The 55,091-nt window shown below is 70.7% G+C and carries 54 protein-coding genes (1 of these 54 running past the window's edge); 25 read left to right on the forward strand and 29 right to left on the reverse strand.

Annotated elements, in window-relative coordinates; translation table 11 throughout:
* Positions 1–3: 3 nt before the first annotated feature.
* From ACFXPL_RS18560 to ACFXPL_RS18570, 3 genes are all read right to left on the reverse strand, one after another.
* A complete protein-coding gene (locus ACFXPL_RS18560) occupies positions 4–690 on the reverse strand; it encodes a hypothetical protein (RefSeq protein ID WP_384920074.1) in 687 nt (228 codons plus the stop codon).
* Between the two features lie 69 nt (positions 691–759).
* On the reverse strand, positions 760–1,911 hold the full coding sequence (locus ACFXPL_RS18565) for a protein-L-isoaspartate O-methyltransferase (RefSeq protein WP_384920077.1): 1,152 nt from the start codon (positions 1,909–1,911) through the stop codon (positions 760–762).
* A 196-nt stretch (positions 1,912–2,107) separates the two neighbouring features.
* Complete coding sequence (locus ACFXPL_RS18570) at positions 2,108–2,986, reverse strand: hypothetical protein (RefSeq protein WP_384920298.1); 879 nt, start codon at positions 2,984–2,986, stop codon at positions 2,108–2,110.
* Between the two features lie 148 nt (positions 2,987–3,134).
* Here ACFXPL_RS18570 and ACFXPL_RS18575 point away from each other — a divergent pair, with 148 nt between their 5' ends.
* The 3 genes from ACFXPL_RS18575 (at position 3,135) to ACFXPL_RS18585 (ending at position 6,131) form a co-directional block, all read left to right on the forward strand.
* Entirely contained in the window at positions 3,135–3,419 is a 285-nt protein-coding gene (locus tag ACFXPL_RS18575; protein WP_384920080.1) for a hypothetical protein, read from the forward strand.
* On the forward strand, positions 3,419–4,606 hold the full coding sequence (locus ACFXPL_RS18580; protein ID WP_384920083.1) for a glutathionylspermidine synthase family protein: 1,188 nt from the start codon (positions 3,419–3,421) through the stop codon (positions 4,604–4,606). Before ACFXPL_RS18575 ends, ACFXPL_RS18580 begins: the two co-directional genes overlap by 1 nt.
* 85 nt (positions 4,607–4,691) lie before the next feature.
* A complete protein-coding gene (locus tag ACFXPL_RS18585) occupies positions 4,692–6,131 on the forward strand; it encodes a hypothetical protein (RefSeq protein ID WP_384920086.1) in 1,440 nt (479 codons plus the stop codon).
* A gap of 86 nt (positions 6,132–6,217) precedes the next feature.
* Here the strand turns inward: ACFXPL_RS18585 and rocD are convergent, their stop codons facing one another.
* The gene (gene rocD, locus ACFXPL_RS18590; protein ID WP_384920089.1) at positions 6,218–7,423 is read right to left on the reverse strand and encodes an ornithine--oxo-acid transaminase; all 1,206 of its coding nucleotides are present in this window, start codon (positions 7,421–7,423) and stop codon (positions 6,218–6,220) included.
* A gap of 280 nt (positions 7,424–7,703) precedes the next feature.
* On the opposite strand from rocD, the gene trpS reads away from it, so the two are divergent.
* Both trpS and ACFXPL_RS18600 read left to right on the forward strand, forming a co-directional pair.
* Entirely contained in the window at positions 7,704–8,771 is a 1,068-nt protein-coding gene (gene trpS / locus ACFXPL_RS18595; RefSeq protein WP_384920093.1) for a tryptophan--tRNA ligase, read from the forward strand.
* Positions 8,772–9,072: 301 nt separating this feature from the next.
* Positions 9,073–9,663: a 2'-5' RNA ligase family protein gene (locus tag ACFXPL_RS18600; protein ID WP_384920095.1), complete on the forward strand. Its 591-nt coding sequence runs from the start codon at positions 9,073–9,075 to the stop codon at positions 9,661–9,663.
* Between the two features lie 57 nt (positions 9,664–9,720).
* Here ACFXPL_RS18600 and ACFXPL_RS18605 read toward each other — a convergent pair whose 3' ends face one another.
* Positions 9,721–10,530 carry an SDR family NAD(P)-dependent oxidoreductase gene (locus tag ACFXPL_RS18605; protein ID WP_384920301.1) on the reverse strand — a complete coding sequence of 270 codons (810 nt, stop codon included), beginning with the start codon at positions 10,528–10,530 and terminating at the stop codon, positions 9,721–9,723.
* A 114-nt stretch (positions 10,531–10,644) separates the two neighbouring features.
* On the opposite strand from ACFXPL_RS18605, the gene ACFXPL_RS18610 reads away from it, so the two are divergent.
* Positions 10,645–11,658 (forward strand): YihY/virulence factor BrkB family protein, encoded by a 1,014-nt coding sequence (locus tag ACFXPL_RS18610; protein WP_384920098.1) that lies wholly within the window; start codon positions 10,645–10,647, stop codon positions 11,656–11,658.
* On the opposite strand, the gene ACFXPL_RS18615 is transcribed toward ACFXPL_RS18610, so the two are convergent.
* Complete coding sequence (locus ACFXPL_RS18615; protein WP_384920101.1) at positions 11,606–12,913, reverse strand: D-alanyl-D-alanine carboxypeptidase family protein; 1,308 nt, start codon at positions 12,911–12,913, stop codon at positions 11,606–11,608. The two genes, ACFXPL_RS18610 and ACFXPL_RS18615, sit on opposite strands and share 53 nt — an antisense overlap.
* Positions 12,914–13,010: 97 nt before the next feature.
* Here ACFXPL_RS18615 and ACFXPL_RS18620 point away from each other — a divergent pair, with 97 nt between their 5' ends.
* The 3 genes from ACFXPL_RS18620 to ACFXPL_RS18630 all read left to right on the forward strand — a co-directional run bounded on the left by ACFXPL_RS18620 (position 13,011) and on the right by ACFXPL_RS18630 (position 16,548).
* Complete coding sequence (locus ACFXPL_RS18620) at positions 13,011–13,268, forward strand: SCO4848 family membrane protein (RefSeq protein WP_384920104.1); 258 nt, start codon at positions 13,011–13,013, stop codon at positions 13,266–13,268.
* A gap of 14 nt (positions 13,269–13,282) precedes the next feature.
* Entirely contained in the window at positions 13,283–14,809 is a 1,527-nt protein-coding gene (locus tag ACFXPL_RS18625) for a metallophosphoesterase (RefSeq protein ID WP_384920107.1), read from the forward strand.
* A 182-nt stretch (positions 14,810–14,991) separates the two neighbouring features.
* On the forward strand, positions 14,992–16,548 hold the full coding sequence (locus tag ACFXPL_RS18630; protein ID WP_384920110.1) for an ABC transporter substrate-binding protein: 1,557 nt from the start codon (positions 14,992–14,994) through the stop codon (positions 16,546–16,548).
* 42 nt (positions 16,549–16,590) lie between these two features.
* Here the strand turns inward: ACFXPL_RS18630 and ACFXPL_RS18635 are convergent, their stop codons facing one another.
* Together ACFXPL_RS18635 and ACFXPL_RS18640 are read right to left on the reverse strand one after the other, a co-directional pair.
* Positions 16,591–17,349: a TetR/AcrR family transcriptional regulator gene (locus ACFXPL_RS18635; RefSeq protein WP_384920113.1), complete on the reverse strand. Its 759-nt coding sequence runs from the start codon at positions 17,347–17,349 to the stop codon at positions 16,591–16,593.
* Positions 17,350–17,386: 37 nt separating this feature from the next.
* The gene (locus tag ACFXPL_RS18640) at positions 17,387–18,007 is read right to left on the reverse strand and encodes a TetR/AcrR family transcriptional regulator (RefSeq protein ID WP_384920117.1); all 621 of its coding nucleotides are present in this window, start codon (positions 18,005–18,007) and stop codon (positions 17,387–17,389) included.
* Positions 18,008–18,277: 270 nt separating this feature from the next.
* Here ACFXPL_RS18640 and ACFXPL_RS18645 point away from each other — a divergent pair, with 270 nt between their 5' ends.
* The 4 genes from ACFXPL_RS18645 to ACFXPL_RS18660 are packed head-to-tail and all read left to right on the forward strand — an operon-like array spanning position 18,278 to position 23,103.
* On the forward strand, positions 18,278–18,850 hold the full coding sequence (locus tag ACFXPL_RS18645; protein ID WP_384920120.1) for a 2Fe-2S iron-sulfur cluster-binding protein: 573 nt from the start codon (positions 18,278–18,280) through the stop codon (positions 18,848–18,850).
* Positions 18,847–19,839, forward strand: a complete 993-nt coding sequence (locus tag ACFXPL_RS18650) for an FAD binding domain-containing protein (RefSeq protein WP_384920123.1) — start codon at positions 18,847–18,849, stop codon at positions 19,837–19,839. Before ACFXPL_RS18645 ends, ACFXPL_RS18650 begins: the two co-directional genes overlap by 4 nt.
* On the forward strand, positions 19,836–21,968 hold the full coding sequence (locus tag ACFXPL_RS18655; protein WP_384920126.1) for a xanthine dehydrogenase family protein molybdopterin-binding subunit: 2,133 nt from the start codon (positions 19,836–19,838) through the stop codon (positions 21,966–21,968). Before ACFXPL_RS18650 ends, ACFXPL_RS18655 begins: the two co-directional genes overlap by 4 nt.
* The gene (locus ACFXPL_RS18660) at positions 21,961–23,103 is read left to right on the forward strand and encodes an XdhC family protein (RefSeq protein WP_384920129.1); all 1,143 of its coding nucleotides are present in this window, start codon (positions 21,961–21,963) and stop codon (positions 23,101–23,103) included. Before ACFXPL_RS18655 ends, ACFXPL_RS18660 begins: the two co-directional genes overlap by 8 nt.
* Before the next feature lie 9 nt (positions 23,104–23,112).
* On the opposite strand, the gene ACFXPL_RS18665 is transcribed toward ACFXPL_RS18660, so the two are convergent.
* The 4 genes from ACFXPL_RS18665 to ACFXPL_RS18680 form a co-directional block, all read right to left on the reverse strand.
* Positions 23,113–23,628 carry a thiol-disulfide oxidoreductase DCC family protein gene (locus ACFXPL_RS18665; protein WP_384920132.1) on the reverse strand — a complete coding sequence of 172 codons (516 nt, stop codon included), beginning with the start codon at positions 23,626–23,628 and terminating at the stop codon, positions 23,113–23,115.
* Positions 23,629–23,634: 6 nt separating this feature from the next.
* A complete protein-coding gene (locus ACFXPL_RS18670) occupies positions 23,635–24,045 on the reverse strand; it encodes a hypothetical protein (protein ID WP_384920135.1) in 411 nt (136 codons plus the stop codon).
* A gap of 143 nt (positions 24,046–24,188) precedes the next feature.
* Positions 24,189–24,404 (reverse strand): DUF397 domain-containing protein, encoded by a 216-nt coding sequence (locus tag ACFXPL_RS18675; RefSeq protein WP_384920137.1) that lies wholly within the window; start codon positions 24,402–24,404, stop codon positions 24,189–24,191.
* Positions 24,401–25,228, reverse strand: a complete 828-nt coding sequence (locus ACFXPL_RS18680; protein WP_384920140.1) for a Scr1 family TA system antitoxin-like transcriptional regulator — start codon at positions 25,226–25,228, stop codon at positions 24,401–24,403. The genes ACFXPL_RS18675 and ACFXPL_RS18680 overlap by 4 nt, the downstream gene beginning before the upstream one ends.
* Positions 25,229–25,838: 610 nt before the next feature.
* Between ACFXPL_RS18680 and ACFXPL_RS18685 the strand changes: the two genes are divergently transcribed.
* Positions 25,839–26,777 carry a TauD/TfdA family dioxygenase gene (locus ACFXPL_RS18685; protein WP_384920144.1) on the forward strand — a complete coding sequence of 313 codons (939 nt, stop codon included), beginning with the start codon at positions 25,839–25,841 and terminating at the stop codon, positions 26,775–26,777.
* A gap of 29 nt (positions 26,778–26,806) precedes the next feature.
* Here the strand turns inward: ACFXPL_RS18685 and ACFXPL_RS18690 are convergent, their stop codons facing one another.
* The gene (locus ACFXPL_RS18690; protein WP_384920147.1) at positions 26,807–27,580 is read right to left on the reverse strand and encodes a glycosyltransferase family 2 protein; all 774 of its coding nucleotides are present in this window, start codon (positions 27,578–27,580) and stop codon (positions 26,807–26,809) included.
* A 67-nt stretch (positions 27,581–27,647) separates the two neighbouring features.
* Between ACFXPL_RS18690 and ACFXPL_RS18695 the strand changes: the two genes are divergently transcribed.
* Positions 27,648–28,904: a nucleotide sugar dehydrogenase gene (locus tag ACFXPL_RS18695; RefSeq protein ID WP_384920150.1), complete on the forward strand. Its 1,257-nt coding sequence runs from the start codon at positions 27,648–27,650 to the stop codon at positions 28,902–28,904.
* A gap of 101 nt (positions 28,905–29,005) precedes the next feature.
* Here the strand turns inward: ACFXPL_RS18695 and ACFXPL_RS18700 are convergent, their stop codons facing one another.
* The 6 genes from ACFXPL_RS18700 to ACFXPL_RS18725 form a co-directional block, all read right to left on the reverse strand.
* Complete coding sequence (locus tag ACFXPL_RS18700; RefSeq protein ID WP_384920153.1) at positions 29,006–29,623, reverse strand: hypothetical protein; 618 nt, start codon at positions 29,621–29,623, stop codon at positions 29,006–29,008.
* 131 nt (positions 29,624–29,754) lie between these two features.
* Positions 29,755–30,543 (reverse strand): succinate dehydrogenase iron-sulfur subunit, encoded by a 789-nt coding sequence (locus ACFXPL_RS18705; RefSeq protein ID WP_384920156.1) that lies wholly within the window; start codon positions 30,541–30,543, stop codon positions 29,755–29,757.
* Complete coding sequence (gene sdhA, locus ACFXPL_RS18710) at positions 30,543–32,297, reverse strand: succinate dehydrogenase flavoprotein subunit (protein ID WP_384920159.1); 1,755 nt, start codon at positions 32,295–32,297, stop codon at positions 30,543–30,545. Before sdhA ends, ACFXPL_RS18705 begins: the two co-directional genes overlap by 1 nt.
* Before the next feature lie 19 nt (positions 32,298–32,316).
* Complete coding sequence (locus ACFXPL_RS18715; protein WP_384920162.1) at positions 32,317–32,814, reverse strand: succinate dehydrogenase hydrophobic membrane anchor subunit; 498 nt, start codon at positions 32,812–32,814, stop codon at positions 32,317–32,319.
* Positions 32,815–32,822: 8 nt separating this feature from the next.
* Entirely contained in the window at positions 32,823–33,203 is a 381-nt protein-coding gene (gene sdhC / locus ACFXPL_RS18720; protein ID WP_384920165.1) for a succinate dehydrogenase, cytochrome b556 subunit, read from the reverse strand.
* A 188-nt stretch (positions 33,204–33,391) separates the two neighbouring features.
* Complete coding sequence (locus ACFXPL_RS18725; protein ID WP_384920304.1) at positions 33,392–34,015, reverse strand: 2-oxo-4-hydroxy-4-carboxy-5-ureidoimidazoline decarboxylase; 624 nt, start codon at positions 34,013–34,015, stop codon at positions 33,392–33,394.
* 423 nt (positions 34,016–34,438) lie between these two features.
* Here ACFXPL_RS18725 and ACFXPL_RS18730 point away from each other — a divergent pair, with 423 nt between their 5' ends.
* The 4 genes from ACFXPL_RS18730 (at position 34,439) to ACFXPL_RS18745 (ending at position 39,602) form a co-directional block, all read left to right on the forward strand.
* A complete protein-coding gene (locus tag ACFXPL_RS18730; protein WP_384920168.1) occupies positions 34,439–36,034 on the forward strand; it encodes a glycoside hydrolase family 20 protein in 1,596 nt (531 codons plus the stop codon).
* 241 nt (positions 36,035–36,275) lie between these two features.
* A complete protein-coding gene (locus ACFXPL_RS18735; protein ID WP_384920171.1) occupies positions 36,276–36,992 on the forward strand; it encodes a DUF4328 domain-containing protein in 717 nt (238 codons plus the stop codon).
* 159 nt (positions 36,993–37,151) lie between these two features.
* Positions 37,152–37,814: a hypothetical protein gene (locus ACFXPL_RS18740; protein ID WP_384920174.1), complete on the forward strand. Its 663-nt coding sequence runs from the start codon at positions 37,152–37,154 to the stop codon at positions 37,812–37,814.
* A gap of 582 nt (positions 37,815–38,396) precedes the next feature.
* Positions 38,397–39,602 carry a PstS family phosphate ABC transporter substrate-binding protein gene (locus ACFXPL_RS18745; protein ID WP_384920177.1) on the forward strand — a complete coding sequence of 402 codons (1,206 nt, stop codon included), beginning with the start codon at positions 38,397–38,399 and terminating at the stop codon, positions 39,600–39,602.
* A gap of 87 nt (positions 39,603–39,689) precedes the next feature.
* Here ACFXPL_RS18745 and ACFXPL_RS18750 read toward each other — a convergent pair whose 3' ends face one another.
* The 9 genes from ACFXPL_RS18750 to ACFXPL_RS18790 all read right to left on the reverse strand — a co-directional run bounded on the left by ACFXPL_RS18750 (position 39,690) and on the right by ACFXPL_RS18790 (position 47,472).
* Positions 39,690–41,156, reverse strand: a complete 1,467-nt coding sequence (locus tag ACFXPL_RS18750; RefSeq protein ID WP_384920180.1) for an MFS transporter — start codon at positions 41,154–41,156, stop codon at positions 39,690–39,692.
* Positions 41,153–42,133 (reverse strand): alpha/beta hydrolase, encoded by a 981-nt coding sequence (locus ACFXPL_RS18755; protein ID WP_384920183.1) that lies wholly within the window; start codon positions 42,131–42,133, stop codon positions 41,153–41,155. The genes ACFXPL_RS18750 and ACFXPL_RS18755 overlap by 4 nt, the downstream gene beginning before the upstream one ends.
* Before the next feature lie 201 nt (positions 42,134–42,334).
* Entirely contained in the window at positions 42,335–43,039 is a 705-nt protein-coding gene (locus ACFXPL_RS18760) for an alpha/beta fold hydrolase (protein ID WP_384920185.1), read from the reverse strand.
* Complete coding sequence (locus ACFXPL_RS18765; protein WP_384920188.1) at positions 43,033–43,227, reverse strand: hypothetical protein; 195 nt, start codon at positions 43,225–43,227, stop codon at positions 43,033–43,035. The genes ACFXPL_RS18760 and ACFXPL_RS18765 overlap by 7 nt, the downstream gene beginning before the upstream one ends.
* A gap of 39 nt (positions 43,228–43,266) precedes the next feature.
* On the reverse strand, positions 43,267–43,860 hold the full coding sequence (locus ACFXPL_RS18770) for a maleylpyruvate isomerase family mycothiol-dependent enzyme (protein WP_384920190.1): 594 nt from the start codon (positions 43,858–43,860) through the stop codon (positions 43,267–43,269).
* Positions 43,861–43,985: 125 nt separating this feature from the next.
* The gene (locus tag ACFXPL_RS18775) at positions 43,986–44,759 is read right to left on the reverse strand and encodes an SDR family NAD(P)-dependent oxidoreductase (protein ID WP_384920193.1); all 774 of its coding nucleotides are present in this window, start codon (positions 44,757–44,759) and stop codon (positions 43,986–43,988) included.
* Positions 44,760–44,793: 34 nt separating this feature from the next.
* Positions 44,794–45,987: a cytochrome P450 gene (locus tag ACFXPL_RS18780; RefSeq protein WP_384920195.1), complete on the reverse strand. Its 1,194-nt coding sequence runs from the start codon at positions 45,985–45,987 to the stop codon at positions 44,794–44,796.
* An 88-nt stretch (positions 45,988–46,075) separates the two neighbouring features.
* Positions 46,076–47,278: an NAD(P)/FAD-dependent oxidoreductase gene (locus ACFXPL_RS18785; protein ID WP_384920198.1), complete on the reverse strand. Its 1,203-nt coding sequence runs from the start codon at positions 47,276–47,278 to the stop codon at positions 46,076–46,078.
* Complete coding sequence (locus tag ACFXPL_RS18790; protein WP_384920305.1) at positions 47,275–47,472, reverse strand: ferredoxin; 198 nt, start codon at positions 47,470–47,472, stop codon at positions 47,275–47,277. The genes ACFXPL_RS18785 and ACFXPL_RS18790 overlap by 4 nt, the downstream gene beginning before the upstream one ends.
* Positions 47,473–47,590: 118 nt before the next feature.
* On the opposite strand from ACFXPL_RS18790, the gene ACFXPL_RS18795 reads away from it, so the two are divergent.
* The 3 genes from ACFXPL_RS18795 (at position 47,591) to ACFXPL_RS18805 (ending at position 50,557) form a co-directional block, all read left to right on the forward strand.
* Positions 47,591–48,232, forward strand: a complete 642-nt coding sequence (locus ACFXPL_RS18795) for a TetR/AcrR family transcriptional regulator (RefSeq protein ID WP_384920201.1) — start codon at positions 47,591–47,593, stop codon at positions 48,230–48,232.
* Positions 48,233–48,641: 409 nt separating this feature from the next.
* Positions 48,642–49,355, forward strand: a complete 714-nt coding sequence (locus tag ACFXPL_RS18800; RefSeq protein WP_384920308.1) for an RNA polymerase sigma factor — start codon at positions 48,642–48,644, stop codon at positions 49,353–49,355.
* Positions 49,355–50,557: a hypothetical protein gene (locus ACFXPL_RS18805; protein WP_384920204.1), complete on the forward strand. Its 1,203-nt coding sequence runs from the start codon at positions 49,355–49,357 to the stop codon at positions 50,555–50,557. The genes ACFXPL_RS18800 and ACFXPL_RS18805 overlap by 1 nt, the downstream gene beginning before the upstream one ends.
* A 199-nt stretch (positions 50,558–50,756) precedes the next feature.
* Here ACFXPL_RS18805 and ACFXPL_RS18810 read toward each other — a convergent pair whose 3' ends face one another.
* Positions 50,757–51,680 carry a L,D-transpeptidase family protein gene (locus tag ACFXPL_RS18810; protein ID WP_384920207.1) on the reverse strand — a complete coding sequence of 308 codons (924 nt, stop codon included), beginning with the start codon at positions 51,678–51,680 and terminating at the stop codon, positions 50,757–50,759.
* A gap of 187 nt (positions 51,681–51,867) precedes the next feature.
* On the opposite strand from ACFXPL_RS18810, the gene ACFXPL_RS18815 reads away from it, so the two are divergent.
* The 3 genes from ACFXPL_RS18815 to hemC all read left to right on the forward strand — a co-directional run.
* Entirely contained in the window at positions 51,868–53,517 is a 1,650-nt protein-coding gene (locus ACFXPL_RS18815; RefSeq protein ID WP_384920209.1) for a methylmalonyl-CoA mutase, read from the forward strand.
* A gap of 198 nt (positions 53,518–53,715) precedes the next feature.
* On the forward strand, positions 53,716–54,375 hold the full coding sequence (gene leuE / locus ACFXPL_RS18820; RefSeq protein ID WP_384920212.1) for a leucine efflux protein LeuE: 660 nt from the start codon (positions 53,716–53,718) through the stop codon (positions 54,373–54,375).
* A gap of 72 nt (positions 54,376–54,447) precedes the next feature.
* Positions 54,448–55,091: the 5' portion of a hydroxymethylbilane synthase gene (hemC, locus tag ACFXPL_RS18825; RefSeq protein ID WP_384920215.1), read on the forward strand. 292 nt of this gene lie beyond the right edge of the window; 644 of the gene's 936 nt are visible here — the first part of the coding sequence; it begins with the start codon at positions 54,448–54,450; its stop codon lies off the right edge, out of view.

Below are 55,091 nucleotides of genomic sequence, written 5' to 3' on the forward strand. Positions count from 1 at the left end.
GGCTCACACCTCCGACGGTTCCGGCACCGGGAAGGCGCCGGAACCGTCGAGTCCCGCCCGGCGCAGGGCCCTGAGCCGGGCGGGACCCGAGCCCGTGTCCGCCTCGGTGGTGGCCAGGAAGGTGTCCAGCACCTCGGGGGTCACGGTGGACCGTTCCGCGTGGTCCAGCAGGGTCCGCGCCGCCGCTCCGTCGACGTCCGCGTCGAGATGGTCGCCCAGCGTGTCCAGCACGTCCACGGGGTCGAGGAAGCGCCGGATCCCGCAGTCGAGCCCGTCGTCCCGCAGATCGTCCGGGTACGGCGCGCGGGCCCAGGCGCCGTTCTCGTACCAGTACACGCAGCCCAGTTCGTACCCTTCGAGGAGATCCCGGAGGGTGGCGTACGGAAGCCACTCCGGGGCGCCCGCGAGCATGTCGACGGCGGGTTTGTGCCACTTGACGTCGCTCGACTCGTCCTCGCCGTACAGCACGGCGCGCCCGCCGTCGTACCGCCGCAGCGTCCACCAGGTGCTCCCGCAGTCGTCGAGATGCAGCCCGCCCGCGTCGATCCAGCAGCCGGTCGGATACCGCCCCATCGACGCCTCGTCCCGAGCGGTCACCACGGCGACCGCCGCCCACCGGGCCCAGAGCAACTCCGGCGCCGGCAGATCCCCCGGCAGCCCCGGCCGGTGTACGAGCGGCTGATCCCCCATGCTGGCTCCCCCTGTGCGCGTTCCTGCCGGGCAGAGTAGAACAGCGCCTCCCCACCCCCGCGCGGCGGGTCAGGGCCAGATCGGGTCCCAGCGGGTGCCCGTGCGCCGGTCTCCGCTCCAGATGTACTGCGCGTCCGGCGTACGGGTCATGCCGAAGTCGTAGAGCGACGGCGCACCCGCGCTCTCCCACTTCCGCCACGCCCGCACGACGTCATCGGCCAGCCTCTGGGGCCCGCCCTGCCGGGCAATCGCCGTCCCGGCAGCCGTCCCGGCGAGGGTCGCCCAGGACGAACCGCCGTCATGCAGCCGGGCTGTCGGGCCGGTCCTGTCGGCCTCGCCGGTCTCCGTGGTGATCCGGACCTCGGGCAACAGCACCCGCAGGGCGAAGAGCAGATTCCCGTCCGCGAGCCCTCGCGGGTCCTTGGGGAAGGGGGATCCGGTCTCCTGCGGGACCGCGTCGCGGATCTCGTGGAAGGCCCGGCCCTGACCGGCCGCGTACCGGCTGGGCATGAACATCCCCAGACCCTGTATCCAGCCGGAGGCGGACCGGCCGTCCTCGGCCACCGTGAGTGCGACGTGCCCGAGCCGGCCCCATGGGGTGACGATCCGGCCGCCGGGGCGGGTCTGCTCCACCCAGGCCCAGGGCACCTCCTCCACCGCGTAGGTCGCGATCAGCCGGTCGTACGGCGCCCCCTCCCGCAGCCCGAGCGCCCCGTCACCCACCCGTACGGACACCTCGGCGCCCACATTCTTGATCCGCTCCTGCGCGGCGTACGCCAGCTCGGCGTCGAACTCCACACTGGCGACCCGCCCGGTGCCCGCGCGCATGCCGAGCAGGGCGGCGTTCCACCCCGCCCCCGTGCCGAGTTCGAGCACCCGGTGGCCCGGCTCGGGCATCAGCGAGTCGAGCATGTCGGCCACGACCGAGACACAGGACAGGCTGGACGTGGGCAGGCCGTCGGTGACCTGGATGACCGTGGAGTCGTACAACCCCGCGTACACGGCGTCCGCCCAAGCCCGGGGCTCGGTGTCGCGGTCCACCCGCGCGTACTCCTCGCCGCCCCACACCCAGACCCGGTCCGGCGCGAACAGGTCCCGGGGCACGGCGTCGACGGCCGCGCGGACCCAGGGGGAATCCTCCGGCCAGCAGCCGCGGGACGCCATGTCGGCCGCGAGCCGCTGCCGGTATCCGTCGAGGTCCACGGGCTCCAGGATTTCCACGGCTACTTCCTGCGCTTGCCATTGGGGGGTGAGGGGTCGGGCACTTTGCTGTCGGAGTTTCCCGGCGGAGGCTTCCCCTGAGAGGGGTCAGGTTCCGGCTTGTTGTGACTGCCCATGGTGGTCTCCAATCGCCCGCGTCGTGGGGGAGGTACGGAGACATCGTTGCGCACGGTGATCGCTCTGCGCAATGCTTTGATTACTCTCTGGCGTCCACTCGCCAAGCCTCGCCGCCCTCGCCGCCCTCGCCGCCCTCCCCGGCCGGTGCCGGTGGTTCGCCGAAGCGGGCCAGGGTCAGCGCCCCCGCCACCGCGACCGCGAAGCCCGTGATCGCCAGCCACTCCAGCCCTCCCCGTGTGCGGTCGCCGAGCCAGGCGACCCCCACCAGGGCCGGGCCGATCGTCTCGCCGAGGACCAGGCCCGCTGTCGCCGTGGTGACCGAGCCGCGTTGCAGGGCGGAGGTGAGCAGCAGGAACGCGGCGCCGCCGCCCAGGAGCAGTGCCCAAAGGGCGGGGTTCGCGGGGTCGAGGGGGGCGGCCGGGTCGATCAGGCGGACCGCCACCTCCACCACCCCGAAGCCGAACCCCGAGCCCAGTCCGAGCGTCAGGGCCCGCGCCCGGTCAGGGAGGCGGCCCGCGGCGGCGCCCGCCAGGGGGATCGCCAGCGCGACGGCCAGCAGGGACCAGCGCAGGGCGGCCGAGCCCGTACGGTGGCCCTCCGCGCCCGAGGCGAGCCCCAGCATCGCGAGACCGCCGCAGACCACGGCCACCGCGGCCCACTCCGTGGAGCTGAGGCGTACGTGCAGGACCCGCGCCGCGACCACCGCCGTCACCGCCAGGCTCGCGGCGAGCGCCGCGCCCACCGCGTAGATCGGCAGTGCGCGCAGGGCGACGATCTGGAGGACGAAGCCGAGCCCGTCCAGGGCGAGACCGGCCGCGTACCGCCACTGCCGCAGCGCCCGCAGCAGCAGCGCGGGGTCGACCCCCGACCCCGTCCCGGGCTCGGCGGCGCGCGCGGCGACGGCCTGGAGTACGGAGGCGGTGCCGTAACAGACCGCCGAGCCCAGCGCGCAGATCATCCCAAGAAGCACAAAGCGACTCTAGGGCCTGAGGCGGCACTCCACAGCGGGAAACGGTGCACCGTCCTTACAGTCCGACGAACCGGCCATCTACTGTGTTCGGGCGGCCACTTGGCTGGAATCGAACACCACGGGGGAGGTGCGGCACATGACCGCACGGCAACGGAAGCTGAGGTCGAGCACGGTCGTGCTCGGGTCCATGGGGGTACTCGCGCTCGCGCTCACGTCCTGCGGCTCGGAGCCCGACAAGCGGTGCGCCGACCGTACGACCAAGGAGACCCTGCCCAGCTCCCAGTGCAAGAGCGGCGGCAGCGGTTCGCACTACTACGGCGGCTCCAGCAGCAAGGGCAAGGTCGACGGCGGCAGCTTCAACAAGTCGGCCGTCGACCGCGGCGGCCTCGGCTGCTCCAGCTCGGGATCCGGCGGCGGCTGATGAAACGTCACACCATCGCCCCGCGCCCCGACTGGCAGCGGACCGTCGAGGAACAGGGCGTCGTCTACCCGCTCACCCGCCACCCGGACGGCTCGCTGCGCCCGTACTGGGACGAGAGCGCCTACTACACCTTCACCCTGCCCGAGGTGGAGGCCCTCGAAGAGGTCGTCGAGGAGCTGCACGCCCTCTGCCTGGACGCCGCCGCGCACATCGTCGCGCACGACCGCTTCGCCGACCTGGGCATCACCGACCCGCGGCTGGCCGGGCTGATCTCCGAGTCCTGGCGGCGCCGCGCCGAGCTGCCCTCCCTGTACGGGCGGTTCGACCTGCACTACGACGGCACAGGACCGGCGAAGATGCTGGAGTACAACGCCGACACACCCACCTCGCTGGTCGAGGCCGCGAGCGCCCAGTGGTTCTGGATGGAGGACCGTTTCCCCGGCGCCGACCAGTGGAACTCCCTCCACGAACGCCTCGTCGACGCCTGGCGGCGGCAGGCCGCCCTGCTGCCGCCGGGCCCCGTGCACTTCGCGCACTCCGACGGCGACGAACTGGGCGAGGACCTGATGACCGTCGCCTACCTGCGGGAAACCGCCGCGCAGGCCGGTCTGGCCACCGAGGCGCTCTCCGTCGAGGAGATCGGCTGGGACCGGCTCTCCGGCCGCTTCGTCGACGACCGGCTGCGGTACATCCGTACCTGCTTCAAGCTCTACCCCTGGGAGTGGCTGGCCACCGACCGGTTCGGCCCGCACGTCCTGGACACCCTCGACAACGGCGGCGGTACGGGCGCCACCTGCTGGATCGAACCCGCCTGGAAGATGCTCCTCTCCAACAAGGCGCTCCTCGCGATCCTCTGGGAGCTGAACCCCGGCCACCCCCACCTCCTCGCCGCCCACCTCGACGGGCCCCGCGAACTCGCCGCCACCCGCGGCTACGTCGCCAAGCCGCTGCTGGGCCGCGAGGGCGCCGGGGTCACGATCCACGAGCCCGGCCGGCCGCCGGTGATACGGGACGAGGCCTGCTGCTACCAGGAACTCGCCCCGCTGCCCGCCTTCGACGGCAACCACGTCGTCCTCGGCGCGTGGGTGGTCGGGGACGAGGCGGCCGGGCTCGGCATCCGCGAGTCGGCGGGCCTGATCACGGACGGGTACGCGCGCTTCCTGCCCCACCTCATCCCGCCAACTTGACCCGAGGCGGACCCTGTTCACCGGATCGGGTTCTCTTTTCGCGGATCCCGACGCGCCCGGGGGCCGTGCCCCGTACCGTCCCGGCATGCGCAAGTCACTGGTCCCCGGTCCCCGCGCGGAGCTGCTCTCCGTCGGGGACTGCGCCTCCCGCCCCACGCAGGAAGTCGCCGACGCGAGCGCCGCGAGTTTCGAGGTCTTCGTCCGCGCCGCCCTCGCGGACGCGTTCCTGAGAAAGACCCGGGACACCACCTCCGCGTGGCTGCGCTCACCGGAGATGCACCACGACTGGCTGGACGCGCTGACCTTCGCGGCCGGCGAGCTGCAGATCGCCTGCGAGCGGCTCAGGTACCGGGGCGACGAGCGGCTGCGCGCGAACCAGCGCCGGCTGGAGCAGGTCCAGGCCCGTCTGGTGGAGGCACGGCGGGTGCGGCGCGCGTACCAGGACGAGAACCAGCGCGCCGGCCGCGAGTGGCGGAACATGTGCGACGCCGTCTTCACCGCCCGGTCCTGGCTGCGTGGGGCGTACGGCGACGAGGCGGACGCGGTGCGCCGGGAGCTGTCCGCGGAGCGCGGCATCCCCGAGAGCGCCCCGTACCAGGAACCCGCGCGCAACGCGCTGCACGGCATCGAGATCGCCTGCCGCAGCAAGCTGATCGACCCGATGGTCACGGCGGACGTGGCCCGCCTCATGGCCGCCCCCGAGCAGGCGTTCCGGCTCGTGGTCGCCAATGACGCCAAGGAGCAGGAGGAACGCAGTACGGCGTTACGGCACCCCCTGCTGCTGCGCCGCTGGGAGGCGGCCGTCCACGACCTGCTGACGGAACTGGTGCCTCGGGCGCGCGCCGACTCCACGACCGTCCTCGGCGACCTGGGGGACGTCTCGGGCCTGACCGGCCAGGAGGTCTACACCCTGCTCAACAGCCGCCGCTTCTACGTGGCGTTGCACTACCGGCTGACCGAGCTGGCGCGGATCGTCCGCCGGCTCACCGAGGACTGCCGCGCCCGCCAGGAGCGCCTGCGCGCCCCGTGGTACGCGGTGGAGGTGGAGGTACGCGCGGAACTGGCGCGCCGTCACCCGCGTGAGTACGGATGGATCCGCCGGCAGATGGAGCCGTTCGGCACGCCGGCGGGCAGCCGCTCGCTCGACCCGGAGTGGGCGAACAACTCGCAGCGGCGGGGGGCGCTCAAGGCCCATGTGATGCGCTGTCTGGCGAGCGGCGTCTTCGAGCCGTACGTCCAGGACGAGCGCGGGCCCGCCGCACCCGCGGTGGAGCCGTCCCTGTTCGCCGCGCTGATGCGGCGGAAGGTCGCGGCCGGCGAGATCAGCCTGAAGGGGGCGAAGACCCGGCGGGAGCGGAACAACCGCCGCTGGAGAGCGGAACAGGAGGCCGGGGCCCGGCCTCCGGCGCAGGCCCCGGCGGCACAGCCGCGGATCCCGGCCCAGGAGCAGGCCGGAGACCAGGCGCGGCCACGGCCCCGGCCCAGGGTTTCCGACCACCCCGACCCCCGGGCCGCAGCGCACTGATCCCGCTCCGGGGCGTACGGGGACAGCGCCCCGTATGCCCGTATGCCCGTATGCCCGTCCGGGCGTACGCCGTACCGACGTACCGCCTACTCCGCGAGCACCGCCCGCACCTGGTCGAGCCCCCAGTCCAGGTCCTCCTTGCTGATCACCAGTGGCGGGGCGATCCGGATCGTGGAGCCGTGCGTGTCCTTCACCAGGACGCCCCGGTCCATCAGCCGCTCCGAGATCTCCCGGCCCGTCCCGTGCGACGGATCGATGTCCACCCCGGCCCACAGCCCCCGGCCGCGTACCGCCGTCACCGCCCCGCCGGCCGTCAGCAGCCCCAGCTCCCGGTGGAGATGGTCGCCCAGCTCCGCCGCACGCTGCTGGAACTCACCGGTCCGCAGCATCGCGATGACCTCCAGCGCCACCGCGCAGGCGAGGGGGTTCCCGCCGAACGTCGACCCGTGCTCACCGGGCCTGTGCACCCCCAGCACCGCCGCCGAGGAGACCACCGCCGACACCGGGACCACCCCGCCGCCGAGCGCCTTGCCGAGCACGTACATGTCCGGCACCACGTTCTCGTGCTCGCAGGCGAAGGTCGCGCCCGTCCTGCCCAGCCCCGACTGGATCTCGTCCGCGATGAAGAGCACGTTCCGCGCCCGGGTCAGCTCGCGCACCCCGGCGAGATAGCCCGGCGGCGGGACCAGCACCCCGGCCTCGCCCTGGATCGGCTCCAGCAGTACGGCCACCGTGTTGTCGGTCAGCGCCTTCTCCATGGCAGTGAGGTCGCCGTACGGCACGATCTCGAACCCCGGGGTGTACGGACCGAAGTCCGCGCGGGCCTCCGCGTCCGTGGAGAAGCTGATGATCGTCGTCGTACGGCCGTGGAAGTTGTTGCCCGCCACGACGATCTTCGCCATGCCGTCGGGCACGCCCTTGACGCGGTACCCCCACTTCCTGGCGGTCTTCACCGCCGTCTCCACCGCCTCCGCCCCGGTGTTCATCGGCAGGACCATCTCCATGCCGCACAGGTCGGCCAGCTCCGTGCAGAACTCCGCGAACCGGTCGTGGTGGAACGCCCGGGACGTCAGCGTCACCTTCTCCAACTGGGCCTTCGCGGCCTCGATGAGCCGCCGGTTGCCATGGCCGAAATTGAGTGCCGAGTATCCGGCGAGCATGTCGAGGAAGCGCCGTCCCTCGACATCCGTCATCCACGCGCCGTCCGCCGAGGCGACGACGACGGGCAGCGGATGGTAGTTGTGCGCACTGTGGGCCTCCGCCGAGGCGATGGCGCTCTCCGTTGTCGACACGGGACTCTCCGATCGGTCAGGGCAAGCTGGCACGCTCTGCTGCGCCGGCGGGGCGCACAGCCCCACTTTCTTTCGTCGCACGCAGTCCGGACGATGAAAGCTTGCCCGTAGTGGCGCCCGATTGAACAGGTTCCCCGTTCCGGCCTCCGCCCACCCGGCCTACCCGCCGTCCTCCTTACGGGCTCTCCTCCGGCCGTCCTACGGGCGTCCTCCCGGCCCCTCCCGGCCCCCTCCGGAGATCCGTTTCGAGCTGTCGGTCCCACCTGAGACAATGCTGAACATGGCCTCTGATCGCCCGCCCGTCGCCCAGCACCACCCTCAAACGGGGCACTCCGTGCCGTCCCCTCGTTTGAGTGCCCTCTCCGGAATCCAGCCCACCGCAGGCTCGTTCCACCTCGGGAACTACCTCGGTGCGGTGCGTCAGTACGTGGCGCTGCAGGAGTCCCATGACGCGTTCTACATGGTCGTGGACCTGCACGCGATCACCGTTCCGCAGGACCCCGTCGCGCTGCGCGCCAATACGCGGCTGGCCGTCGCCCAGCTTCTGGCCGCCGGGCTCGACCCGCAGCGCTGCACGCTCTTCGTCCAGAGCCATGTTCCCGAGCACGCCCAGCTCGCCTGGGTCATGAACTGCATCACGGGCTTCGGCGAGGCGTCCCGGATGACGCAGTTCAAGGACAAGTCGACCAAGGAGGGCACGGACCGCGCCACGGTCGGCCTCTTCACGTACCCGATCCTCCAGGTCGCGGACATCCTGCTCTACCAGGCCGACGCCGTCCCGGTCGGTGAGGACCAGCGCCAGCACATCGAGCTGACCCGCGACCTCGCCGAGCGTTTCAACTCCCGCTTCGGACCGACGTTCACGGTCCCGGCGCCGCACATCGTCAAGGAGGTCGCCAAGATCTACGACCTCCAGGACCCCGCGATCAAGATGAGCAAGTCGGCGTCCACGCCGAAGGGGCTGATCAACCTGCTCGACGAGCCGAGGACGACGGCGAAGAAGATCAAGAGCGCCGTCACGGACACCGGCACGGAGATCCGCTTCGACGCGGCGGCCAAGCCCGGCGTGAGCAATCTGCTCACGATCTACTCCACCCTCACGGACACGTCCGTCGCGGATCTGGAGAAGCGCTACGAGGGCAAGGGGTACGGCGCGCTGAAGACGGATCTGGCGGAGGCGATGGTCGAATTCGTCACACCCTTCCGGGCCCGTACACAGGAATATCTGGACGACCCCGAGACGTTGGACGCCATCCTGGCCGAAGGCGCGGAGAAGGCGCGTACGGTCGCCGCGGAGACGCTGGCCCAGGCGTACGCGAGAGTCGGCTTCCTGCCCGCGAAACACTGAGCCAGGTGCCGGAACGGGGGCGCCGGCGGACCGGCCGTACGGACGAATCCGCGTGACGCGGGTACGCCGGACGGTTACGCCATGTATGGACGCCGGCCCCCGGTCCGGCGAGCGCTGGCCAGTACGGCGGTGCGACCGTCACACTGGCGGGCGGTGGACGTGAGCAGGATCCATCACCGGCCGGGCCGGCCGGCAGGGACGGACCGGCGTACAGCAGCAGACCGGCCAACGGAAACAGACCGGCCGACAGAGACAGACCGGCCGACAGAGACAGACCGACACAGAGACTGAGGAGAACGACGTGGGGACCGTAACGCTCGGCGTTTCGATCGCGGTCCCGGAGCCCTACGGCACTCTGATCCAGGAGCGGCGTGCGGGCTTCGGTGACGCCGCCGCGCACGCCATCCCCACGCATGTCACGCTGCTGCCGCCCACCGAGGTGGACGCGTCGGCACTGCCCGCGATCGAGGCGCATCTCGCCGCCGTCGCGTCGGCGGGCCGGCCCTTCCCCATGCGGCTCTCCGGCACCGGTACGTTCCGCCCCCTCTCCCCGGTCGTCTTCCTCCAGGTCGTCGAGGGCGCGTCGGCCTGCGCCTGGCTCCAGAAGAGGGTCAGGGACTCCTCGGGGCCGCTCGTGCGCGAGCTGCAGTTCCCGTACCACCCGCATGTGACCGTCGCGCACGGCATCGAGGAAGAGGCGATGGACCGCGCGTACGAGGAGCTGTCGGAGTACGGGGCGGAGTGGAGCTGCACCTCCTTCGCGCTGTACGAACAGGGCGCGGACGGCGTCTGGCGCAAGGTGCAGGAGTACGCCTTCGGCGGCGGTACGGAGACATCGCCGGTGCCCTCCCAGTCCACCCCCGCCGACCGCCCGGCGTCCCTGAGCCCGTAGACCCGTAAGACCCGTAGGACCGGTGAGGGTCGCCGGGGCTCCGGCCCCCTCCGGGACTCAGATGGGCAGCCTGCGGAAGAGTGCGCGCGGCAGCACCCGCAGCGCCGTGGCCAGCACCCGCAGCGCCCCCGGCACCCACACCGTCTCCGCGCCCCGCCGCAGCCCCGCCTCGACGGCCACGGCCACCTCCCCGGGCGTCGTTGCCATCGTCAGGGCCGTCGGCGCCTGCGCCCCGGCCGGCGGGAGCTGCCCGCGCCGTGCCGGCGCCCACGGCCGTACGAAGCCGGGCCGTACGACCATGACCCGTACCCCCGTGCCCCGCATAGCGTCCCCGAGCCCCTGCGTGAACGCGTCCAGGCCCGCCTTGCTCGACCCGTAGATGAAGTCGGCGCGCCGGGCCCGCTCCGCGGCCACCGACGAGAGCACCACCAGCGCGCCGTGCCCCTGCGCCTGGAGGGCCGCCGCGCAGACCAGTCCGGCCGAGACGCCGCCCGTGTAGTTCGTCTGCGCCACCCGCGCCGCCGCCGGGGGATCCGCCTCGTCCCGTGCCTGGTCGCCCAGCACCCCGAAGGCCAGCAGCACCAGGTCGACCGGGCCCTCCGCGAAGGCCTTCCCCAGCGTCTCCGCGTGCGCGCCGGGGTCCAGAGCGTCGAACGCGACGGTACGGACCTCCACGCCGCCCAGGGCCCGTAGCCCCGCCGCGGCGGTGTCCAGCGCGGGGGAGGAGCGGCCCGCCAGCCAGACCGTACGGGTGCCGCGGACGATCAGCCGGCGCGCGGTGGCCAGACCGATCTCCGACGTGCCGCCGAGGACGAGCAGGGACCGCGGGATACCGGAGACGGGCGAGGTGCCGGAGGCGTCCTTCATCGGTGAGCGCATGCACGCGACCGTATCGCCAGGATCGCCCCATATCTCACTCTTGCGCGCTCTTGTCGCGATGCCCGCAGGGATACTCGTATGAATGGGGGTAGGGACCTCCTCATGGACTGGCTGAAAAACCTCCCCGTCATCGGTCCGGTCGTGGCGCGCCTGATGCGGACCCACGCCTGGCGCTCGTACGAGAGGCTCGACCGGGTCCACTGGGCACGGCTCGCCGCCGCCATCACCTTCATCAGCTTTCTCGCGCTCTTCCCGCTGATCACCGTGGGCGCGGCGATCGGCGCCGTGCTGCTCAGCCAGGGGCAGCTCGACCGGCTCCAGGAAAGCATCGCGAAGCAGGTCCCCGGCATCTCGCAGCAGCTCGACCTCAACGCCCTCGTCGCCAACGCGGGCACGGTCGGGCTGGTGGCCGGCGCGCTGCTGCTCCTCACCGGTATCGGCTGGATCGGCTCGATGCGGGAGTGCCTGCGGGCCGTCTGGGAGCTGGAGGACCCGCAGGACGGCAACCCCTTCCTGCTCAAGGGCAAGGACGGTGTGGTGCTGCTGGGCCTCGGCGCGGTCGGGCTCGCCTCGCTGGCCGCGTCGGGATTCGGCTCGACGGCCGTCGGCTGGAGCGCCGACAAGCTCGGCATCCCCGAGGGCGGGGCGGGCGGCGTACTGCTCCAGACTGCCGCCCTCGTGGTGGCGGTCCTGGCCGACTTCCTGCTGCTCCTGTACGTCCTGACGCTGCTGCCCCGCGTCCACCCGCCCCGCCGCCGGCTCGTCGTCGCCGCGCTGATCGGCGCCGTCGGCTTCGAACTGCTGAAACTGCTGCTCGGCGGCTACATGAGGAGCGTGGCGACGAAGAGCATGTACGGCGCGTTCGGGGTGCCGGTGGCGCTGCTGCTCTGGATCAACTTCACGGCGAAGCTGCTGCTGTTCTGCGCCGCCTGGACGGCGACGCGGAGCAAGCGGGAGGAGGCCCATGACGGGGACGGCGAGGACGGCGGGGACGGGTCCGGCGGGGAGGGGGACGGGGCCGACGGGGACGACGCGGGCGGCGACGTCGCGGCGTACGGCGGTGCTACGCGCGCGGACGGCGCCGGACCAGGTCGGGCAGCGGCCAGCGCCGGTTGACCAGGTACCCCGTACCCGCCAGCAGGACCAGCGCCCCGCCCGTGATGCCGAGCGCGACCCCCGCCCCGCCCGTACCGCCGCCGTTCGCCGCCGCCACGGTGGAGGCGTGGCCATCGGTGTTCGAGCCCACCTGGGTGGGATCCGGGGACGCGCTCGTACGGGCGGACTTCGGCGCCACCAGCACCCCCACCGGCTTCACCTTGCCGCTCGCCGCGAAGCCCCAGTCCAGCAGCCGCGCCGTCTCCTGGTAGACCGCGTGGGCCTCGGTGGACGACGGGTTCATGACCGTGACCAGCAGCTTCTTGCCGTCGCGCTCGGCGACCCCGGTGAAGGTGTTCCCGGCGTGCGTGGTGCTGCCGTTCTTCACCCCGGCGATGCCCCGGTACTGGGCCACCCCGTTGGCGCCGGTCAGCAGCCTGTTGGTGTTCTGGATCTCGAAGTTCTCCCGTACGGGCTTGAAGCCCTCCTCCTTCTCGCCCTTCTTCGGCTTGGAGAACTCGCCGGGGAACTTGGCCGACTGCGTCGAGCTGTACTCCCGGAACTCCTTCTTCTGGAGTCCGGAGCGGGCGATCAGCGTGAGGTCGTACGCGCTGGAGACCTGGCCCTTCTCGTCGTAGCCGTCGGGCGTGACCACATGCGTGTCCAGCGCCTGCAACTCGTCGGCCTGCGCCTGCATCTCCACGACCGTCTTCTCCACCCCGCCGTTCATCGAGGAGAGCACGTGGACCGCGTCGTTGCCGGAGCGCAGGAAGACACCCAGCCACAGATCGTGGACGGAGTACGTGAGGTCCTCCTTCACCCCGACCAGACTGCTGCCGGCGCCCACGCCCGCGAGGTCGGTGTTGGTGACCTTGTACTCCTCCGTCGCGGGCAGCTTCGGCAGCAGCGTGTCCGCGAAGAGCATCTTGAGCGTGGAGGCGGGCGGCAGCCGCCAGTGCGCGTTGTGCGAGGCCAGTACGTCACCGGACTCGGCGTCCGCGACGATCCAGGACCGGCCGCTCAGCTTCTTCGGCAGCACCGGCACGCCCGCGCCGAGGTTCACCTGCGTACCCGCCCTGCCGAGCAGCGTCCCGCCGACCGTGGACATCGAGGCGGGCGGCTGGGGCTGCTTCCTGCCGGGCGCGTCGGCCCCGCTGTCGGCGGAGGCCGTGGGCGCCTCGGGTGTCCCGGGCGCCGCGGCGGCGGGCAGAGCGGCTATCAGGGGCAGCAGAGCGGCGGCGAGGACCGTCACAGCGGTCTTTTTCAGAGCGGGCACGACCGAGAACGTACATGCATCGGCCATGGATGAGGACACCGGCGGATCTCCTGGACCCCGCTGCCGCCGCCCCGAGGGCGACGGCGATACTGAATCCATGAAGCTCAGCCGCCCCGTGTCGTGGTTCCTGCTCGTGTTCGGGGTCTGGAGCTGGTTCATCTGGATCACTTTCGTGAAAAATCTCTGGCAGGACGGCAGCGGACTCGCCTTCGACGACGCCGGTGCCCCCACGGGATACTTCTGGGTGCACCTGACGCTCGCCGTCGTGTCCTTTCTTCTGGGGACGGCGATCGGCGTGATCGGGTTCCGTGGCGTCCGCGCACTCCGGCGCGAACAGCCTGAACAACAGGCTTAGGGGGAGCGTTCTTCGTGGTTGTCGTGGTCGTTCTGGCAGTGCTCGCGGTCGTCTCGTTGCTGGTCGCGGCGCACTGGTACGTGTGGCGGCGCCTGGTGCGCGACACGACATCGGCGCCCGGGACCGCCCGCAGGCTGGGAACGGTTGCGATCATTCTGCTGCCTGTTCTCTCCGTCGGCGCTCTGAGTTCGAGCCGTTCCGGTGCGCCCTTCCTGCTCCAGCAGGTCCTGGCCTGGCCGGGGTTCCTGTGGCTGGCGACGCTGCTGTACCTGGTGCTGGCACTGGGGGTGGCCGAGGCCGTACGCCCGGCGCTGCGGCGCTTCCTGGCACGCCGGGACGCGACGGGAAAGACACCGGAGCCGACTACTCCGACGGGGCCACGGGACGTGGCCGCCACGGAAGCGAGCGCCGCGGCGAAGACCGGGGCGGCTGCGAAGGCGAAGGCGGAGGCGGAGACAGAGGCGAAGTCAGGGACGGCGGCGGGCACGGCGACGAAGACCGAGATAGGGACCGGGACCGGGACCGGGACCGCGAAGGAATCCGAGTCCGGGACCGGGACCAAGACCGAGTCCGGGATCGGGACGAAGACCGGGACCAAGACCGGGACCAAGACCGGGACCGGGACCGCGAAGGAATCCGAGACGAAGGCCGGGACGGCGGCGGCGCCGACCGCACCGCCCTCCGCCCCCTCCGCCTCGCCCGCCACGCCCTCCGGCCCCTCCCGCCGTCTCTTCGTCTCCCGGGCCGTCGGCGGCGCCGCCGCCACCGCCGCGCTCGCCACGGTCGGATACGGCACCTACGGCGTCCTGCGCGGCCCTTCCGTCAAGCGCGTCACCGTCCCCCTGGCCAAGCTGCCGCGCGCCGCCCACGGCTTCCGTATCGCCGTCGTCAGCGACATCCACCTCGGCCCGATCCTGGGCAGCGCCCACACCCGGCGCATCGTCCGTACGATCAACTCCACGCGGCCCGATCTCATCGCCGTCGTCGGTGACCTGGTCGACGGCACCGTCCAGAACCTGGGCCCGGCCGCCGAACCCCTCGCCGGTCTGGAGGCGCCGCACGGCTCCTTCTTCGTGACCGGGAACCACGAGTACTTCTCCGGCGCCGCCGAATGGGTCGACCACGTACGCGAGCTGGGGCTGCGGCCCCTGGAGAACGAGCGCGTCGAGATCGCCGGATTCGATCTCGCCGGGGTCAACGACATCGCGGGCGAGAGCGAGGGCGAGGGCCCCGACTTCGTGAAGGCGCTCGGGGACCGCGACCCGGCCAGGGCCTCCGTACTCCTCGCGCACCAGCCCGTCGTCATCCACGACGCCGTGCGCCACGGCGTCGACCTCCAGCTCTCCGGCCACACCCACGGCGGCCAGCTCTGGCCCGGCAGCCTCCTCGCGGGCTTCGCCAACCCCACCGTCGCCGGCCTGGAGCGGTACCAGGACACCCAGCTCTACGTATCGCGCGGCGCGGGCGCCTGGGGCCCTCCCGTACGGGTCGGCGCGCCCTCCGACATCACCGTCGTGGAGCTGGCCTCGCGCCAGGCGTGACCCCGGGCACGGCCCTGGAAACGGCCCCCGCGGGCGCCTCTTCCGCTCCCTACTCGCGAGTGTTCCCGGCTTAACGTGACTGTTGCCGGGGAGAGCGCCTTTTTCTCTTCCACAGGTGGAGACCTTTGTGGTTGGGTGAGCGCCATCACGGTCAGGGGTGGGCGTGATAGAGGGGCACAGCGATGCGGTCGGTCCGTGTGCGGATACTCATCACATGTCTGGTTCTGGTGGTCGCGGGAGTGGGCGGCTGGCAGCTCCTGCCGTCCAACCGGGCGGAGGAGAAACCGATCACCGTCGGCACGACGGACGTCGTCTCATCGCTCGATCCTGCGGGCGCGTACGACGCGGGCTCCTGGGCGCTGTTCAGCAACATCTACCAGTCGCTGCTCACGTTCAAACCCGCCTCGATCACCCCCGTACCGGACGCGGCCCGCTCCTGCGGCTTCACCGGCACGGAACTCACCACCTACCGTTGCGAGTTGCGGGACGACATCCGCTTCCCCAGCGGTGCGACGATGACCGCCGAGGACGTCAAGTACTCCTTCGACCGCGTCCTGGCCATCAAGGCGGACGCCGGACCCGCGCCCCTCTTCGCCACGCTCAAGTCGGTGGTGGCGGACGGGCGGACCGTCACCTTCCAGCTCCGCTCGGGCGACGCGACGTTCCCGCTCAAGGTGGCCACCGGGGCCGGTGCGATCGTCGACCGTACGCAGTACCCGGCGGACGCGCTCCTCGTCGGAGACAAGGTCGGCGGCTCGGGACCGTACCTCCTGGACCAGTACCTGCCGGGCTCCTCCGCCCACCTGGAGCCCAACCCCGCCTACCGGGGCGCGATCGAGGCGACCGGCGGCCCGGTGGACATCGAGTACTTCAAGACCTCCGACGCGCTCGCCGACGCCTGGAAGGCCCGTACGGTCGAGGTCACCCACCGTCAGCTCCCGCCGTCGGCCATCGCCGCACTGGACGGCGGCGCGGACGGCGTACGCGTCACCGAGTCGGACAGCGCGGCCATCCGCAACCTCGTCCTCAACACGCGGGCCGGGTCACCGATGGCGGACCAGGCGGTGCGACGGGCGATCGCCACTGTGGTCGACCGGCCCCGGATCGTCTCCGGTGTGTACGACTCGACGGTCGAACCGCTCTACTCGCTGATCCCGCAGGGCATCACCTCCCACAGCACCCCGTTCTTCGACGCCTACCCGGAGCCGGACACCGCCCGCGCCCGCGCCCTCCTGGAGGACGACGCGGACCTCAGGACGCCGGTCAGCTTCACCCTCGGATACGCGCAGGGCGGCGCGGCGGAGCCGGAGGCGGCCGAGCTGCGCCGCCAGCTCGAAGCGACCGGACTCTTCAAGGTGAAGGTCGTCGAGAAGGAGTGGACGGAGTTCCAGAAGGGCTACTCCAAGGGCGAGTTCGACGCGTACACCATCGGCTGGGTGCCGGACTTCCCCGACCCCGACAACTTCATCCAGCCCCTGATCGGGGGCGGCTCGATCCTGCACAACGGCTACACGGACGACCGGGTCGACGAACTGATCCGCTCCACGCAGCGGTACGCCGACCGGGGGCGCGCCGCGCAGGACTTCAAGTCCCTGCAACGCACGGTGGCCGAGGACGTGCCGATCGTGCCGCTCTGGCAGAAGAAGGACTACGTCCTGAGCAGCGAGGACGTGACGGGCTCGGAGTACCTCTCGGACGGTACGGGCATCTGGCGGCTGTGGCGGCTGGGCCGGCTCTGACCGTCCGCCGTCCGCCGTCCCGTCCGCCGTGCGCCGTTGTCCTCAGCCCTTCTTCCCTCTCCTGCCGCCGCCGTTCTCCTGGCGGGCGGCGGCCACCTGGGCCATGCCCGGCAGGAAGTCCGTGAACAGCTCGTGGACCTCGCGTACGAGCGGCCTGAGCACCCGGAAGCGGGAGAGCGCGGCGCTGCGCGCGACCAGCCGGGCGCCGCGCAGGGCGAGGCGGTGGGTGCGCTCGCTGCCCTCCGAGCGGTCGTACACCCAGTACAGGACCAGGCCCATCTGGGCCAGCCACATCAACTCCGGCAGCGAGGGCGCCAGTTCGGCGTCGACCTTGGTGGTGGAGCCGGCCAGCACCTCCCGGTGCACGGAGATGGCCGCCTCCCGGGTCGGCTCCGACTCGGGCGAGAAGGGGCTCAGCGGGCTGTCCGGGTCGGCGGCGTTCTTGAAGAACTGGGCGGCGAACTCGTGGTACGGCTCCGCGATTTCCAGCCAGGCCGTCAGCACCCCGCCGAGGCGCGCCTCCAGACCGGTCTCCCGGTCGAGCACGGGCCGGACCGCCACGCGGTGCTCGGTGGCGATCCGGTCGTAGAAGCCCTGGACGAGATGTTCCTTGGAGGAGAAGTAGTAGTACGCGTTCCCTACGGAGACCTCGGCCTCCTGGGCGATGGCCCGCATGGTCGTCCTGTCGTAACCGCGCTCCCGGAAGAGCCGTAGCGCGGTCTCCAGGATGAGCGTGCGGGTCTGCTCGCTCTTGGGCGTGGCGGGGGCCTTGGCGTCCTTCTGATCCTTCTCGTCCTTCACGCTGCCTGAGCCTAGATGAATGCGATGTTCTCGGTGGTCATGGGCGATCGGAGATCGTTTGTTCTGGCAGGATCCCGACGGGAGGGCCTGCGCTCCCCGTCCGCAGGCCGGCCATGACGAGGTCCAGGAGCCGGGTGACCTGCGGCCGCCACTCGCCACCCGGATCGATCATCCAGAGGCCGGCGATGAGCAGGATGAAGTCCTCGCCGGTCACTCCCGGGCGGATGGTGCCGGCTTCCTCGCCGGCCCGCAGCAGCGCCTCAGCCGCGTCGGCCACGGGGGTGGGGGCCGGTTTCCCCGGGCTGCCCGGGGCGCTGGTGGCCTGGCGGATGGCGTCCGCGAGGCCGGCCTTGGCCATGGCGAACCGGGCGAGGTGGTCCATCCACTCCCGGAGGGCACGGTCCGGCTCCTGGGACTGGAGCAGTTGGGCCGCGGAGTCGGCGACCTGCTGCATCTCGTGGCGGTAGATCTCCAGGACCAGGGACTCGCGGTTGGGGAAGTTGCGGTAGAACGTGCCCTGCCCGACGCACGCCTTCTTGGCGATCAGGCTCAACGGGACCTCCGCGCAACGCGTCAGTTCTGTCAGGGCCACTTCCAGGATGCGCTCGCGGTTGCGCTGCGCGTCGGAGCGCAGAGGCGGGTCCTTCTTCTGCTGCACTCGTCCTCCTCGTGAGCCCGGTTCCGTAAACCCGGCCTTGCTGAGCGGACAACTGTCCGCTACGTTTTCACAGTAACGGACAGATGTCCGCTTGGCTCCGGTCCATGGACGGACGTGATCCGGGCTGGTGACGACCGCTCCGGCGGGAGTCCTTCCTCCATGTCCGCATCATGACAAGCCGGCACCGCCCCGTACAGCGCCACCCCGCCCAGGTTCACACGCGCCGGACCTCCTGCCGACGCGCCCCGGATAGGCGAAAGAAGGCTGATCGTGGCTCCGCCCCCCACATCGACGCACAGTGCCGTCACGCTGAACATCAACGGCGAGAAGCACGCGCTCTCCGTCGACCACCGCACCACCCTGCTCGACGCGCTGCGCGAGCGCCTCGACCTGACCGGCACCAAGAAGGGCTGCGACCAGGGACAGTGCGGTGCCTGCACGGTACTGATCGACGGCCGCCGGGCCGTCTCCTGCTTACAGCTCGCGGTGGCGGCCGAGGGCCGTGAGATCACCACCATAGAAGGGGTCGCCGTCGGCGACCGGCTGCACCCCGTGCAGCAGGCGTTCCTCGACCTGGACGGCTACCAGTGCGGCTACTGCACGCCGGGCCAGATCTGTTCGGCCATCGCCGTGATCGAGGAGCACGCCGCGGGCTGGCCGAGCGCCGTCACCGGCGATGTCCGCCCCGAGGCCGGGCCGCCACCGCTGACTCCCGAGGAGATCCGCGAGCGGATGAGCGGCAACCTGTGCCGTTGCGGCGCGTACGTGTCGATCGTCCGGGCGGTCGCCCGCGCCGCCGAGGCCGACGCGCCCGCCGCGACCGGTGAGGAGACCGCCGCATGAGGGAGTTCGGTTACCAGCGCGCGCACGACGTCGCCGGCGCGGTCGCACTGCTCGACGCCGATCCGGACGCCCGGTTCGTCGGCGGCGGCACCAACCTCGTCGACCTCATGAAGACCGGCGTGGAGCGGCCCGGCCGCCTCGTCGACATCCGCGAACTGCCCCTGGACGCAATCGAGCCCACGCCGGACGGCGGGCTGCGCGTCGGCGCGACCGTCACCAACAGCGATCTCGCCGCCCACCCCGAGGTCCGGCGCCGCTACCCGGCGCTGACACAGGCCGTGCTCGCCGGTGCCTCCGGGCAGCTGCGCAACATGGCCACGGTCGGCGGCAACCTGCTCCAGCGCACCCGCTGCGGCTACTTCACCGACATCACCAAGCCGTGCAACAAGCGTGTCCCCGGCAGCGGTTGCCCCGCCGTCAGCGGCGAGCACCACAACCACGCCGTCCTGGGCGCCTCCGAGCACTGCGTGGCCGTGCACCCCTCGGACCTGGGCGTGGCTCTGACCGCCTTCGACGCTGTCGTCTCCTACGAGACGGCCGACGGACCCGGCGAGACGCCGATCGGCGGGCTCTACCTGCCCGTGGGCGACACCCCGCACCGGGAGACCGCCCTGCCGCCGGGGGCGCTGATCACCGGTGTGACCCTGCCGCCGGCCCCCGTCGCCGCGCACTCGCGCTACCGAAAGGTGCGCGAGCGCGCCAGTTACGCGTTCGCCATCGGCTCGGTCGCCGCCGCGCTCGACGTCCGGGACGGCGTCGTACGGGAGGCGCGCCTGGCCCTCGGGGCGGTCGCGTCCCGGCCCTGGCGCGCCACCGCCGCCGAACGCGTGCTCACCGGCGCGCCGGCCGACGCCGTGACCTTCGCCGCCGCCGCGGACGCCGAACTGGCCGCCGCCCGGCCGCTGCCCGGCAACGCGTACAAGGTGACCCTGACGCGCAACCTCGTGGTCGCCGTGCTCAGCGAACTCACCGAGGAGGCCGCCCGATGACCACCACCACCGAGGCCCCGACCGCGCATCGCTCCATCGGCACCGCCCACACCCGGGTGGAGGGCCGGGACAAGGTCACCGGAGCCGCCCGCTACGCGGGCGAGATCCCCTTCGACGGGCTCGCCCACGGCTGGCTGGTGCTCTCCACCGTCGCCCGCGGCCGGATCCGCGCTGTGGAGGACGGTTCCGTCCTGAGCATGCCCGGGGTCCTCACCGTCCTGCACCACGGCAACGCCCCCCACGTGAAGTCCGACTACGTCGGCATGCTGGGCCGCCCGGACCCGACCGCCGCCCTCTTCCAGCACGACCGCGTACCGCACGCGGGCTGGCCGGTGGCCCTGGTCGTCGCCGAGACGTCCGAACAGGCCAGGGAGGCGGCGGAGGCGCTGGTCGTGCAGTACGAACAGGAGCCGCACGATGTGGCCTTCGCCGGGGACCATCCGGACGCCTACGAGGCGGAGGGCCACATGCCGGCGGTGACGGGGAAGGGTGACCTGGAGGCCCAGCTCGCCGCGTCCGCCGTCGTCCTGGACGCCGAGTACACCACTCCGGAGGAACACCACAACTCGATGGAGCCGCACGCGGCGACCGCCCGGTGGGACGGCGGCCGGCTCGAACTCGTCGACTCCAACCAGGGCACCACCTGGGTCCAGAACGAGCTCGCCCAGATGTTCTCGCTCGACCCCTCGTCGATACGGGTCCGATCCGAGCACATCGGAGGCGGCTTCGGCAGCAAGGGCGTCCGCGCGCACCAGGTGGGCGCGGTCATGGCCGCGACCGTCCTGCGGCGCCCGGTCCGCCTCGTCATGACGCGCCGCCAGATGTTCACGCTGGCGGGCTATCGCAGCCCCACCGTGCAGCGGGTCAGGCTGGGCGCCGACGCGGACGGCCGACTGCGCGCCCTGGAGCACAACTCGCTGAGCGCCACCTCCACGGTGCACGAGTTCGTCGAGCCGAGCGCCGGGGTGGCCCGGGTGATGTACGACGCCGACGCCCACCACACCGCCAACCGGGTCGTACGCCTCGACGTGCCGACCCCCACGTGGATGCGCGCACCGGGCGAGGCGCCGGGCTCGTACGCGCTGGAGGCCGCGCTCGACGAACTCGCCGAGAAGTGCGGCGTCGACCCGATCGAGCTGCGCCTGCGCAACGAGCCCGACAAGGGCCCCGTCTCCGGACTGCCCTTCGCCAGCCGCAATCTGGTCGCCTGCTTCCGGGAGGGCGCCCGCCGCTTCGGCTGGGCCGACCGCGATCCGCGCCCCGGGGTGCGCCGGGACGGACGCTGGCTGCTCGGCACCGGTACCGCGGCGGCCTCCTTCGGCGCCGGGGCCGCCCCCTCCACGGCGGCCGTGACCGCCGAGGCCGACGGCAGCTTCACCGTGCGGATCGCCGCCGCGGACATCGGCACCGGCGCACGCACCGCGCTCACCCTGATCGCCGCCGACGCCCTGGCCACCACGCCGGACCGCGTCCGGGTGCGGATCGGCGACAGCGACTTCGGCCCGGCGATGATCGCGGGCGGCTCCATGGGCACCCGCTCCTGGGCGTGGGCGGTCAACATCGCCGCGCGCGACCTGCGGGAACAGCTCGCCCTGGGCGGCACTGTGCCGCCCGAGGGCATCACGGCGCGTTCGGACACCTCCGCCGCCATCGGCACCCTGCCGCCCAGGGAACGGCACTCCTTCGGGGCGCAGTTCGCCGAGGTCGCCGTGGACGTGACGACCGGCGAGGTGCGCGTGCGGCGCATGCTCGGCATCTTCGCGGCCGGCCGCATCGTCAACCCGCTCACGGCGCGCAACCAGCTCGTCGGCGGCATGATCTGGGGCATCTCCATGGCCCTGCACGAGGAGGCTGTCCGCGACGGCAACCTGGGCGCCCACGTCGGCGCCGACCTCGCCGGATACCACTTCGCGGCCAACGCCGACGTGGCGGACGTCGAGGCCGACTGGGTGGACGACCCGGACCCGGAGGACCCGGTGGGTATCAAGGGCGTCGGTGAGATCGGCATCGTGGGCGCCGCGGCCGCCGTCGCCAACGCGGTCTGGCACGCGACCGGCGTACGCCACCGGGCCCTGCCCATCCGGCCCAACCGCGTTCTGCGGGCCGCCGGCGGAGCGCCGGATGCTTGACATCGCCGAGGAGCTGGACCGCTGGGTGGCGGAGGGCCGGGACTTCGCGGTGGCCACCGTCGTGGCCGTCGGCGGCAGCGCGCCGCGCGGCCCCGGCGCCGCACTCGCCGTCGACAGCGACGGCGCGGTGATCGGGTCGGTCTCCGGCGGCTGCGTGGAGGGAGCGGTGTACGACCTCTGCCTCCAGGCGCTGGGGGACGGCCGTACGGTGACCGAGGTGTTCGGCTACAGCGACGAGGACGCGTTCGCGGTCGGGCTGACCTGCGGCGGGACCGTCGAGGTCCTGGTCACCCCGGTCACCGCGCGGACCCCCGTCAGAGCGGTGACCGCCGCCGCGCTGGCGTCCGCCGCCCGGGGCGGGGCGACCGCCCTGGCCCGGGTGGTCCGGGGCCCGGCCGACCACCTGGGCCGGGCCCTGCTCGTACGCCCCGACGGCTCGTACGAGGGCGCCCTGGGCGGCTCTCCGCGACTGGACCGCACGGCGGCGGCCGAGGCGCGCGCCCTGCTGGAGGCGGGCCGTACCGGCACGGTCGGCCTCTCGGAGGACGGGACCCACTGCCCCGGCGGCCTCACCCTGTTCGTCGAGTCGAGCGTGCCGCCGCCGCGCATGATCGTGTTCGGCGCGGTGGACTTCGCGGCGGCGCTCGTCCGCGCGGGGAAGTTCCTGGGCTACCGGGTGACCCTGTGCGACGCCCGGCCGGTCTTCGCCACCCCGGCCCGCTTCCCCGAGGCGGACGAGGTCGTGGTCGACTGGCCGCACCGCTATCTGCGGAGCACGCCGACCGACGCGCGCACCGTGCTGTGCGTGCTCACCCATGACGCCAAGTTCGACGTGCCTCTGCTGGAGACGGCCCTGCGGCTGCCGGTGGCGTACGTCGGCGCGATGGGCTCACGCCGCACGCACGACGACCGTGACCGGCGGCTGCGCGAAGTGGGCCTGGGGGAGCGGGAGCTGGCCCGGCTGCACTCGCCGATCGGGCTCGACCTCGGAGCCCGTACGCCGGAGGAGACCGCCCTGTCCATCGCGGCGGAGATCGTCGCTGTCCGGCGGGGCGGCACGGGCCTGCCGCTCACCGGATCGGGCACGCCGATCCACCGGGACGAGGCGGAACCGGCGGCCATGGCGGCGGCCTGAGGCCCGCGCTCACGCGGGCGGCGGCGGGGCGGGCACGGCGCACGCCCCGCCGTCAACGCAGAGTCCGTCAAAGCAGAGTCCGTCGCCGTCCGTACGGCCCGCCGCCGTCAGCTCCCGGTACTTCGACGCGGCGAGCACGCTCACCCTGGCGAAGGGCGCCCCGGCCGGGGTGGCCAGCCAGTGGGCCCGGGGCCGGTGTTCGGCCAGCGCCCAGAGGCAGACGATCCAGGCTGCCGTCCCCCGGTAGATCTGGCCGCTGTCCCCGATCACGGTGATCTCCTTGAGCGTGGCGCCGTGATCGAGACCGGGGAACCGCCGCCGGGCCTCCCGCGACCCTGCGGGCACCGGGTCGAGCGGTACGAGCTGGGGCTGACGCATCAGCCAGTGCCGCAGATGGACGCAGAGCCCGCACTGCGCGTCGTAGAGGAAGGTCAGCCGCCGTACGGGCAGCCGGGGCGCGGAGTGCGGGCGGGGTGCGGCGCCGGGGTGGGGCGTGGTGCCCGGGTGGGGCGCGGTGCCGGCCATCGCCGCTCAGCTCCCGGCGACGGCGGTGCCCGTCCAGCCCTGCGGCGCCACGGGCGGGGTCTGCTCGCGCTCCAGGAGCCCGCGCCGCCGCATCTTGTTGAGCACGTACACATTGCCCAGGTGCATCACCCCGAGCACCAGCAGGACGACACCGACCTTCACCGAAAGGGCCTCGAAGAGCCCCCGCGCGTTCTCGACGGCGTCGGCGGCCTTCAGGTACAGCGCGACGAAGCCGAGGTTGACCAGGTAGAAGCCGACGACCAGCAGGTGGTTGACGGCATCGGCGAGCTTTTCGTCCCCTCGGAGCACGTCGGAGAGAAAGAGCCGCCCGTTCCGGCTGAGCGTCCGGGCGACCCATACGGTCAGTGCGACGCTGATCAGCAGGTAGGCGACATACGCGACAACAGTGAGGTCCATGCCCCACCCTCCCTTTGAACGTGTTCAAAAGCTGACGTCATGACTCTAGACCTCCTTTTGAACGCGTTCAAGATGGGGGTTCCGGTGTGGAGGCCCCGCAGTCCGGTACCTCCGTCACCAGCGAGGAGGGAGGGGAGGGGGAGTCAGGAGGCTTCGAACTGGCCCCGGCGTACGGCGTGGACGAAGGCGCCGAACGCGGCGTGCGGGAAGGTGAGGTGCGGGCCTTCGGGTGTCTTGGAGTCCCGGACGGGGATGGTGTGGGCGATGCCGTCCGCGACCTCGATGCACTCGCCGCCGTTGTTCTGGCTGTAGGTAGAACTCCGCCAGTTCTCTTCCGGGATGCGGTCGGGATTGATCATGAGTAGTAATCCTTCGAGATGGAGTCGATCATTCCTACCGACTCGTCCGGTGACGAGGCCATGGCTCTGAGCAGATCATAGGCACCGTTAGCCGTGGTCACATCGTCAGTATCCGCCAGGAGATAGCCACGTGGGAATCCGTCGACGTGGACCACATCAGTGCCCTCGGCGAATGACAACAGCCCGAACGGGCTGGCCCAACCGTGGTGATTACCTCTGTCCGGGATGATCTGCACGACGTGTGGCGGTGTCTGGGCGAGGTGCAGGAGACGGGCAAGTTGGTTCCGCATCACAACTTTGTTGCCCACGGTGTTACGAAGAACGGCCTCGTTCAGGACGAGCCACAACCGGGTCGGCTCCTTTCGCTCAAGGACGCGCTGACGCTCGACGCGGGCGGTCACCAGGGCTTCAAGATTGACCGGGCGCCCCGTACGCAGTACTGCCCGCGCGTACTCCTCCGTCTGCACGATGCCAGGCAGGAGCTGCGGGTGGAACATGTGCAACGAGGTGGCTGTCCACTCCAGTTCGACGTATCGGCGGAACCACGGCGGGAAGGCCCACCGCAGGGCAAGCGGCCAGAGCCTGACGAAGCGCCCGTTGGAGTGCGGGAACATCCGGTCGCACGCCTCGGCGAAGTTCAGCGGCGGTACTCGTTTCCCGGATTCGATCTTTGCCACGAGTGAGTAACCGCAGCATGCCTCCTTCCCGAGCGCTTCGCGCGTGATCCCCAGGCGCTCGCGCTCAAGCCGTACCTCAACGCCGAAGTGGGCGAGAGGAGAGATGGTCGGGTCGGCCGTCTCTTCGGTTTCGCCTTCGACAGTCACATGAACTCCCGAATGTCTGCTGGACAGCCATCAGCGTCCAGCTTCCCTGTCTGTTGGGCGCGCTCGCGAACGCCGAAGCTTGAATACAGAAAGCGAGTGCGTGATAACGGAAGGTACATCCCCCATGTGTGAGCAAGCCACCGATACGAGGACGGGCGACCCGGACGAGTTGGCCGGAGCGCGGACCGTGGAAGCCGGAACGACAGGCAGCGAGGCGCGGCGACGCCTTTCCCTGTTGATCGCCACGTTCGGGACGGATGGCGTCCTCGTGGTGCGGAAGGGTGTTCCCGGTGCGGATGGCGCCGACCTGGCGCCCGGGTCGGCGCTGAAGTGGCCGCCGTGCGAGTGCGGCAGCCCGAAGTGCCCGGACTACGACCCGTCGCCCGCGACCGGGCCCGCGCCTCCGCCGCCTGAGGCGGCGGGCCGAGCGTGTCCGTCGTGATCCAGGCTGGGCCGGCCGACGAGTCCACGAACTGACTCCCTCCGGTGCACAAGCTCAGCAAGGGGCGCTGAAGAACTGACGCCCGGAGTGTGCCTCGCCGGACTGCTGACGGGGCGAGCAACGCTTCGCCCAGCCGGGCGAAGCGAACCCGCAGAAAGGGACAACACAATGCGCGAGATCGTGAATGCTGGGTGGGAGGGCTTCATCGACCTGTCGAGGGAGCTGGAAGAAGATCTGATCGAGATCGGAAGCACGCTTCCCGCCTGGAGCGTGGAGGGCGCCTTCATGGCGGATTCCACGATCGAGCGGTACCGGGCCGCACTGGATTCGGTTCCGTTATCCGATGAGCTCAGGGGCCCCCTTGTCTCCACGCTGAACGGGGTGACTGGCGGATGCGCCGTGGTGCGTCTGGGGAACATCGCTCAAGCGTTGGGGGTCGGAGAACAGTTCCTCCGCCTGGCAATGGCGATTCTCGCCGAAGTAGCGATCCCTTTCCAGCCCTTCCGGCGATGGCCGCTGTGGAAGGAAATCGGGGTCAACCTCAATGCCAATCCCGGCCTGTCCACCGGTACGGGGTACAACGCGTTCCACATGGACTTGGTCAACGCGACCCAGCCGCCGGACTACACCACGCTTCTGTGCGTCCGACCCGACCCGCTCGGAGCCGGCGCGAGCATTCTCTCCGACGCTCGCGAGGCCGTATCGCGACTGACGCCATCGAGTCGCGCCCTCCTGGCCGACTCCGCATACAGCTACGGAGGCTTCTTCGATCTGTCCGGTGTGGGCGAGGAGTACACGCCGTTCCCCGTCCTGGACGGCGAACCCGAAGACCACGGATTCGTACGGTTCACGGCCAAGATGCTCGCGGAGTCCGGACTCGACAAGGAACACGTCCACGCCGCCCGAGAGCTCGCGGACCAGATGGTCGCGGGCCAGGTCTCCTATACGCTCCGGCGTGGAGACTTCTTGATTGTGAACCAGCACCGCTGGGTCCACGGCCGCGAACCGCTCGGCGACGGCCAGTACCGTGTCGCACCCGAGAACCGTCGCTTGCTCCTCCAAATGTTCCTGCGCAGTGCAGGCACCACCGGACCGGCCGCCTTGTAGGTGGCACAGGGCGGGTCTCGCAGCGAGTCCTAGATCCGCGAATTGCGCAGCGACTGCCACACGGCGCCGGCCAGCGCCCGCGTCGACCGGGGGACCGACAGCCCCTCGTGCTCGCGGTACAGAGACCAGTTGTACGGGACCAGCGACAGCTTGTTGGAGGAAAGCGATCCTGCCTGGTGGGCCCTGTACACCGCAAGTGGCTCCGGAAGGCCCCGGGCGTCAGCGCCGTCACGCATGATCGACAGCCACAGGGCGTAGTCCTGTCGCTTCAGCATCTCCGGCATCAGCCTGGTGCCAAGGACGGTGCGGTCGTACATGGCCGTCAGCGCCCCGATGTGATCCTGGACCAGCATCGCGCGGTAGTCCACGTGTTCTCGCGCCTGGACCACGCGGCCGTTCGGGATGAAATCGGTGCTCTCGCCGTCGTAGTCGGCGTCCATTTTGTAGTAGGAGGTGAATGTCAGAGGCGCGCTGCCCGTAGCGGCGAACTCAATTTGTCGCTCGGTCTTCTCCGGAAGCCACATGTCGTCACTGTCAAGAAAGGCGACGTAGTCCCCCCGGGCTCGCGCGATAGCGAGGTTGCGTGCCCGGCCGGCGCCGCCCCGTTCGGGTGCCGATTCCGGCAGCACGCGCTTGTCCTGCCGGGCGAATTCCATGAGTAGATCCATGGAGTTGTCGGAGGATTTGTCGTCGGTGACCAGCAGCTCCAGATCGCTGTGGGTCTGCGTGAGCACCGACCGGATTGCTGCGCCGAGAGTGGCTGCCGAGTTGTACACGGGCATCACGACGGACACCAGGGGCACAGCGCTTCTCCTTGTTAGGCCAGGGACGACGGTCCATTCAAGCACTGCGATCGTAGTGGGAGCTGCCATGTATGTTGTTGTCGCCGGTCAGGGCTATGTGGGGCTGCCACTGGCCGTGCGCGCCGCAGAGGTGGGCCACCGTGTCGTCGGCTACGACGTGGACCCGCGTCGCGTTCAGCAGATCGCCACTGGCGAGTCGTATGTGGAGGACGTGGCGTCTGCGCGGCTCGGTGCAGTGCTGGACTCCGGGGCCTATTCCGTGACCGCCGAAGCCGCCGCGCTGGCCCGGTTCGACATCGCAGTGATCACTGTGCCGACCCCGCTGCGGGACGGTGTGCCCGACCTGACCTACATCGAGTCCTGCGCTCATACGCTTGGCGCGCACCTGCGCCCCGGCGCGACCGTGGTCCTGGAGTCCACGACCTACCCCGGTACCACCGAGGAGCTGGTGTTACCGATCTTGGAGAAGTCGTCGGGCCTGATCGCTGGTGCGGACTTTCACATCGGCTTCAGCCCCGAGCGCATCGATCCGGGAAACAAGAAATGGCCGTTCGACAAGACACCCAAAGTAGTGTCCGGCATCGACGCCGCGTCGCTCGACGTGGTCAAAGGCTTCTACGACGGCTTGGTGGAGACCACTGTTCCGGTCTCCACAACGAAAGTGGCGGAGCTGACCAAGCTGATCGAGAACATCTTCCGGCACGTCAACATCGCGCTGGTCAACGAGATGGCGATGCTCGCCCGGCCGCTCGGCCTGAACGTCTGGGAGGCGATCGACGCCGCCACGTCCAAGCCGTTCGGCTACATGCGGTTCACCCCCGGTCCCGGTGTCGGCGGACACTGCCTGCCGATCGACCCGTCATTTCTGTCGTGGAAGGTCGAACGCGACGTCGGTGTCTCGTTCCGGTTCGTGGAGCTCGCCAACGACGTGAACAACCACATGCCGGACTACGTGGTCCGGCGGCTCATGGAGGCTTTCAATACGCGTCGTATGGCCGTCAGGGGATCGCGTGTCCTGCTGCTCGGCCTGGCCTACAAGGCCAACACCTCCGACGTCCGCGAGTCTCCATCGGTGCGTGTCGCTGAGCTACTGCTCGACCTCGGTGCCGAGGTGCGCGGCGCGGACCCGCACGTCATGGGCGACGCCCGTATCAGCGCACGCCTGATCCGAGTAGAAGCGACCGCGGAGGAGGTCACGGCATCCGACGCCGTGGTACTGCTCACGGACCATGCGGAATTCGACTACGAGACGATCCTTGAGCACGCGCCGTATGTGCTCGACTGTCGGAACCGGCTGTCCGGCGCGAACGTCGATGCTCTGTAAGCCTCGGCGCTGGAGTCCAGCTCGCTCTCGATCGACTCGCGGACACCGATCCCCACGCGGGGCGTCGAGGGCGCCCGAAGCGCCCCGAGACGGGCCCGGTCTCACATGTTGCTGAGCGACCGCGCGTAGTTGATCTGCCCCATGACCATCTGGAAGGACTCCGGGCCCATCGCCGGAATCATCGTCGAGTGGTGCCTGCCGCCGCTCGTGACCATGACCTGGATGAAGCCCGTCGTCCGCTTCTCCTTCATCAGGAGGAAGAAGAGCCCGACCAGGCAGAGCAGACCGAAGACGATCGCCAGCACGATGGCGTGCGTGGGGATCTTCTCCTCCGTGCGGGACATGTCCGTCGCGTTCCAGACCGCGCCCTTCAGCGGCATCGTGCCCGAAGGGGTGATGATCGAGTCGGCCGTGACCGTGATGTCCCCGATCGCCAGCAGCGGTGCTCCGCCGCCGGTGTGGGCTCCGCCGCCGGCGTGCGCGGCGCCGGCCGGCACCGGGGGGTAGCCCTGGCCCGGCGGCGGGAAGCCGTATCCCGGGGGTGTGAGCGCCTGGCCGTCGGCGAGTGTCGGGGGCGGGAAGTCGTACTGCGGGGTCCCGGGCGTGTGGATCCCCGGGGTCACCTGTCCGGGCGTGCCCGCCGCGGGGGTGCCGGGCCCGGACTGCTGGGCCGGGCCCCACGTGTAGTCACCGTCCGCGTACGGATTCGGCTGGCTCATTCTTTCCCCGCTTCCCCTGGCCCATCAGGGCCTTCTCGGCGTCCTCGCCCCGATCCTGACACACCGGAGGCCCGTTCCCGTACGAAGTGCGTACGGGAACGGGCCTCCGGCCGGGCGATGCCGCGGAGGGGTCAGAAGCGACGCGTGATCAGCGCGCGCTTGACCTCCTGGATGGCCTTCGTGACCTCGATACCGCGCGGGCAGGCGTCCGTGCAGTTGAACGTCGTGCGGCAACGCCACACGCCGTCCTTGTCGTTGAGGATCTCCAGGCGCTGCTCGCCCGCCTCGTCACGCGAGTCGAAGATGAAACGGTGCGCGTTGACGATCGCGGCCGGGCCGAAGTACTGCCCGTCGTTCCAGAACACCGGGCAGGACGACGTGCACGCGGCGCACAGGATGCACTTGGTGGTGTCGTCGAAACGCTCACGGTCCTCGGCGGACTGCAGGCGCTCACGCGTCGGCTCGTTGCCGCTGGTGACCAGGAAGGGCATCACGTCGCGGTACGCCTGGAAGAACGGGTCCATGTCGACGATCAGGTCCTTGAGGACCGTCAGCCCCTTGATGGCCTCGATCGTGACCGGCTTGGCGACCACGCCGCTCTTGTCCGTCGAGATGATGTCCTTGATCAGCGTCTTGCACGCCAGCCGGTTACGGCCGTTGATCCGCATCGCGTCGGAGCCGCAGATGCCGTGCGCGCAGGAGCGCCGGAACGTCAGCGTGCCGTCGACCTCCCACTTGATCTTGTGGAGGGCGTCGAGGACGCGCTCCTTCGGATCGATGTCGATCTGGAAGTCCTGCCACTCGGCCTCCGCGGAGACCTCGGGGTTGAACCGGCGGATCCGGAACGTGACCGCGATGAGGTGCGAGGAGGTGGAGTCCGCCTCCAGCGCGCTCAGCTTGTCCAGGGTCGGGGTAGCCATCAGTACTTACGCTCCATCGGCTGGTAGCGGGTCTGGACGACCGGCTTGTAGTCGAGACGGATGGACTCGTTGCCGTCGTCGCCGACCTCGCGGTACGCCATGGTGTGGCGCATGAAGTTCACGTCGTCACGGTTGGGGAAGTCCTCGCGGTAGTGACCGCCGCGCGACTCCTTGCGGGCGAGCGCGGAGACGGCCATCACCTCGGCCAGGTCGAGCAGGTTGCCCAGCTCGACGGCCTCCAGCAGGTCCGTGTTGAACCGCCTGCCCTTGTCCTGGACGGACACGTTCAGGTAGCGCTCGCGCAGCTCGCCGATCTTCTCGACGGCCGTCTTGATGGTCTGCTCCGTACGGAACACCATCACGTTGGCGTCCATGCACTCCTGGAGTTCCAGGCGCAGTTCCGCGACCCGCTCCTTGCCCGTGGACGCGCGCAGCCGCTCGACCTGGGCCTCGACCAGCGAAGCCGGGTCCTCGGGCAGCTCGACGTAGTCGTTCTTCGCGGCGTACTCGGCCGCGGCGATGCCCGACCTGCGGCCGAAGACGTTGATGTCGAGCAGCGAGTTGGTGCCGAGGCGGTTGGCGCCGTGCACCGACACGCAGGCGACCTCGCCGGCCGCGTACAGCCCGGGGACGACCGTCGTGTTGTCGAGGAGGACCTCGCCCTGGACGTTGGTGGGGATGCCGCCCATGGCGTAGTGCGCGGTCGGCTGGATCGGGATCGGGTCCGTGTACGGCTCGATGCCCAGGTAGGTCCGGGCGAACTCCGTGATGTCGGGCAGCTTGGCGTCGAGCTGCTCCGGCGGCAGGTGCGTCAGGTCCAGGTAGACGTGGTCGCCCTCGGGGCCGCAGCCGCGGCCCTCGCGGATCTCCGTGTAGATGGAGCGCGAGACGACGTCACGCGAGGCGAGGTCCTTCATGACGGGCGCGTACTTCTCCATGAAGCGCTCGCCGTCCTTGTTGCGGAGGATGCCGCCCTCACCGCGGGCGCCCTCCGTCAGCAGGATGCCCATGCGCCAGATGCCCGTCGGGTGGAACTGGAAGAACTCCATGTCCTCCAGCGGCAGCCCGCGGCGGTAGCACGCGGCCTGGCCGTCACCGGTCAGGGTGTGCGCGTTCGAGGTCACCTTGAAGAACTTGCCGGTGCCGCCGGACGCGTAGATGACCGACTTCGCCTGGAAGACGTGGATCTCGCCGGTGGCCAGCTCGTACGCGACGACGCCGGCCGACTTCTTGACCCCGTCGATCTCGACGAGGAGCTGGTCCAGGACGTAGAACTCGTTGAAGAACTCCACGCCCTCCTTGACGCAGTTCTGGTACAGCGTCTGGAGGATCATGTGGCCCGTACGGTCCGCGGCGTAGCAGGACCGGCGTACCGGCGCCTCGCCGTGGTTACGGGAGTGCCCGCCGAAGCGGCGCTGGTCGATGGTGCCGTCCGGGGTGCGGTTGAACGGCAGGCCCATCTTCTCCAGGTCGAGGACCGCGTCGATGGCCTCCTTCGCCAGGATCTCGGCGGCGTCCTGGTCGACCAGGTAGTCGCCGCCCTTGATCGTGTCGAAGGTGTGCCACTCCCAGTTGTCCTCCTCCACGTTGGCGAGCGCGGCGGCCATGCCGCCCTGCGCGGCGCCCGTGTGGGAGCGGGTCGGGTAGAGCTTCGTCAGCACCGCCGTACGGCTGCGCTTGGTCGACTCGATGGCCGCGCGCATACCGGCGCCGCCGGCGCCGACGATGACGGTGTCGTACTTGTGGATCTTCATGGTCTCGTCTGCCCCGGCTCTAGCGGATGTTCGGGTCGAAGGTGAAGATCACCAGCGAGCCCAGAAGGATGGTGAACACCGTGGCGGTGTACAGCAGGCCCTTGAGCCACAGGCGCGTGTTGGGGCGCTCCGCGTAGTCGTTGATGATCGTGCGGAGGCCGTTGGCGCCGTGCAGCATGGCGAGCCAGAGCATCAGCAGATCCCAGACCTGCCAGAACGGGGAGGCCCAGCGGCCGGCCACGAAGGCGAAGCCGATCTTGGACACACCGCCGTCCAGCACGAGCTGGATGAGGAGGTGGCCGATGACCAGGACGACGAGGACGACTCCGGAGAGGCGCATGAAGAGCCACGCGGCCATCTCGAAGTTGCCGCGGGTCGACTTCGGGGTCTTGCCGGTGCGTTTGCGCGGCGGCTCGATGAGCGGAGCCGGGTTGTCGGCGCTGAACTGTCCCACAGGCTCTTCGCCCTCGACGGGACTGATCGCGGAAGTGGAAGCGGGCGTGGTGTCGGTGGACATCAGAACTCTCAGCTCCCGAAGACTTCGCGTACGGCGTGGCCGAGCACGGGGTAGAGGGCGCCGACCATCAGAACGATCCAGATGCCCACGACTGACCAGAGCATCTGCTTCTGGTAGCGGGGGCCCTTGGACCAGAAGTCCACGGCGATGACACGCAGGCCGTTGAGCGCGTGGAAGAGGATCGCGGCCACCAGGCCGTATTCGAGCAGCGCCACGAGCGGCGTCTTGTAGGTCGCCACGACATCGTCGTACGCCTCTGGGGAGACGCGGACGAGAGCGGTGTCCAGCACGTGTACGAACAGGAAGAAGAAGATGAGCACGCCGGTGACTCGATGAGCCACCCACGACCACATTCCTTCCCGGCCGCGGTACAGCGTTCCAGCCGGCACGGAAAAGCCCTCCGGGAGCGGGGATCGGGGCCGGCCGCCATCTTCTACTCAATCAAGCACAGTGGTGTCGGTCGCGCCCGGCCGGGTACGGTCCACCGGCCCCGGCAATGGTAGCGACGACTTGTCGGTTCCTTCGCGTGGGGTCCCATAGATGTGATCAAACAGGCAATCAAACAGCCACGGACGGGCTATCGCTCCACCCTGAACAGCCCGAACGGTCCGGAACCGCGGGGGACCACCCCGCCGGATTCCGGTGTGCGGGGGTCCGGTGTACGGGGATCCGGCGGCCCCGGAGCGCGCCCGTCGGCCCCTCCGGAGAGCAGGCGGACGATCCGGCCCCGGGCGAGTCGCCGCAGCTCGTCGGCGGAGACGGAGAGCTCCAGGTCGGGGTCGTGCGAGAGCCGGGTGCGGATACCGGCCAGTATGTGGTCCAGGTGCTCCTCGGGCCTCCGGTCGTCGAGGCTGATCACGAAGGCGTGCCCGAAGCTGCTCTCGTACGCGGCGTGCGCGGCGTGCAGCGCGGTCCGCGCGGCGGGCGGCGCGGGGTGCGGCGGTACGGCGGAGGACTCGGCGGTGAGCGCTTCCGTGAGGTCGGGCAGCGGCAGGTCGTAACCGGCCTCGTCGGAGGCGGCGAGCAGCGAGTCGAGATCGGGGTACGGGCGGTGTGCGGCGACGCGCCGGGCCCAGCGGTGGCTGCCGCAGCAGGCGAGCAGCGCGGTTTCGGCCGCGGTCTGCGGGGCGGCGTTGAAGCGGGCGAGGCCGGTCGGACGGGGGAGGCCGTCCGAGTGGCCGGCGTCTGATGCGCGGGACAGCGGAGGCTCCTCGAACGCGGTGGGACGACAGCAGTCGGGCACATGCCCCGGAGGCACATGCCGGCGGAAATGGCGTGATGTGACGAGCGGATGATCTGTGGGTGGTACGACAGGTGCGGTGACCTGTGCGGGCGGCCTGTATGAATGACCTGTGCGTACGGCCGTAACAGCCCTGCACGATCCGTTCATACGGCCTGCACACGTGACCCGCACAGAGACAGACGTGATCGCACACGAAATGGTTGAGCTCCCAGGGGCGGATGCGTCGTAAACGTTATCGATGCCTTGAGCGGGACGTCCGGCGGCTGCGCGCGATTCACCCGGATGGGAGAGTTTCGGCGCGCGGAATGGACGCCGCCGTGGGACCTTCGCCGTAATCGTGTCGCACGTATGCCGTACATCCGTACAGAGGAGGTTTGAGTGATGTGGTCATCCCCGGGCACCCGGGCCGCAGCGGCGGCCGTAGCCCTGGCCACCGCCGTCACCGTAGCGGGCTGCGACTCCGGGAGCGGGAACGCCGGCTCCTCGGACAACACGGCGGGCCGCTCCGCCACGAGCGCCGCGGCCACGCCCTCACCCACACGGTCCTATCCGCTCTCCACGGCGCCGCAGTCCATACCCTCCGTACGGAAGCACGAGGCCGCCAGGGGCCCCGGCTGGAAACCCGCCCCGAACAGCGGGGTCGTCATAGCCAAGGGCAGTGAGGGGCTGGCCGACGAGGGGAAGCTGCTCTCCCAGGAGCTGAAGATCTCCTACCGGGGCGCGGTCGCCGCCCGGCCCGGCGATGTCGAGCTGGCCCTCGCGAGCGGCAGCGGCGCCGCCGAGTCGTACACCCTCACCGCCCGCGACAACAAGGTGCGGATCACCGGACCCGACCAGGCCGGGGTCTTCTACGGCACCCGCACGCTCAAGCAGGCCGTACGCGCCGACGGCACGATGCCCGAAGGCGTCGTACAGGACGCCCCCGCCCGGCCGCAGCGCGGGCTCAACCTCGACATCGCCCGCAAGTACTACACGCCGGGCTGGATCGAGGACCGGCTGCGCGAGATGGCCGACCTCAAGCTCAACCAGCTCGGCCTGCACTTCTCCGACGACCAGGGGTTCCGGATCGAGTCCACGACCCACCCCGAGATCGTCTCCCAGCAGCACCTCACCAAGGCCCAGGTCCGGCAGATCCTGGCGCTCGCCGACCAGCTGCACATCACCGTCGTCCCGGAGATCGACTCGCCCGGACACCTCGGCGCCGTGATGCGCCCGCACCCCTCCCTCCAGCTCCGCAACGTCAACGGGAAGCCGACGCCGGGCGCGATCGACATCTCCCAGCCCGCGGCGGCGAAGATGGTGGACGACCTCCAGAGCGAGTTCGCCCAGCTCTTCCCCGGCAAGTGGTGGAACCTCGGCGCGGACGAGTACCAGGCCCTCGTGGTCCGGAACCCCGAGGCCTCCTACCCGAAGCTGGCCCGGCTCGCGGTCCAGAAGTACGGCCCGAACGCGCGGATCCAGGACCTGACGACGGCCTGGACCAACGACCGGGGCAAGGCGCTCGGCCCGTACGACAAGAAGCTCAAGGTCTGGAACGACGGCCTGTTCAAGGGCGGGGTCGTGAAGGCCGACCCGAACATGGAGGTCCAGTACTGGACGGGCAAGGAGATCGGGGCGCGCGAGCCGGTCGCCTACCTGAGTGAGGGGCGCGACGTCGTGAACTTCAACGACGAGTACCTCTACTACGTGCTCGGTCAGCCGAACGACTTCGTCTACCCGACCGGGAAGCGGATCTACGAGCAGTGGACCCCGCTGGTCCTGCGGGGCACGAAGCCGGTGCCCGAGCGGTACTCGAAGCAGATCCAGGGCGGCATGTTCGCGATCTGGGGCGACTTCCCGAACGCCCAGACCGAGGCCCAGGTCGCCCAGGGCATCAGGATGCCGCTCGCCGCGGTGGCCCAGAAGGTGTGGAACCCGGACAAGCCGACGCTGAGCTGGAGCGCGTTCACGGCGCTCGCGGGGAAGCTCGGCGTCTGAACCACGCCCGAACCCTGTGGACAGGGCGCCCGCGGGACACATATGTTCCGCGGGCGCCCGGGGCGGGCGCAGGACGGACAGGCCCGCGGGGCCTGGGGAGGGCCCGCCTTCGGGCCTCGGGGGGCGTTTTTCCATGCTGTGTTCCCAGTGCCGGGCAAGAGCCGCGGCCACCGCGGAAGGGCTCTGCGCGGAGTGCGCCGCGACGCACGGGAGGGCCGGGAAGGGACCCGCGCCGGGGCCCATGTCCGCACCGGTGCCCGGCGGGGCGCGGCTCGCCTCGCCGGTCGGGCTCGGTACGGCGCTGGTCGCCCTGTTCTGCGCGGTCATCGCCGCGGACCTCTTCGCGCTTCTGGCGGGCGCCCGGGTGCACGGGCTGATGACCGACGTCGTCAACGAGGACTTCGACGCCTTCACCGACGAGGATCTGGACCGCGCCGACCTGCTCTACGCCGCGTCAGGGGTGGCACAGGTCGCCGCGGTCCTCGCGACGGCCGTCGTCTTCCTCGTCTGGTTCCACCGGGTACGGAGGAACGCGGACGTCTTCGACCCGAGCGCCCATCGCATGTCCGCGGGCTGGGCCATCGGCGGATGGTTCGTCCCGTTCGCCAACTTCTGGCTGCCGCGCCGGGTCGCGGGCGACATCTGGGCGGCGAGCACCCGGCCGGGCCCGGACGGCGCGGCGCCCCGGGTCTCGTACGCGCTCGTCAACGCCTGGTGGACGGCGTGGGTCTGCACGCTGGTGCTGGGTCGGTACGCCTCCCGCGCGTACGACAAGGCGGAGGAGGCCGAGGAGGTCAGGCAGGCCGCCGCCGCGCTCTTCGCCGTGGACCTGCTGGACATCGCCGCCGCAGTGCTCGCCCTCCTCTTCGTACGGAAGCTGACCCGTATGCAGCACACGAAGGCGACCGGCGGCCAGGTCTTCGAGGCCGTTCCGCGACGCGGCGGCCTCCACCGTTAGCCCCCGCCCCCGGATCCCCGGGGCGGGCCGTTGAAAGATGGTTGATGCACGCATGGGCGTTCCACGGCCTATGGGTGGTCTACGCGCGATCTCGGAGTGACGTTTTCCGGATGATTGACGCAGTACTGGTCAGTACTGCGTCCGCGACGGGAGACGTCCATGAGTCTGGTGAAACTGATCGCGCAAGCGGACGAGCGAGGCCTGGCCGCGAGCGGTCTGGCCTGCCTCGACCGGTGCTTGCCACCCCTGGCCGAGGAGACCGACGTGCTGCGCCCGCTCTGGGCGGGCGTCGCCGCGGGCGCGGCGGAGTGGCCGGACCGGCTGGCGGAGGCCAGGGCCGCGCTGGACGCGGTGATGGCGGCGGAGCCGGGTCCCGAGCCGGAGTCCGCGGCTTCGGAGGCCGGGGGCGGTTCCGGCGCGGGGGTCACCCTCGCGCTCGTACGGACGATGCTCGGCTCCGCGCCGCCCCGGTGGGAGGCCGAGCCGCTGCGGGTCTGGGCCGACACCTGCTCCGTCGTCGCGCTGGAGATCCATCAGAAGCTCGACGCGGTCGGCGAGAGCGGCAGCGCCGCCGCGGCCGAGTGGCTGGTGCGGTGCCGTGAGGACCCGGCGGCCGTCGCCGACGCGGTGGACGTGACGGAGGGTGGCGACGGTGTCGGCCCGCTGGTCGCCGGTGAGCTGCGGCGCCAGATCCGGGTCCTGGAGATCCTGACCGACCCGGTGGGCGACGCGGGCGCGATGCGCCGGGCGATGGATCTGTCGACCGAGGGCCAGCGGGTGCTGCGCGCGGTGGTCTCGCGCCGGGCGAGGGCGCGGAACTGACGGCGGCGGAACCGGCGGAACCGAGGGTGCAGGTGGCGGAGGAGACGCCGGAGGGGGGCACGGGGGAGCCGGAGGGCGGAGATCCTCGCCTCCCGTCCGGCTCGGTCTGTCCAGGTGTTTCTGTCTGTACCTGGGCGCTGCCGGGCACGCGTTGGCCACGCGTCGAACCGTCGGGGCGGCTTCCGAGCGGTCTGCTGCGCCAGAGGCTGACGAGGCGCCGGCGGACGGAACGCGTGGAGTGAGGAAGGAGAGCTCCGCGGTGAACGCGGTCGGTGAGCCGGGCTCCATCCGATTCCCGGGCGGCTTGTCGGAATCCGTCGGCGAGGGCTGCTCGTGGCTGCATGCCGTTGTCCAACTGTGTGCGTCGACCGCGTAGCGGAAACCGTCCGACTCGCGCTGTGTCGGCGTGCCCGACGCCGCGAAAGCAAAATGAGCAGAACGGCTATCAACGGGTTTTAGTCATGGTTGTCTGGCCCGGGGAGAACGCTGCCTCTAGCGTTCCGGTCGGCATCGCTGCATCGGTAAGACGGCGTCGCGGCAAGCCTCGCGTGCAGCTCCATCGGATCCTTTCGGAGGCCATTGATGAAACGTACGGTACGGGCGGCCACTGCCCTGTCCATCGCGTTCGCCCTCACGGCGGCAGGCACTGTTGCCAGCCTTGCCGGCACCGATCACCACGCGGACGATCTGACCTCGTGGGCCATCGCCCCACAGGATTCGGTCACCCCGCAGACGGCCGAGCAGGACGAGTACAACAAGGCGCATGGGCGTCCTCTGCCGGATCCCGAGCTGTTGCAGCCGGCGCTCGACGGCTCTCTGGGGAAGTACCACGCCAAGCCCGGGAATTCTCTGCGCGGCGATTATCAGTGCGGGGCCTCGGATGTGCTCGCCGACCTCTCCAAGAGCTGGATCAAGGAGTTCGAGAAGAAGTATCCCAAGGTCAACATTTCGGTCGAGCCGCCCTATGCGGGCAGTCTCGGTGCGCTGGAACTGATCAAGGGGAATCTGGACTGTGTGTTCGTCTCCCGCGAACTCAAGCCGAGCGACATCGAAGGTTTCCGTGATGCCTTCGGCTACGATCCGCTGACCGTTCCCATATCCGGGGGGAGTTACCGGCATTACGGGTTCCTGGATTCCGTGGGGTTCATGGTCAACAAGAAGAACCCGATCGACAAGCTTTCCCTGGACCAGCTCGACGCGGCCCTGTCGACGACACGTAACCGGGGCGGAGCGGCGGCCAGGACGTGGGGTGATCTGGGCGCCACCGGCGAGTGGGCCGACAAGCCCATCCACATCGTGGGGCTCCAGCCCTGGAACGGGTTCGAGGAGTTCGTCCGGCAGCGGGTGCTGGACCACGACGGCAAGCGCGGTGAATGGCGCCCCGGGGCCGCCGACGGCAGCACCCCGGCTGATCCGGCGGTGCACTGGGAGAAGACGGTCTTCAACCTCGCCAAGGAGGTCGACGAGGATCCGTACGCGATCGGCTACACCGGCATGGCCTACGTCGACAAGGGCGTCAAGGTCATCTCGCTGAGCGACCACGAGGGCGGTCCCGCCTACGCCCCGACGTACGAGAACGTCGCCTCGGCCGCGTATCCGTTGAGCCGTGTCACCTACCTGAATTTCAACAAACGGCCGGGTAAGCAGCTCGACCCGGTCATGGAGGAGTTGACCCGTTTCATCCTCAGCAAGCAGGGCCAGCAGGTCGTCGGTGATCAGCAGGTCTTTCTGCCTCTGCGCTCCCAGCAGGCGAAGGCCGGCTTGAAGGGCCTGAACTCGGCACCCTGATCCGAACCATCGGCCCGGGGCCCGGGGCGGCGGGATCCGGGCCCCGGGCCGATATCGCGGGCGGCGAGTCGGGTTGTGCCGTATGACTCAGACAGCGGCGGTAGTGGGAGCGGGTTCCGCGGAATCCCTGGCCGGGGTGTCCAGCGCCGGGGTGGAGACGGTGCGGCGGGGGATGGCCAGTGTCAGGGCTGCTGCCGCTGCGGCGACGGCGGCTCCGATGATGAAGGCGACGCGGAAGCCGCTCTCCGTGGGGATGCTGTGGCCGCCGATGTTCTGGCTCATCCGGGCGAGGACGACTCCGACGACGGCGCTGGAGACCGAGGTGCCGAGGGCGCGCATCAGGGAGTTGAAGCCGTTGGCGGCGGCGGTCTCCGACTGCGGGACGGCGCTCATGATGAGGGCGGGCATCGCGCCGTAGGCGAAGGCGACGCCGGCGCTGATCACGCAGCTGAAGAGGAGAACGCCGATGGTGGATCCCATCAGCGCCAGGGCCACGGCGTAACCGGCCGCGATGACCAGGGATCCGACGAGCAGGGAGGCGCGGGGGCCCGAGCGTGCGGAGAGCTTCGCTCCGAGCGGGGAGAGGAGCATCATCACCACGCCCGCCGGAGCCATCCACAGGCCGGCCGCCAGCATGGACTGTCCGAGCCCGTAGCCCAGGGCCTCGGGAAGCTGGAGCAGTTGCGGGGCCACCAGGGACTGCGCGTACATCGCGAAGCCGATGACCACGGATACCACGTTGGTCAGCAGCACCTGGCGCCGGGCGGTGGTGCGCAGGTCGACCAGGGGGTCGCGGGTGCGCAGTTCGAACCAGCCCCAGGCCAGCAGGATGACCACGGCGGCGGCGAGGAGTCCCAGGGTGGTTACGCTGCCCCATCCCCAGTCCGCGCCCTTGGAGACACCGAGGAGCAGGCAGACGAGACCGGCCGCGAGCCCGATTGCTCCGGGGATGTCGAAGCGGCCCTTCGCGGCCGAGGGCACCGTGGGAACGAGGCGGAGGATCGCGAGGCCCATCAGCGCGCTGAGGACGGCCGAACCCCAGAACAGCACATGCCAGTCGAAGTTCTGGGCCACGGCGGCGGCCAGCGGGAGGCCCAGGGCGCCGCCGATACCGAGCGAGGCACTCATGAGCGCCACCGAGCTGCCCATGCGTTCCGGCGGCACGATGTCGCGCAGGGTGCTGATGCCGAGCGGCACGATGCCCATTCCGACGCCCTGGAACGCCCGGCCGATGATCATCGGTACGAGGGTGCCGGACAGGGCGCAGATCACGGAGCCGAGTATCAGCACGGCGATGCACGCCATCAGGAGGCGTCGTTTGCCGTGCAGGTCTCCCAGGCGTCCGATGACGGGGGTTGCTATCGCTCCGGTGACCAGGGTCGCGGTGAGTACCCACGAGGCGTTGGACGCCGATGTGTCGAGCAGTTGGGGGAGTTCGCCGATGAGAGGGACCACGAGGGTCTGCATCAGGGAGGCCACGATGCCGGCGCCGGCGAGCGTGGCCACGATGACGTTGGTGCGCGGTGCGGGCGTGGCCGTGTGCGGGGTGGTCATGCGAGGTTTCCTCGTGGTTCGTCGTGTGTGGTGTCGGCGCGCAGACCGCGGCGCAGGGCTTCTGTCTGGTCGGAGAACATCCTTTGGGTGATCGCGGCTTCGGTGACCATGTGCGAGCCGTGGAACGTGCCGGGGTAGAGGCGTAGTTCGGTGGGGACACCGGCCTGGGCCAGCCGCTGGGCGTAGTTGATGTCCTCGTCGCGCAAGGGGTCGAACTGGCCGGCCGTCACGAAGGCGGGCGGCAGACCGCTCAGGTTCTCCACCCGGGCGGGTGCCGCGTAGGCGGAGACCTGGTCACCGCCGCGGAGGCCCTCGCCGAGGTAGAGGTCCCAGCTGAGTTCGGCGCTGGGACGGTTCCATCCCGGTGTGTCGTGGTAGGCGCGCATCGAGGGCGTGTCCAGGCGGTCGTCGATCTCGGGTGCGGCGAGGAGCTGGAAACACAGTGCCGGGCCGCCGCGGTCGCGGGCCATCAGGGTGACGGCCGCGGCCAGTCCTCCTCCGGCGCTCTCGCCCATGATGCCGAGCCGCCGCGGATCGATGGCCAGCTCCGTCGCGTTCTCTGCGGTCCACACCAGGGCCGCGTAACAGTCCTCGACGGCCGCGGGGAAACGGTCGTCGGGGGCGCGGCGGTAGTCCACGGACACGACGGTCGTGCCGGCCCGCTCGGCGATGCGCAGGCAGTGGGCGTCGGACAGTGCGACGCTGCCCAGAACGAACCCGCCACCGTGGATGTACAGGAGACCAGGACGTTCTCCCTGCTGTTCGGCCGGGGTGTAGACGCGGACGCGTACGTCCGGGGTGTTACGGAGGCCGGGCACGAGGACATCGCGGACGGTCACCGGTACCTCCGGCTCGTACTTCGGTGCCTGTGCCGGAGTCCCACCCTCCATCGCGCGCAGAGTGGCGTAGTCCGCGAAGCGGAACTGGGACAACTGCACTACACCCGGGGAGAGTTCAGGGTCGATGCGGTAGGTCATGAAAACTCCTTGGCATCCGGAGGGAGGGCCGGAGCCCTGGTGAGAGGTGGCGATGCGATACCGGGCGGGGTCCGGGCCGGCCGGACGGCGACCGTTTCTTCGACCTCCGCCCGGTACGGAACCTCGGCGCGGTTCCTCCGGTCACCCGTCACCCGTCACTGCCGATGACATCCGGGCTCGGGGCGTGACGGGCTGGGGTGGTCAGGTCGCCGCGATGCTGTGAAGGATCCGGGCCAGCGCCGCCGGTTGGCTGATCATGCACATGTGTCCCGCGTCGAGGTCGATGACCTGGCAGTTGCCGATGCGGGCCGCGAAGCGTGACTGGGCCTCGGGCGGGACGATGGCGTCCTTCGTGGCCCGTATCCAGGTGCGGGGGACGGATGAGTGCAGCCCGGACAGGTCGGCCGGTTCGGCGGGCAGTCCTGGTGCCTCGGGGACCAGGCGCTCGACGCACCAGGCGAACTGCTCGTCGTCCAGGTCGTTGCCGAAGTACGCCTTCGCCTGTGCGGGATCCATCGTCGTCCGCTGCCCGGTGTGGGGTCTCTCCACGTCCTGGCGGACGGCGGGCTGTACGTCGCGCATCACACTGGTCCCGTGTTCGGGAACTGTCGCGGCGACGAAGACGACGTGCTGGACGCGGTCGCCCAGGAGCTTCATGGCGGGCGGCAGCGAGCAGCCGCCGAGGGAGTGGCCCACCAGCACGACTCTGTCGAAGCCTGCCGTGTCGATGTCCTCGGCGATGGCATGCGCGCAATCGGCGTAGGTCACCGATTCGAGCGGGGCTGGGCGGCGCCCTCGCCCGGGGAGGTCGACGGCGACCGTGTCCGTGCCGAGTTCGGGCAGCAGCAGGTCCCAGCAGCGGCTGTCGAAGCCTCCTCCGTGCACGAGTACCAGGGGCGTCACCATCGGCCGGCCTGGAGGATCGCCGCGACCAGGGCGGACAGGGCTCCGCCGGCGCATATCGCGGAGGCCCTGCCCGAGACGATCCGGGAGGTCCGGTCGGCGTATCCGGCCAGGGCCCGGGTGTTGAGCGTGCCGGGTGGTCCCTCGGCGTGGTGCCCCGTGTTCATCAGGGCTGTGGTGGCGATGTTCATGCCGTCTCCTGTGGCGATGTCCTACATCTTTGTTCGAGGTCAGAACCGTGTGTGCGCGTCTCGGAGCGCGGCTACCGCGGAGGTACTTCCTTCGAGACCGACGGCGGCCGCGTCGCGGCGTCCGCTCAGGTACAGCAGCAGTTCGGTCGGCTCGCCGCTGAGTACGGCGCGGCCGGCCGGGCCGAAGTGACGGGGGTTGCCTACGGGGCGGCGCAGTTCGAGGCCGTGGGGTCGGATCTGGCGGGCGAGGCGTTTGCCGGCGTAGCCGGTCAGTCGCCAGGCCGCCTGTTCAAGGTCGGGCCGATCGGCGCGCCGTCCCTGGCCGTTGGCCCGTCGGACGTCTTCGTGGTGGATGAAGTACTCGACGCCGTTCATGAGTGTGCGGATCTTGGGCAGGCGCCACGGGACAAGAGGGGCACCGCCGCGGAGCCGGTCGACGAGGGCCGGAAGGCCCTTGGCCTTCTCGGCCGCCATCCGTTCGTCGGTCCATCGCCTGAAATGCTCACGCAGCACCAGATGCGCGGTGAGGTCGAGGGTCGTCCATCCCTCGCACAGGGTCGGTGCGTCCGGCCCCAGCTCGGTCAGGAGGTCGCACAACTCCCGGCGCTCGGATACGTCGATCGGATCAGCCATGCCCATTCACCCTGCCTGCCGGTGCGTGCTTCCCGCACTATCCCGGCCTTGTTTTCGAGCTTTCCGTCCTGGGGTGTCATGTCGTCTTCGAACCGCTCGGCGGACGGCACGACCGGTGGTGCCCGTTACATGTAGTAGCCGCCGTTGACACCGATGGTCTGGCCGGTGATGTAGCCGGCGCCGTCCGAGCAGAGGAACGCGCAGGTGGCCGCGATCTCTTCGACGGTCCCCGGACGGCGCAGGGGCATCATGGCGGCGGATGCCTCGATGCTGACGCTGCCCGTCTTCTCGGCGTGCCGTGCCATGGGGGTGTCGATGAGTCCGGGAGGGATGGTGTTGACGGTGATGCCGGTGGGGCCGAGTTCCAGCGCCAGTGCCTTGGTGAGGGATATGACGCCGCCCTTCGCCGCGGCGTAGTGCGCGATGTTGGTGGCGCCGGACTGCGCACTGACCGAGGAGATGGTGACGATCCGGCCCCAGCCGGCTGCCCGCATGTCCGGGACGACGGCCTGGACGCAGTGGAACGTGCCGGTGAGGTTGACGCCGAGGACGTGGTCCCACTCCTGGACGGTGATGTCGGTGACCGGCGCGAAGGAGTCGACACCGGCGGAGGCGACCAGGATCTCCACCGGGCCGAACTCGTCCCGCACGGCGCGTACGGCGTTGTTGATCGCGTCGCGGTCGGTGACGTCGACCTCGTAGGCCCGCGCGGCGGAGTCCAGCACCGCACTCAGCTCGGTTGCGGCCTGCCGTACCGCGTCGCCCTGCCGGTCGAACAGGGCTACGCGGTGCCCTTGTTCGGCCAGGCGTCGGGAGATGGCCAGCCCCATGCCGGAGGCGGCACCCGTGACCACGGCCACTCGGCTCGCGGCCGTGGATTCTGTGCCGGATCGTCTCATCGTTCGCTCCTTCGTCGTCGGCGTGAAGGGGTGGCTACCAGGCGACCGGCAGTTCGTGGACGCCGTAGGTGGCCATCTCGTGGCGGAACCTCAGTTCCTCGGCCGGTACCGCCAGGCGCAGTCCGGGCAGTCGGCGCAGGAGTGCGGGCAGCGCGATCTCAAGTTCCGCGCGTGCCAGTGACTGGCCGAGGCACTGGTGGACGCCGTAGCCGAAGGCGAGGTGTCCGCGGGCGCTGCGGCCGATGTCGAAGCGGTCGGGGTCGGTCAGGAATGCCGAGTCCCGGTTTCCGGCGGACAGGTTGGTGACCAGCGTGTCTCCGGCGCGTACGAGTTGCCCGCCGATGGTGAGGTCCTCCAGGGCCACGCGCACGATCATGTCCTGGGCGATGGTCAGGTAGCGCAGGAGTTCCTCGACGGCGTTCGCGAGGACGGCCGGGTCGTCCGTGTCACGGATCCGGGCCAGTGCCTCGGGGTTCCGCAGGAGGGTGAGGGTGGACAGGCCGATCATGTTGGACGTGGTCTCGTGTCCGGCGATCAGGAGGATGTTGCCGTTCATCGCGGCTGTTTCGCGGGTGATCTCGCCGGTGAGGACCCGCTCGGTGATCAGCCTGCTGATGAGGTCGTCCCCCGGCTCACGCTCCTTGCGTGCCACCAGCTCCAGCAGGTAGCCGTAGAGCGCCATGCTCGCCGCGTGCCGTTCTTCCTCACCGGCCTTGACGTTGAGGAGGATGTTGCTGTGCTCCTGGAAGAACCCGTGATCCGTGTAGGGCACCCCGAGCAGCAGGGAGATCACCAGCGACGGGATGGGCAGCGCGTAATCGGTGACGAGGTCGGCCGGCTGTCCCTTGCTGATCATCTTTTCGAGGATGTCGTCGACCATCTCCGCGATCTGCGGGCGCATCGCCTGGACCTTCTTGACCGTGAAATCCTTGGTCAGCATCCGGCGCAGCCGGGCGTGCTCCGGGTCGTCCATCTTCGGGAAGATCGGCGGCCGGCCTTCGGTGTCCACCGTGGCCGAGCTGATCCGCTCATCGCTCAGCACCGCCCGGATGTCCTCGAAGCGGCTCACCATCCAGACGGGCGAGCCGTGCCAGTCCGCCCGCTGCAACCCGTCCTTGTCACGCCACTGCGCGTACTCCTGGGGCGGATCGAAGGGACACCGTGCGTCACGCACGCCGGGGAAGGACGGCAGACCCGCCGTGTCGTTCATGTCGGTACCCAAACTCATGACTGCTCCTTGGCATGGGGTCGGTTGACGCTGATGGCACCGCTCAGGCGCGGTGGTGGTTGTGCCGGGGGCCGGTGGCCCGCGACGGTCAGGCGGCGGCGGTGCCGGCGACGGCCTCGTTCCACCGCGCGCCGGCCGCGATGAGCGCCCGCCACGCGCGCAGGGTCTTCGGTGGCATGCCGATCGCGAGTGCTCCGGCCGGCCGGTCCTGCCGGCGGTAGGCGATCAGGAAGCGTCCCTGCGCCACGTCGCCGTCCACCACCCGGGCTTCCTCGTGGGCGCGCAGATACCCGTACGCCTGGATCTTCATCCCGTACTGGTCGGACCAGAAGTACGGCACCGGGGCGAACGGCTGCCGCAGGTCCGGGGCGAGCAGGTTGCGGGCGACGGCAAGGCCCTGCTCGGTGGCGTTGGTACGGTGCTCGACCCGCATCGCCGTACCGAACAGCGGGTTGCACCAGCGGGCCACGTCCCCCACCCCGTACACACCGGGTGCGGCGGAGCTGAACTCGTCGCACAGCAGGCCGTCCAGCACGGCGAGCCCGCTGTTCTCCAGCCATTCGGTGTTGGGCAGGGAGCCGATGGCGACCAGTACGTCGTCCGCGGGGATCACGCTCTCGTCGGCCAGTCGCACACCGCGGACCTCACCGTCGGCGCCGAGGACTTCCGAAACCCTGACTCCGGTGCGCAGGTCGACTCCGCGGTCGACGTGGGCCTGGGCCAGGAACCGCCCGGCCTGCTCACCGATGGCCATGGCCATCGGGACCGGGCCCGACTCCAGCATGGTCACGTCCACTCCGAGCCCACGGGCCACGGCTGCCACCTCGGCGCCGACGAACCCGGCACCGACGATCACCAGCCGCCGCCCCGGAAGCAGCCGCTCCTTGAGCGCCAGCGCGTCATGCGGGCCCCGGAGCGTGTGCACCCCGGCCAGATCCTCACAGCCCGGCAGACGGCGGGGGCGGACACCGGTCGCGACGACCAGACCCTCGTAGGGCACCCGGGTGCCATCGGCCAGCGCGACGGTCCGCCCGGCCAGGTCCAGTCCGGCGGCGGGCACTCCCAGACGCAGGTCCAGCCGCAGAGCGTCGAGGTCCGCCTGCGGGCGCAGGGCGAGCTGGTCGGGCTGCCACTGTCCGGTCAGGATCTGTTTGGACAGCGGCGGACGGTCGTAGGGCAGGTACGGCTCGTCCCCGATCAGCGTGATCACACCGTCGTACCCCGATCGCCGCAGCCCCTCAGCGGCGGCCAGCCCGCCGGCCGACGCGCCGACGATCACCACCCGGTTCACGACTCCACCAGATGGATCGCGGCGGCCGGACAGACCATCGCCGACTCGCGCACGGCGTCGTCCAGACCGGGAGGGGGCGTCTCGTCCAGCAGTACCACCAGCCCGTCCTCGTCGCGCTGGTCGAACACCTCGGGCGCGATCAGCACGCACTGCCCGGAGGCAACGCACTTCGGGACATCGACTTCCACCTTCATCGCGAACTCCTCCATGAGCGACGCTTCCATTCACACATTAACGATAGTTCTCTATCGTTTACGTCTGAGGGCACGCTACCACAAGTGATAGTCAGCCATCGGATGCTACGGTCGGGGGATGACGAACGAGCCTGCGAGACGGATGCGTGCCGACGCGGTACGCAACTCGGAACGGATCCTGCGAGCGGCTCGGGAGGTATTCGCCGCAAGCGGCCCCGACGCGTCGCTGGACGAGATCGCCCGCCACGCCGGGGTGGGTATCGCCACGCTCTACCGCCGGTTCACCGACAAGGAAGAACTCGTCCGGGCGGCCGTCGACCAGAGCCTGACGGAGATCATGTCTCCCGCCGCCGAACAGGCCCTCGGCGACGAAAACCCCCGGCGCGCACTGGCCACCATGCTGGAGGCCGCGATGTCCATCGCGGCCCGCGAACGCAACACCCTGGCCGCCGCCAAGAACTCCGGAGCCATCGCCGCGGAAGTGCCGGCCCAGTTCTTCGGATCCCTGGCCCAGCTCCTCCGCCGGGGCCAGCGGGCCGGCCAGATCCGGGACGACGTGGTCGCCGACGACCTGCACAGGATCATGGGAATGCTGGTCGGGGTCCTGTGGAGCATGGACCCCGGCAGTGACGGCTGGCGGCGCTACGTCACGCTCGTCCTCGACGCGCTGTCCCCGGCCGCGGCCAGCCCCCTGTCGCCCGCCGTTCCGCTGTCATCCGCGGGAAAACCGGACCACTGGCCCGTTCCCTCCGACGAGTAGGACCTGGCGGCTCCGAGCACGAAAGGGCCGGCCTCGATCCGCCGGCATCCCGGACGGCTCGGCGCACCTGTCCGGCCAGGATCACGTGAGGCGTCTGGTCGGTTGGCCGCGCGGTGGCCGCGTCGGTCGTCGCTGTCGCGCATCGTCCCAGGCCGGAGCAGGGGAATGGGAGGACGACCGGAGCCGCCACCCCCCACAGGAGAGGCCCCGGTCGCCGTCCGACGGAGCCGCAGCACGGCCCCGTATTCATATCAGCGCCACGGGGGCGTTCTGTGTCACACCTCATAACGCCAGCAAGTTGTTGCAGGTTGTACTAGGCGTGGACGCGGACCGGGTAAGGCCGTAGCGTGCAGAAGCGCGTGGGGCGGCGCGGTAGTGACCGACCGCGATTTCAGGACAGGTTGTGGGAGTGCTGGGGGACGACGCGGAGCTGACCGCCGCGGTGCTCGCGGCACAGGACGGGGACGAGAACGCCTTCCGTACTGTGTACCGCGCGGTGCACCCGCGGTTGTTGGGCTATCTACGGACACTCGTCGGCGAGCCGGACGCCGAGGACGTGGCCTCCGAGGCATGGCTCCAGATCGCCCGCGACCTCGACCGCTTCACCGGCGACGCCGACCGGTTCCGCGGCTGGGCGGCGCGGATCGCCCGTAACCGTGCCCTCGACCACCTCCGGATGCGCGGCAGACGCCCGGCCATCGGCGCCGACGAGACGGAACTGACCGGCAGGGCGGCCGACTCGGACACGGCGGACGAGGCCATGGAAGCCCTCGCGACCGGCCGGACGATGGAGCTCATCGCCCGGCTTCCGCAGGACCAGGCCGAGGCCGTCGTGCTGCGGGTGGTGGTCGGCCTCGACGCGAAGAGCGCCGCCAAGACCCTGGGCAAGCGCCCGGGTGCGGTACGGACGGCCGCGCACCGCGGGCTCAAGCGGCTGGCCGAACTCCTCGACGCGGACAGCGGGGCGGACGCGGGCCCCGACGTCACTCCCGGCGCCACTGCGGGCGGCGCCGGCCCCCGCGCGGAGCTGGCCGCCGTACCCCCGCAGCGCAGCCCACGACCGGGAGCCGCCGCTTCCACAGGTGTGACGTATTCGCGCCTGCGGACGCAGAAGGACATGTGATGGCCGACGAGCGGGACGCGTGGCTCGACAAGGACGCGGCGGAGAGACTGCTGCGCGGTGAGCCTGTCGAGGCGCCGGACGCGGATGCGCGGGCCCGGCGGGAACGGCTCTCCGGGGCACTGCGGGACATGTCCGCCGTCACGTACGCAAACGATGAGGAACTGCCCGGTGAGGCCGCTGCCCTGGCCGCCTTCCGGCGGGCCGCCGAGCCGGACGGCGCCACGGACCTGCTCGGAACGGTACGGCTCGCCCTGGCGCCCGGGACCGCGCGGACGCGGCGGCGCGGCCGTCCGCTGAGCCGGGGGCTGGTCGTCGCGGTGGCCGGCTGCGCGCTGGGAGGGATCACGGTCGCGGCGGGCGCCACCGTACTGCCCTCGCTCTTCGGCGGACCCGCCCCGGGGCCCGCCAGCTCCGTCTCGGCGGGCGCCTCCCCGAGGCCGCTGTCGTCCGGTTCCGACCGGAGCCACGACCGGTCCGCGCCACCCTCGGACCGCCCGAGCGCGGACGGCGTGGACGAGCGCGCTCCCGTCGGCCCCTCCTCGCCGGGCTCGACGGCGGAGGCCGCGCGGGGCGGGGTCGGCGATACGGGGAGCGGTACGGACGCCGGCGTGCGCGGCGAGGCCGACGGGGACGAGGCCCCCGCCAGATCGGCGGACGGCCGGAGCGAGCCCTTCGTGCCGAACACGGACCCGGCGTCCGGCGCCTGGTACCACGAGACCGTCGACGCCTGCCGCGACTTCCGCAACGGCGCGATCGACTCCGGACGCAGGAAGGCGCTGGACTCGGCGGCCGACGGAACCGGGGGTACGGAGCGCTACTGCGACCGGCTGCTCGGCGGCGATCTGCGGGGCGGCGGCGGCAGGAACGGCGGCAAGGACCGGAACGGCGAGGGCGGCGAGGGCGGCCACGGCGGCCAGGGTGGTCGCGGAGAAGAAGGCGGCCGGGGAGAAGACGGCGGCCAGGACGGCGAAGGCGGCCAGGACGAACAGGGCGGCAGGGGCGAGAGCGGGCAGCCGCAGCTCACCCCCGCGCCGTCGATCCGACCGAGCCTCGCGCCGCCCACGTACGGGGCGCCGGACCCGGAGGGCCCAGAGGCACCGGAAGCGTCACGAGGCCCGACGGACGCGGCGAAGGACCCGACAGGACCGACAGGACCGACAGCGCCGACGCCGACCGGGGAATCTTCGTCAGACCAGCCCTGACCTGCGGTTATCCAATAACTTGGTATTCGGTGTGACATTTTTCCGCGCCATGACGCAGTAGAGAGTGAGCCGACTGGTCATCGGCAGCGCATTGAGCCGGGGTTCCCCCCGTACCTTGGCTCGGCGCATCGGCGCGGGCGGGACTCGTTCCCCCGGTCCCGCCCGCGCCTCTCTCCACCCGCGGCCGCAGAGTCGTCCCTCACCAGTAGATGACTACTTTGTCGCCCGTCTTGACCTGCGCGTAGAGGGCGGCGATCTTCTTCTCGTCCCGGACGTTGACGCAGCCGTGCGAGGCGCCCGAGTAGCCGCGGGCGGCGAAGTCCGCGGAGTAGTGCACCGCCTGGCCGCCGCTGAAGAACATCGCGTACGGCATCGGGGAGTCGTACAGCGTCGAGACATGGTGCCGGGACTTCCAGCCGACCTCGAACGTCCCCTCACGCGTGGGCGTGTACTCGGAGCCGAAGCGCACGTCCATCGACGACTTCGTTTTCCCGTCGATCATCCACGAGAGCGTGCTGCTCGTCTTGCTGATGCACATCACCCGCCCCTTCATGCAGCGCGGATCGGGCGCGGCGACCGGCCTGGTGGTGGGCGGGGTCAGTTCGTCGGCCGTGGGTGTGCGGGTCATGCCGAGGAGCCGCTGCCAGGTGACGGTGTCCGTCGCGCCGGTCGTGGGCAGCCCCCGTCTGTCCTGGAAGGCCGAGACCGCGGTGGCGGTGACCGAGCCGTAGTAGCCGGTGGGCGCGCGGTCGAAGTAACCGATCTGGCCCAACCGGGCCTGGAGTTCGCGCACCTGGTCGCTCCGGCCGCCGGCCGCCATCAGCGTCCTGGGCGCGGTCCGCGTCGGGCCGGGGCTCGGCGGCGAGGTCTCGGGTGGCGCGGACGTGGGCGTCGGGGTCCTGGTCCGGTCGGTGGCGGGGCGGGCCGCCGCGGCCGTCGGCGCCGGCGGGGTGGGCGTGGCGGTGGTCCGCTCGGGCAGCGGGCCGATGCTCACTCCCAGGGATCCCCCGCCCTTGGCGTCGCCCGCGGGCTCGCCCGTACCCGGCTGCACCGTACAACCCACGCTCACGGCCAGTACGGCGGCCGTGGCGAACCCTCTGCACAGGGTGGATGTCGTGAGCATCTTCGCGGCTCCCCGAAGAGAAAGAAGACGGTTCCCGGCGCGTTGCCGGACCGGAGTGACCGGAGTGCCATGATCCCGCGCCGACACCGCCCGTGTGCCCGTAACCCCCGAATTCCCGGGCGCGCGGACGACCGGCCGCCGCTACAGTCCGTGGTGACCGGTGGTCAGCGACGGGAGGCGGCATCCGATGACCGACCCGATGAAGGACCCGGCGGACCCGACGACCGGCCCGGCCCGTGAACCCGGCGACGGACGGGGCGTCAGGCTCACCGAGAGCGGCGTGCCCGTCGAGCCGCTGTACGGGCCCGGCGCGCTGGCCGGCTGGGACCCCGCCGAGAAGCTGGGGGAGCCCGGCGCGTACCCCTTCACCCGTGGTGTCCACCCGACGATGTACACCCGTCGGCCGTGGACGATGCGGCAGTACGCCGGGTTCGGCACCGCCGCCGAGTCCAACGCCCGCTACCGGCGGCTCATCGCGCACGGCACGACCGGCCTCTCCGTCGCCTTCGACCTGCCGACGCAGATGGGGTACGACAGCGACGCGCCCCTGGCACGCGGCGAGGTCGGCAGGGTCGGGGTCGCGATCGACTCGATCGACGACATGCGGGTCCTGTTCGACGGGATCCCGCTCGGCGAGGTCTCCACCTCGATGACGATCAACGCGCCCGCCGCCGTGCTGCTCCTCCTCTACCAACTGGTCGCGGAGGAACAGGGCGTTCCGGCGAGGGAGCTGACGGGGACCGTCCAGAACGACGTGCTGAAGGAGTACATCGCGCGCGGCACCTACATCTTCCCGCCGGAACCCTCCCTGCGGCTGGTCGCCGACCTCTTCCGGTACTGCCACGCCGAGATCCCGAAGTGGAACACCATCTCGATCTCCGGCTACCACATGGCGGAGGCCGGGGCCACGCCCGCGCAGGAGATCGCGTTCACGCTGGCGGACGGCATCGCGTACGTACGGACGGCGCTGGCGGCGGGCATGGAGGTGGACGAGTTCGCGCCCCGGCTCTCCTTCTTCTTCGTCGCGCGTACGACGCTCCTCGAAGAGGTGGCCAAGTTCCGTGCCGCGCGCCGGATCTGGGCCCTGATCATGCGCGAGCGGTTCGGCGCGCGGAACCCCAGGTCGCTGATGCTGCGCTTCCACACCCAGACGGCGGGCGTGCAGCTCACCGCGCAGCAGCCGGAGACCAATCTCGTCCGGGTGGCGGTCCAGGCCCTGGCGGCGGTCCTCGGCGGCACGCAGTCGCTGCACACCAACTCCTACGACGAGGCCCTGGCGCTCCCCTCGGACAAGGCGGCGCGCCTCGCGCTCCGTACCCAGCAGGTGCTGGCGTACGAGACGGACGTCACCGCGACCGTCGACCCGTTCGCCGGGTCGTACGCCGTCGAGCGGCTGACGGACGGGGTGGAGGCGGCGGCGCTCGCGCTGATGGCGCGCGTCGAGGACATGGGCGGCGCGGTCGGCGCCATCGAACGGGGCTTCCAGAAGGGCGAGATCGAGCGCGCCGCGTACGCCGTCGCCCAGCAGACGGAGAGCGGTGAGCGGGTGGTCGTCGGCGTGAACCGGTACGCGCTGGACGAGGAGGAGCCGTACACCCCGCTGCGCGTCGACCCCGGGATCGAGACCCGCCAGGCGGCGCGGCTGGCGCGGCTGCGGACGGAGCGGGACGGCGCGGCGGTGTCCGCGGCGCTCGCCGAGCTGCGGGAGGCGGCGGCGGGCACGGCCAATGTGCTCCACCCGATGCGGACGGCGCTGCGGGCGCGGGCGACGGTGGGGGAGGTGTGCGACGCGCTGCGGGAGGTGTGGGGGACGTACGTTCCGGTGGACGCGTACTGAGGCGTTCCGACGGCACCGTTGAAGTGTTCCGACAGCACCGCTGAGGCGTTCCGACGGCACCGCGCGCCCCTTTCCCCGGGCGTTCCCGGGGCGGCTCCGGGGCGCTCGCGGGGCGTTCCCCGGGGCGTGTCGGGCGGCGGTGTCCGGCAGCCGGAATATCCCGGCAAGGCATCGAACTCGTATGCGACACTCCGGTACATGTTGGGTGTCACTGATCTGCCGACCTATCTCGTCGGCCTCGCGCTGATCGTTCTCCTGCCGGGCCCGAACTCCCTCTACGTGCTCTCGGTCGCGGCCCGGCGAGGCGTACGCGCGGGCTACCAGGCCGCCGCGGGGGTCTGGTGCGGTGACACGGTCCTGATGGTGCTCTCGGCGGCGGGCGTCGCCTCGCTCCTCCAGGCGAACGACGTGCTGTTCGGCATCGTGAAGTACGCGGGCGCCGGATATCTGACCTGGCTGGCCGTCGGGATGCTGCGCGCCGCGTGGTCGATGTGGCGCGCCCGGCACGAACGGGACGAGCCGAACCCCGCCGGCGGACGGGAGACGGCCCCGGCGGTCGAGCGCCCGTACCGCAAGGCACTGATGATCAGTCTGCTCAACCCGAAGGCGATCCTGTTCTTCATCTCCTTCTTCGTCCAGTTCGTCGACCCCGGCTACGCCCACCCCGCGCTCTCCTTCGTACTCCTGGGGATCCTCGCCAACGCGGCCAGCGCGCTCTACCTCACGGCGCTGATATTCGGCGGCACCCGGCTCGCGGCGGCCTTCCGCCGCCGTAAGCGCCTCTCGGCGGGGATGACGACGGCGGCGGGAGCGATGTTCCTCGGGTTCGCGGCGAAGCTCTCACTGAGCAGCGTCTGACGCCGGCCGGGGTGCGTGCGTCGGTCCGGCGGCGGTCCGGGAGGCATCCGCGGGCGGTCTATCGTGGATGGCATGTCCGCTCCTGAGCTGATCCGTATCGTCTCCCGCGACTCGCCCATGGCCCTGGCCCAGGTGGAGCGGGTCCGTGCCGAGTTGCGGGCGCTCCATCCCGGTACGGTGACCGAGGTGGTGCCCGTCAAGACCACCGGTGACAAGTGGATGGGCGACCTCTCCCTGGTCGAGGGGAAGGGCGCCTTCACCAAGGAGGTCGACGCCGCGCTCCTCGCGGGCGAGGCGGATCTCGCGGTGCACTGCGTCAAGGACGTACCGGCGGACCGGCCGCTGCCCGCGGGCACGACGTTCGCGGCGTTCCTCAAGCGGGACGACATCCGTGACGCCCTGATCCACCCCGGCGGTCTGACCCTCGACCGGCTGCCCGAGGGGACGCGGATCGGTACGTCGTCGGTACGCCGGACCGCCCAGCTCGCCGCCTCCCACCCGCATCTGGAGTGCGTCCCGTTCCGGGGCAACGCCAACCGCCGGCTGGAGAAGCTCGCCGCGGGTGAGGCCGACGCGCTGCTGCTCGCCGCCGCCGGCCTGGAACGGATCGGCCGCACCGACGTGATCACGGAGATCCTGTCGCCCGAGACGATGTGCCCGCCCATCGGCGCCGGGGTCCTCGCCCTCCAGTGCCGTGAGGGCGACGCGACGCTCAT

Origin of the sequence: Streptomyces sp. NPDC059092 (genome assembly GCF_042756365.1) — a bacterium.
Classification (GTDB): Bacteria; Actinomycetota; Actinomycetes; order Streptomycetales; family Streptomycetaceae; genus Streptomyces.

Excerpts from the sequence above, each read along its gene's own strand:
- ACFXPL_RS18560 (WP_384920074.1), bottom strand. The coding sequence starts at position 690 with ATGGGGGATCAGCCGCTCGTACACCGGCCGGGGCTGCCGGGGGATCTG.
- ACFXPL_RS18570 (WP_384920298.1), bottom strand. The coding sequence starts at position 2,986 with ATGATCTGCGCGCTGGGCTCGGCGGTCTGTTACGGCACCGCCTCCGTA.
- ACFXPL_RS18575 (WP_384920080.1), top strand. The coding sequence starts at position 3,135 with ATGACCGCACGGCAACGGAAGCTGAGGTCGAGCACGGTCGTGCTCGGG.
- ACFXPL_RS18580 (WP_384920083.1), top strand. The coding sequence starts at position 3,419 with ATGAAACGTCACACCATCGCCCCGCGCCCCGACTGGCAGCGGACCGTC.
- ACFXPL_RS18585 (WP_384920086.1), top strand. The coding sequence starts at position 4,692 with ATGCGCAAGTCACTGGTCCCCGGTCCCCGCGCGGAGCTGCTCTCCGTC.
- trpS (WP_384920093.1), top strand. The coding sequence starts at position 7,704 with ATGGCCTCTGATCGCCCGCCCGTCGCCCAGCACCACCCTCAAACGGGG.
- ACFXPL_RS18605 (WP_384920301.1), bottom strand. The coding sequence starts at position 10,530 with ATGAAGGACGCCTCCGGCACCTCGCCCGTCTCCGGTATCCCGCGGTCC.
- ACFXPL_RS18610 (WP_384920098.1), top strand. The coding sequence starts at position 10,645 with ATGGACTGGCTGAAAAACCTCCCCGTCATCGGTCCGGTCGTGGCGCGC.
- ACFXPL_RS18620 (WP_384920104.1), top strand. The coding sequence starts at position 13,011 with ATGAAGCTCAGCCGCCCCGTGTCGTGGTTCCTGCTCGTGTTCGGGGTC.
- ACFXPL_RS18630 (WP_384920110.1), top strand. The coding sequence starts at position 14,992 with ATGCGGTCGGTCCGTGTGCGGATACTCATCACATGTCTGGTTCTGGTG.
- ACFXPL_RS18650 (WP_384920123.1), top strand. The coding sequence starts at position 18,847 with ATGAGGGAGTTCGGTTACCAGCGCGCGCACGACGTCGCCGGCGCGGTC.
- ACFXPL_RS18655 (WP_384920126.1), top strand. The coding sequence starts at position 19,836 with ATGACCACCACCACCGAGGCCCCGACCGCGCATCGCTCCATCGGCACC.
- ACFXPL_RS18660 (WP_384920129.1), top strand. The coding sequence starts at position 21,961 with ATGCTTGACATCGCCGAGGAGCTGGACCGCTGGGTGGCGGAGGGCCGG.
- ACFXPL_RS18665 (WP_384920132.1), bottom strand. The coding sequence starts at position 23,628 with ATGGCCGGCACCGCGCCCCACCCGGGCACCACGCCCCACCCCGGCGCC.
- ACFXPL_RS18670 (WP_384920135.1), bottom strand. The coding sequence starts at position 24,045 with ATGGACCTCACTGTTGTCGCGTATGTCGCCTACCTGCTGATCAGCGTC.
- ACFXPL_RS18675 (WP_384920137.1), bottom strand. The coding sequence starts at position 24,404 with ATGATCAATCCCGACCGCATCCCGGAAGAGAACTGGCGGAGTTCTACC.
- ACFXPL_RS18685 (WP_384920144.1), top strand. The coding sequence starts at position 25,839 with ATGCGCGAGATCGTGAATGCTGGGTGGGAGGGCTTCATCGACCTGTCG.
- ACFXPL_RS18695 (WP_384920150.1), top strand. The coding sequence starts at position 27,648 with ATGTATGTTGTTGTCGCCGGTCAGGGCTATGTGGGGCTGCCACTGGCC.
- ACFXPL_RS18700 (WP_384920153.1), bottom strand. The coding sequence starts at position 29,623 with ATGAGCCAGCCGAATCCGTACGCGGACGGTGACTACACGTGGGGCCCG.
- ACFXPL_RS18705 (WP_384920156.1), bottom strand. The coding sequence starts at position 30,543 with ATGGCTACCCCGACCCTGGACAAGCTGAGCGCGCTGGAGGCGGACTCC.
- sdhA (WP_384920159.1), bottom strand. The coding sequence starts at position 32,297 with ATGAAGATCCACAAGTACGACACCGTCATCGTCGGCGCCGGCGGCGCC.
- ACFXPL_RS18715 (WP_384920162.1), bottom strand. The coding sequence starts at position 32,814 with ATGTCCACCGACACCACGCCCGCTTCCACTTCCGCGATCAGTCCCGTC.
- ACFXPL_RS18730 (WP_384920168.1), top strand. The coding sequence starts at position 34,439 with ATGTGGTCATCCCCGGGCACCCGGGCCGCAGCGGCGGCCGTAGCCCTG.
- ACFXPL_RS18735 (WP_384920171.1), top strand. The coding sequence starts at position 36,276 with ATGTCCGCACCGGTGCCCGGCGGGGCGCGGCTCGCCTCGCCGGTCGGG.
- ACFXPL_RS18740 (WP_384920174.1), top strand. The coding sequence starts at position 37,152 with ATGAGTCTGGTGAAACTGATCGCGCAAGCGGACGAGCGAGGCCTGGCC.
- ACFXPL_RS18745 (WP_384920177.1), top strand. The coding sequence starts at position 38,397 with ATGAAACGTACGGTACGGGCGGCCACTGCCCTGTCCATCGCGTTCGCC.
- ACFXPL_RS18750 (WP_384920180.1), bottom strand. The coding sequence starts at position 41,156 with ATGACCACCCCGCACACGGCCACGCCCGCACCGCGCACCAACGTCATC.
- ACFXPL_RS18755 (WP_384920183.1), bottom strand. The coding sequence starts at position 42,133 with ATGACCTACCGCATCGACCCTGAACTCTCCCCGGGTGTAGTGCAGTTG.
- ACFXPL_RS18760 (WP_384920185.1), bottom strand. The coding sequence starts at position 43,039 with ATGGTGACGCCCCTGGTACTCGTGCACGGAGGAGGCTTCGACAGCCGC.
- ACFXPL_RS18765 (WP_384920188.1), bottom strand. The coding sequence starts at position 43,227 with ATGAACATCGCCACCACAGCCCTGATGAACACGGGGCACCACGCCGAG.
- ACFXPL_RS18770 (WP_384920190.1), bottom strand. The coding sequence starts at position 43,860 with ATGGCTGATCCGATCGACGTATCCGAGCGCCGGGAGTTGTGCGACCTC.
- ACFXPL_RS18775 (WP_384920193.1), bottom strand. The coding sequence starts at position 44,759 with ATGAGACGATCCGGCACAGAATCCACGGCCGCGAGCCGAGTGGCCGTG.
- ACFXPL_RS18780 (WP_384920195.1), bottom strand. The coding sequence starts at position 45,987 with ATGAGTTTGGGTACCGACATGAACGACACGGCGGGTCTGCCGTCCTTC.
- ACFXPL_RS18790 (WP_384920305.1), bottom strand. The coding sequence starts at position 47,472 with ATGAAGGTGGAAGTCGATGTCCCGAAGTGCGTTGCCTCCGGGCAGTGC.
- ACFXPL_RS18795 (WP_384920201.1), top strand. The coding sequence starts at position 47,591 with ATGACGAACGAGCCTGCGAGACGGATGCGTGCCGACGCGGTACGCAAC.
- ACFXPL_RS18805 (WP_384920204.1), top strand. The coding sequence starts at position 49,355 with ATGGCCGACGAGCGGGACGCGTGGCTCGACAAGGACGCGGCGGAGAGA.
- ACFXPL_RS18810 (WP_384920207.1), bottom strand. The coding sequence starts at position 51,680 with ATGCTCACGACATCCACCCTGTGCAGAGGGTTCGCCACGGCCGCCGTA.
- ACFXPL_RS18815 (WP_384920209.1), top strand. The coding sequence starts at position 51,868 with ATGACCGACCCGATGAAGGACCCGGCGGACCCGACGACCGGCCCGGCC.
- leuE (WP_384920212.1), top strand. The coding sequence starts at position 53,716 with ATGTTGGGTGTCACTGATCTGCCGACCTATCTCGTCGGCCTCGCGCTG.